At 48.0% G+C, this 57,671-nt stretch carries 57 protein-coding genes, 1 tRNA gene and 1 pseudogene (2 of these 59 only partly in view); 20 read left to right on the forward strand and 39 right to left on the reverse strand.

Annotated features, from left to right (window positions below; translation table 11 throughout):
- Positions 1–164 carry the beginning of a hypothetical protein gene (locus IQE94_RS03405; protein ID WP_223342727.1) on the reverse strand. It extends 262 nt beyond the left edge of the window, so the window shows 164 of its 426 coding nt (coding positions 1–164); its start codon is at positions 162–164; its stop codon lies off the left edge, out of view.
- 177 nt (positions 165–341) lie between these two features.
- Entirely contained in the window at positions 342–1,187 is an 846-nt protein-coding gene (locus IQE94_RS03410; RefSeq protein ID WP_223342728.1) for a hypothetical protein, read from the reverse strand.
- Between the two features lie 268 nt (positions 1,188–1,455).
- Between IQE94_RS03410 and IQE94_RS03415 the strand changes: the two genes are divergently transcribed.
- Complete coding sequence (locus IQE94_RS03415; RefSeq protein WP_223342729.1) at positions 1,456–1,650, forward strand: hypothetical protein; 195 nt, start codon at positions 1,456–1,458, stop codon at positions 1,648–1,650.
- Positions 1,651–1,681: 31 nt separating this feature from the next.
- Here the strand turns inward: IQE94_RS03415 and IQE94_RS03420 are convergent.
- The 9 genes from IQE94_RS03420 to IQE94_RS03460 form a co-directional block, all read right to left on the reverse strand.
- A tRNA-Pro gene (locus IQE94_RS03420) sits at positions 1,682–1,755 on the reverse strand.
- 64 nt (positions 1,756–1,819) lie between these two features.
- Positions 1,820–3,778 (reverse strand): squalene--hopene cyclase, encoded by a 1,959-nt coding sequence (shc, locus tag IQE94_RS03425; RefSeq protein WP_223342730.1) that lies wholly within the window; start codon positions 3,776–3,778, stop codon positions 1,820–1,822.
- A gap of 66 nt (positions 3,779–3,844) precedes the next feature.
- Complete coding sequence (locus tag IQE94_RS03430; RefSeq protein ID WP_223342731.1) at positions 3,845–4,369, reverse strand: hypothetical protein; 525 nt, start codon at positions 4,367–4,369, stop codon at positions 3,845–3,847.
- Entirely contained in the window at positions 4,366–4,554 is a 189-nt protein-coding gene (locus tag IQE94_RS03435) for a hypothetical protein (protein ID WP_223342732.1), read from the reverse strand. The genes IQE94_RS03430 and IQE94_RS03435 overlap by 4 nt, the downstream gene beginning before the upstream one ends.
- Positions 4,555–4,687: 133 nt before the next feature.
- Positions 4,688–5,323: an HAD family hydrolase gene (locus tag IQE94_RS03440; protein ID WP_223342733.1), complete on the reverse strand. Its 636-nt coding sequence runs from the start codon at positions 5,321–5,323 to the stop codon at positions 4,688–4,690.
- Between the two features lie 113 nt (positions 5,324–5,436).
- On the reverse strand, positions 5,437–6,327 hold the full coding sequence (gene truB, locus IQE94_RS03445; protein ID WP_212716166.1) for a tRNA pseudouridine(55) synthase TruB: 891 nt from the start codon (positions 6,325–6,327) through the stop codon (positions 5,437–5,439).
- A gap of 111 nt (positions 6,328–6,438) precedes the next feature.
- The gene (locus IQE94_RS03450) at positions 6,439–6,915 is read right to left on the reverse strand and encodes a hypothetical protein (RefSeq protein WP_212716168.1); all 477 of its coding nucleotides are present in this window, start codon (positions 6,913–6,915) and stop codon (positions 6,439–6,441) included.
- A 64-nt stretch (positions 6,916–6,979) separates the two neighbouring features.
- Positions 6,980–7,405, reverse strand: coding sequence for a phasin family protein (locus tag IQE94_RS03455; protein ID WP_212716170.1), 426 nt, complete (start codon positions 7,403–7,405; stop codon positions 6,980–6,982).
- 58 nt (positions 7,406–7,463) lie between these two features.
- Entirely contained in the window at positions 7,464–10,148 is a 2,685-nt protein-coding gene (locus tag IQE94_RS03460) for an efflux RND transporter permease subunit (RefSeq protein ID WP_223342734.1), read from the reverse strand.
- Positions 10,149–10,340: 192 nt separating this feature from the next.
- On the opposite strand from IQE94_RS03460, the gene IQE94_RS03465 reads away from it, so the two are divergent.
- Together IQE94_RS03465 and IQE94_RS03470 are read left to right on the forward strand one after the other, a co-directional pair.
- Positions 10,341–10,796: an SRPBCC family protein gene (locus IQE94_RS03465; protein WP_223342735.1), complete on the forward strand. Its 456-nt coding sequence runs from the start codon at positions 10,341–10,343 to the stop codon at positions 10,794–10,796.
- 77 nt (positions 10,797–10,873) lie between these two features.
- Positions 10,874–11,131 carry a hypothetical protein gene (locus IQE94_RS03470; RefSeq protein WP_223342736.1) on the forward strand — a complete coding sequence of 86 codons (258 nt, stop codon included), beginning with the start codon at positions 10,874–10,876 and terminating at the stop codon, positions 11,129–11,131.
- Positions 11,132–11,255: 124 nt separating this feature from the next.
- Here IQE94_RS03470 and IQE94_RS03475 read toward each other — a convergent pair whose 3' ends face one another.
- The 4 genes and pseudogenes from IQE94_RS03475 to ilvD form a co-directional block, all read right to left on the reverse strand.
- Positions 11,256–13,673, reverse strand: coding sequence for a phosphoketolase (locus tag IQE94_RS03475; RefSeq protein WP_223342737.1), 2,418 nt, complete (start codon positions 13,671–13,673; stop codon positions 11,256–11,258).
- Between the two features lie 156 nt (positions 13,674–13,829).
- Positions 13,830–14,825, reverse strand: a complete 996-nt coding sequence (locus tag IQE94_RS03480; protein ID WP_223342738.1) for a DNA adenine methylase — start codon at positions 14,823–14,825, stop codon at positions 13,830–13,832.
- A gap of 176 nt (positions 14,826–15,001) precedes the next feature.
- On the reverse strand, positions 15,002–15,904 hold the full coding sequence (locus IQE94_RS03485; protein WP_223342739.1) for a hypothetical protein: 903 nt from the start codon (positions 15,902–15,904) through the stop codon (positions 15,002–15,004).
- Between the two features lie 107 nt (positions 15,905–16,011).
- A pseudogene (ilvD, locus tag IQE94_RS03490) lies at positions 16,012–17,696 on the reverse strand (dihydroxy-acid dehydratase).
- 27 nt (positions 17,697–17,723) lie between these two features.
- Here ilvD and IQE94_RS18565 point away from each other — a divergent pair.
- Both IQE94_RS18565 and IQE94_RS03495 read left to right on the forward strand, forming a co-directional pair.
- Positions 17,724–17,846, forward strand: coding sequence for a hypothetical protein (locus IQE94_RS18565; protein ID WP_255611349.1), 123 nt, complete (start codon positions 17,724–17,726; stop codon positions 17,844–17,846).
- A gap of 55 nt (positions 17,847–17,901) precedes the next feature.
- Positions 17,902–18,237 (forward strand): hypothetical protein, encoded by a 336-nt coding sequence (locus IQE94_RS03495; RefSeq protein WP_194016916.1) that lies wholly within the window; start codon positions 17,902–17,904, stop codon positions 18,235–18,237.
- Positions 18,238–18,343: 106 nt separating this feature from the next.
- Here IQE94_RS03495 and IQE94_RS03500 read toward each other — a convergent pair whose 3' ends face one another.
- The 5 genes from IQE94_RS03500 to IQE94_RS03520 form a co-directional block, all read right to left on the reverse strand.
- Entirely contained in the window at positions 18,344–21,364 is a 3,021-nt protein-coding gene (locus IQE94_RS03500) for an RNA helicase (RefSeq protein ID WP_223342740.1), read from the reverse strand.
- 102 nt (positions 21,365–21,466) lie between these two features.
- Positions 21,467–22,078 carry a DUF3782 domain-containing protein gene (locus tag IQE94_RS03505; RefSeq protein ID WP_212716183.1) on the reverse strand — a complete coding sequence of 204 codons (612 nt, stop codon included), beginning with the start codon at positions 22,076–22,078 and terminating at the stop codon, positions 21,467–21,469.
- A 374-nt stretch (positions 22,079–22,452) separates the two neighbouring features.
- Positions 22,453–23,241 carry an ABC-2 family transporter protein gene (locus tag IQE94_RS03510; protein WP_212716185.1) on the reverse strand — a complete coding sequence of 263 codons (789 nt, stop codon included), beginning with the start codon at positions 23,239–23,241 and terminating at the stop codon, positions 22,453–22,455.
- Positions 23,242–23,300: 59 nt separating this feature from the next.
- Positions 23,301–23,477, reverse strand: a complete 177-nt coding sequence (locus IQE94_RS03515; RefSeq protein WP_194016924.1) for a hypothetical protein — start codon at positions 23,475–23,477, stop codon at positions 23,301–23,303.
- 31 nt (positions 23,478–23,508) lie between these two features.
- Positions 23,509–24,900 (reverse strand): DUF2330 domain-containing protein, encoded by a 1,392-nt coding sequence (locus tag IQE94_RS03520; RefSeq protein ID WP_223342741.1) that lies wholly within the window; start codon positions 24,898–24,900, stop codon positions 23,509–23,511.
- A 210-nt stretch (positions 24,901–25,110) separates the two neighbouring features.
- Here IQE94_RS03520 and IQE94_RS03525 point away from each other — a divergent pair, with 210 nt between their 5' ends.
- From IQE94_RS03525 to IQE94_RS03535, 3 genes are all read left to right on the forward strand, one after another.
- On the forward strand, positions 25,111–25,578 hold the full coding sequence (locus IQE94_RS03525) for a hypothetical protein (RefSeq protein ID WP_223342742.1): 468 nt from the start codon (positions 25,111–25,113) through the stop codon (positions 25,576–25,578).
- Positions 25,579–25,752: 174 nt separating this feature from the next.
- Positions 25,753–27,294 carry a sodium:solute symporter gene (locus IQE94_RS03530; RefSeq protein ID WP_223342743.1) on the forward strand — a complete coding sequence of 514 codons (1,542 nt, stop codon included), beginning with the start codon at positions 25,753–25,755 and terminating at the stop codon, positions 27,292–27,294.
- 147 nt (positions 27,295–27,441) lie between these two features.
- Complete coding sequence (locus IQE94_RS03535) at positions 27,442–28,116, forward strand: hypothetical protein (RefSeq protein ID WP_223342744.1); 675 nt, start codon at positions 27,442–27,444, stop codon at positions 28,114–28,116.
- Between the two features lie 74 nt (positions 28,117–28,190).
- On the opposite strand, the gene IQE94_RS03540 is transcribed toward IQE94_RS03535, so the two are convergent.
- The 5 genes from IQE94_RS03540 to IQE94_RS03560 all read right to left on the reverse strand — a co-directional run bounded on the left by IQE94_RS03540 (position 28,191) and on the right by IQE94_RS03560 (position 31,624).
- Complete coding sequence (locus IQE94_RS03540) at positions 28,191–28,439, reverse strand: DUF3493 domain-containing protein (protein ID WP_212716195.1); 249 nt, start codon at positions 28,437–28,439, stop codon at positions 28,191–28,193.
- A gap of 26 nt (positions 28,440–28,465) precedes the next feature.
- Positions 28,466–28,975: a glutathione peroxidase gene (locus IQE94_RS03545; RefSeq protein ID WP_223342745.1), complete on the reverse strand. Its 510-nt coding sequence runs from the start codon at positions 28,973–28,975 to the stop codon at positions 28,466–28,468.
- 160 nt (positions 28,976–29,135) lie between these two features.
- Positions 29,136–29,444, reverse strand: coding sequence for a TMEM165/GDT1 family protein (locus tag IQE94_RS03550; protein WP_190599517.1), 309 nt, complete (start codon positions 29,442–29,444; stop codon positions 29,136–29,138).
- Between the two features lie 166 nt (positions 29,445–29,610).
- On the reverse strand, positions 29,611–30,450 hold the full coding sequence (locus tag IQE94_RS03555; protein WP_223342746.1) for a LapA family protein: 840 nt from the start codon (positions 30,448–30,450) through the stop codon (positions 29,611–29,613).
- 34 nt (positions 30,451–30,484) lie between these two features.
- Positions 30,485–31,624: an iron-containing alcohol dehydrogenase family protein gene (locus tag IQE94_RS03560; protein WP_212716199.1), complete on the reverse strand. Its 1,140-nt coding sequence runs from the start codon at positions 31,622–31,624 to the stop codon at positions 30,485–30,487.
- Between the two features lie 382 nt (positions 31,625–32,006).
- On the opposite strand from IQE94_RS03560, the gene chlP reads away from it, so the two are divergent.
- The 3 genes from chlP to IQE94_RS03575 all read left to right on the forward strand — a co-directional run bounded on the left by chlP (position 32,007) and on the right by IQE94_RS03575 (position 34,525).
- Entirely contained in the window at positions 32,007–33,230 is a 1,224-nt protein-coding gene (chlP, locus tag IQE94_RS03565) for a geranylgeranyl reductase (protein ID WP_212716201.1), read from the forward strand.
- Between the two features lie 400 nt (positions 33,231–33,630).
- Complete coding sequence (locus tag IQE94_RS03570) at positions 33,631–34,035, forward strand: IS630 transposase-related protein (RefSeq protein ID WP_223342506.1); 405 nt, start codon at positions 33,631–33,633, stop codon at positions 34,033–34,035.
- Between the two features lie 7 nt (positions 34,036–34,042).
- Positions 34,043–34,525 carry an IS630 family transposase gene (locus IQE94_RS03575; RefSeq protein WP_255611395.1) on the forward strand — a complete coding sequence of 161 codons (483 nt, stop codon included), beginning with the start codon at positions 34,043–34,045 and terminating at the stop codon, positions 34,523–34,525.
- A 76-nt stretch (positions 34,526–34,601) separates the two neighbouring features.
- Here the strand turns inward: IQE94_RS03575 and IQE94_RS18805 are convergent, their stop codons facing one another.
- The gene (locus tag IQE94_RS18805) at positions 34,602–34,772 is read right to left on the reverse strand and encodes a DUF6883 domain-containing protein (protein ID WP_370630535.1); all 171 of its coding nucleotides are present in this window, start codon (positions 34,770–34,772) and stop codon (positions 34,602–34,604) included.
- 65 nt (positions 34,773–34,837) lie between these two features.
- Between IQE94_RS18805 and IQE94_RS03580 the strand changes: the two genes are divergently transcribed.
- Complete coding sequence (locus IQE94_RS03580; RefSeq protein ID WP_223341782.1) at positions 34,838–36,148, forward strand: IS701 family transposase; 1,311 nt, start codon at positions 34,838–34,840, stop codon at positions 36,146–36,148.
- Positions 36,149–36,703: 555 nt separating this feature from the next.
- Here IQE94_RS03580 and blaOXA read toward each other — a convergent pair.
- The 6 genes from blaOXA to IQE94_RS03610 all read right to left on the reverse strand — a co-directional run bounded on the left by blaOXA (position 36,704) and on the right by IQE94_RS03610 (position 43,082).
- Positions 36,704–37,618: a class D beta-lactamase gene (gene blaOXA, locus IQE94_RS03585; protein WP_212716203.1), complete on the reverse strand. Its 915-nt coding sequence runs from the start codon at positions 37,616–37,618 to the stop codon at positions 36,704–36,706.
- Between the two features lie 81 nt (positions 37,619–37,699).
- Positions 37,700–38,101, reverse strand: coding sequence for a RidA family protein (locus tag IQE94_RS03590; protein WP_212716205.1), 402 nt, complete (start codon positions 38,099–38,101; stop codon positions 37,700–37,702).
- 140 nt (positions 38,102–38,241) lie between these two features.
- Entirely contained in the window at positions 38,242–39,078 is an 837-nt protein-coding gene (locus IQE94_RS03595; RefSeq protein ID WP_212716207.1) for an alpha/beta fold hydrolase, read from the reverse strand.
- 116 nt (positions 39,079–39,194) lie between these two features.
- Positions 39,195–40,088 (reverse strand): AraC family transcriptional regulator, encoded by an 894-nt coding sequence (locus IQE94_RS03600; protein WP_212716209.1) that lies wholly within the window; start codon positions 40,086–40,088, stop codon positions 39,195–39,197.
- A 766-nt stretch (positions 40,089–40,854) separates the two neighbouring features.
- The gene (locus IQE94_RS03605; RefSeq protein ID WP_212722208.1) at positions 40,855–42,081 is read right to left on the reverse strand and encodes an ABC transporter ATP-binding protein; all 1,227 of its coding nucleotides are present in this window, start codon (positions 42,079–42,081) and stop codon (positions 40,855–40,857) included.
- Between the two features lie 77 nt (positions 42,082–42,158).
- Positions 42,159–43,082 carry a TIGR01777 family oxidoreductase gene (locus IQE94_RS03610; protein ID WP_212716211.1) on the reverse strand — a complete coding sequence of 308 codons (924 nt, stop codon included), beginning with the start codon at positions 43,080–43,082 and terminating at the stop codon, positions 42,159–42,161.
- A 165-nt stretch (positions 43,083–43,247) separates the two neighbouring features.
- On the opposite strand from IQE94_RS03610, the gene IQE94_RS03615 reads away from it, so the two are divergent.
- The 3 genes from IQE94_RS03615 to IQE94_RS03625 all read left to right on the forward strand — a co-directional run bounded on the left by IQE94_RS03615 (position 43,248) and on the right by IQE94_RS03625 (position 47,413).
- Positions 43,248–43,769 carry a bifunctional nuclease family protein gene (locus tag IQE94_RS03615; RefSeq protein ID WP_212716213.1) on the forward strand — a complete coding sequence of 174 codons (522 nt, stop codon included), beginning with the start codon at positions 43,248–43,250 and terminating at the stop codon, positions 43,767–43,769.
- A 157-nt stretch (positions 43,770–43,926) separates the two neighbouring features.
- Positions 43,927–46,308, forward strand: a complete 2,382-nt coding sequence (pcrA, locus tag IQE94_RS03620) for a DNA helicase PcrA (RefSeq protein WP_212716215.1) — start codon at positions 43,927–43,929, stop codon at positions 46,306–46,308.
- A gap of 262 nt (positions 46,309–46,570) precedes the next feature.
- Positions 46,571–47,413 (forward strand): hypothetical protein, encoded by an 843-nt coding sequence (locus IQE94_RS03625; RefSeq protein ID WP_223342747.1) that lies wholly within the window; start codon positions 46,571–46,573, stop codon positions 47,411–47,413.
- Between the two features lie 410 nt (positions 47,414–47,823).
- Here the strand turns inward: IQE94_RS03625 and IQE94_RS03630 are convergent, their stop codons facing one another.
- The 3 genes from IQE94_RS03630 to IQE94_RS03640 form a co-directional block, all read right to left on the reverse strand.
- Positions 47,824–48,777, reverse strand: coding sequence for a PRC-barrel domain-containing protein (locus IQE94_RS03630; RefSeq protein ID WP_194014558.1), 954 nt, complete (start codon positions 48,775–48,777; stop codon positions 47,824–47,826).
- 224 nt (positions 48,778–49,001) lie between these two features.
- Positions 49,002–49,430: an urease accessory protein UreE gene (locus IQE94_RS03635; protein WP_212716217.1), complete on the reverse strand. Its 429-nt coding sequence runs from the start codon at positions 49,428–49,430 to the stop codon at positions 49,002–49,004.
- Positions 49,431–49,581: 151 nt separating this feature from the next.
- Positions 49,582–50,058 carry a DUF4168 domain-containing protein gene (locus IQE94_RS03640; protein WP_194014560.1) on the reverse strand — a complete coding sequence of 159 codons (477 nt, stop codon included), beginning with the start codon at positions 50,056–50,058 and terminating at the stop codon, positions 49,582–49,584.
- Between the two features lie 132 nt (positions 50,059–50,190).
- Between IQE94_RS03640 and rsmH the strand changes: the two genes are divergently transcribed.
- Positions 50,191–51,108: a 16S rRNA (cytosine(1402)-N(4))-methyltransferase RsmH gene (gene rsmH, locus IQE94_RS03645; RefSeq protein WP_212722212.1), complete on the forward strand. Its 918-nt coding sequence runs from the start codon at positions 50,191–50,193 to the stop codon at positions 51,106–51,108.
- 106 nt (positions 51,109–51,214) lie between these two features.
- Here the strand turns inward: rsmH and IQE94_RS18570 are convergent, their stop codons facing one another.
- The 3 genes from IQE94_RS18570 to ctpC form a co-directional block, all read right to left on the reverse strand.
- Positions 51,215–51,349, reverse strand: a complete 135-nt coding sequence (locus tag IQE94_RS18570) for a hypothetical protein (protein WP_255611350.1) — start codon at positions 51,347–51,349, stop codon at positions 51,215–51,217.
- Positions 51,350–51,471: 122 nt separating this feature from the next.
- Positions 51,472–51,858 (reverse strand): Uma2 family endonuclease, encoded by a 387-nt coding sequence (locus IQE94_RS18575; protein WP_249213866.1) that lies wholly within the window; start codon positions 51,856–51,858, stop codon positions 51,472–51,474.
- Positions 51,859–51,896: 38 nt separating this feature from the next.
- Complete coding sequence (gene ctpC, locus IQE94_RS03655; protein ID WP_194014564.1) at positions 51,897–53,168, reverse strand: carboxyl-terminal processing protease CtpC; 1,272 nt, start codon at positions 53,166–53,168, stop codon at positions 51,897–51,899.
- 114 nt (positions 53,169–53,282) lie between these two features.
- On the opposite strand from ctpC, the gene IQE94_RS03660 reads away from it, so the two are divergent.
- The 3 genes from IQE94_RS03660 (at position 53,283) to IQE94_RS03670 (ending at position 56,061) form a co-directional block, all read left to right on the forward strand.
- Positions 53,283–54,092 (forward strand): cell division protein FtsQ/DivIB, encoded by an 810-nt coding sequence (locus IQE94_RS03660; protein WP_212716219.1) that lies wholly within the window; start codon positions 53,283–53,285, stop codon positions 54,090–54,092.
- A gap of 247 nt (positions 54,093–54,339) precedes the next feature.
- Positions 54,340–55,632, forward strand: coding sequence for a cell division protein FtsZ (gene ftsZ / locus IQE94_RS03665; RefSeq protein WP_212716221.1), 1,293 nt, complete (start codon positions 54,340–54,342; stop codon positions 55,630–55,632).
- A 156-nt stretch (positions 55,633–55,788) separates the two neighbouring features.
- The gene (locus IQE94_RS03670; RefSeq protein WP_190596205.1) at positions 55,789–56,061 is read left to right on the forward strand and encodes a septal ring lytic transglycosylase RlpA family protein; all 273 of its coding nucleotides are present in this window, start codon (positions 55,789–55,791) and stop codon (positions 56,059–56,061) included.
- Here the strand turns inward: IQE94_RS03670 and IQE94_RS03675 are convergent.
- Entirely contained in the window at positions 56,058–56,702 is a 645-nt protein-coding gene (locus tag IQE94_RS03675) for a histidine phosphatase family protein (RefSeq protein ID WP_212716223.1), read from the reverse strand. The genes IQE94_RS03670 and IQE94_RS03675 overlap by 4 nt on opposite strands.
- Before the next feature lie 350 nt (positions 56,703–57,052).
- Here IQE94_RS03675 and IQE94_RS03680 point away from each other — a divergent pair, with 350 nt between their 5' ends.
- Positions 57,053–57,671: the 5' portion of an anthranilate phosphoribosyltransferase family protein gene (locus tag IQE94_RS03680; RefSeq protein ID WP_212716225.1), read on the forward strand. Its footprint extends 431 nt past the window's final position; the window shows 619 of its 1,050 coding nt (coding positions 1–619); its start codon is at positions 57,053–57,055; its stop codon lies beyond the right edge, outside the window.

Here is a 57,671-nt window from a genome sequence, read left to right on the forward strand (position 1 = left end):
CTACCTTTAACAGTTCCATTGATAACGGCGGAACTTTTGCCGGGCTGAAAGCGGATCTGCTCTTGGCGAATTTGATCGGCAAGCACTGGATTGACCGAATTGCCGACAATGCCTACGGTTAAGCCTAGGATTGCAGCGGCGACTAGGGCAGTTTTTTTGATCATAAGTTTAACTCTGGAATTGAGTAAAAAGTTGTGAAACTGAAACAAAATCAAGCAAGAAACGGTGAATTAGTCATATACCAGGCGAGCTTGCTATGTAACCCACCGCCTTTACAAGTTCAGGCACCTCCCCTTAGCAAGAGGAGGACGAGAGGGGTCTTAAATATGGGATGGACTCAATTAGCCGCCATAAATAGCAGCATCGGGGATGATAATAAAGAGGTTACGGTCAATGCCGATATACCATTCATCGCCATCTTTACCCCAATCTAAGTCTCCTCCAAAAGTGGTGGTAACATTGCCATTCTTGAAGTCATACTGAACTTCATTGCCGTTGGGATAGCGTACCGTCACAGAAGCGTTACCATTACCTTTGCGCATTATCCCCCCAGGACAGGACTGGTTGTGGCTGTCGTTACCCACGGAACAACGAAAAGAGGCCGTTGCCGAGAAACCTTTACCATCGTAGGGGTTACCGGAGGTAGAACTGTTATTGCTATTGGACGCAGAACTTTGGTTGGAGCCTCCCCCGGAAATTAAGCCACCAATCAGTGCTCCGACTCCGGCACCGATAATGGCCCCCAAATCATTCTGTTGAGGGGCTGGGTCGTTATGGGACACATCAGTGGGCCTTTGGGTATCCAGTACGATTGCCAGTCTTTGGCGATCGCCAAATTCATCCCAAGAAAAGAGCTCTTTGCCACCATTTTCCTGATACTGGACATTATGAATCCCGTCGAAGGTTTCCACCTGTAGGGCTTGTTTGTTGGGACCATAAAAACGAAAATCAGTACCATTGTCCATCTTCACGACTACCACTGTGGTGTTGTCCCGCTGTTTTTGCTTAATGGTGCAATGACCGTCAAAATTTTGGTTATTCCCACTGCTAAGCTTGCAACGGCCATCAAGCCTCGTTGTTGTCTCAGAGCGTGCTGGGATTGGAGTCAAACCAACCAAAAACTGGGCCAAAACCAACGATGTTAAAGTTCCCCAGGAATATAGATTTTTATAGGATTTACAATTCACGGATTCAGAGTTCCTCAATTTTTTTTATGGATTATAGACAATGCTCAAAGGCTAGGCTGACCATTCACCGTCCCTTATCTACTGTCGAAAAACTTCGACCCTAAGGCTATCCGAAAATTCCTGATTTTTCTCCCACCATTTCCTCGAGCCGATTTGACGATCTTATATGAGTAAGTATTTATTGCAATAGACTCTTCTCGTCTGGGTGAGTCAGTATCTTTCTTAGTTGACGGTCGGTCATTAGTCCATTTGCTCCTATGGCACATTATTGAACATCAATGGTCTTGTACCAGAACCGACTGTCTTCCCCGATGGCACTGTTCTGGAATCTGCTTTTAAAGCTAATCCCGTTTACGACCCCAGTTGGGGCAATCTATTGGTTAATTGGCAAGTTCTCCTGCTCCAGGGATTTTTCCATCTGGCGATCGTCTTCCTGCTTAAAAAACGTCAGGATATTCTGTGAAACTTCATTAAACTTGTACCGAATTATTAAATCGGGATGACAGGATTTGAACCTGCGACATCCTGCTCCCAAAGCAGGCGCGCTACCAAGCTGCGCTACATCCCGTAGCTTAACCCCTCCAATCTTAGGACAGATTTCCCCAGATCGCCAGGGGGTGGTTGGGCGGATATCACCCTAGGGTTTCTGCTGGTGTGGGCAAATGACTGTAGCGAGCTAAGGCAATGAGGGGAAAATATTGGCGGTAGTAGTGATAGCGGATATAAAAATGGCAAGGGAAGCCGGTGCCGGTAAATTCTGCCTCTTCCCAGGTGCCCTTGGCGGTTTGTCCCTGGACGAGAAAAGCCACGCCCCCCTCGATCGCCCTGATTAGATCGTTATCCTTTTGCAAATCCAGCAATTCTTTGGCCGCATCTAACAAACCAATTAAAGCCCAGGCCGTTTGGGACGCAGTGCTGTTGCCTTTGCCCTTTAACTGCTTATTTTTATAGCTTTCACAGGTTTCTCCCCAACCTCCATCTGCGTTTTGACAGCTCAATAACCAGGCGATCGCCGTTTTAATTTGGGGGGCAAAACGTTGGGCGTCATAAATAGCCAGAGCAGATAGGGCTCCACTGGTGCCATAGAGATAATTCACCCCCCAGCGGCCAAACCAACTGCCATCCTGTTCCTGTTCTTGGAGTAAATAGGCCAAACCCTGTTCTAGCCGTCGGGAGTCCATGGTCAAACCACAGGCCCCAAGCATTTCAATCACCCGGGCGGTAATGTCGGCGGTGCTGGGGTCAATCATGGCCTTCAAATCCCCGTAGGGCAATTGATTAAGCCAGTCTTGGTCATTGTCAATATCAAAGGCGGCCCAGCCCCCAGTTTTGCACTGCATGGTGGCTACCCATTGCAAAGCTTTATTAATTGCTCCCTGTTTTCTGTCCTCATCAGGGAGGGTAATACCCTGTAAAGCCATCATCACTACGCAGGTGTCGTCGATATCAGGGTAGAAATTATTATCAAACTCAAAGGCCCAGGCCCCTGGTTTACCCTGGGAATTTTTGATTTGCCAATCGCCATAGGTGAGAATTTGCTTATCCAGCAACCAGTGCCCCGCTTTAACTAAGGCGGGATCATCCTTGCCCAAATCAGCTTCTGCCAGGGCCCGTACAACCCAGGCCGTATCCCACACCAGGGAAACACAGGCTTGAATGGAGTAGCTATCTTCCGTCTCCACCGCAAAATTGTCGATCGCCGCTATGCCCCGCTGTACATAGGGATCATGGAGATCGTAACCCAGTACTTTCAACGCCAACAGGGAATTGAGCATCGCCGGGATAATGCCGCCCCAATCCCCACTCACTTCTTGCCGTTCTAAAATCCACTTTTCCGCCAGGGCCAAACCCTGTTCCCGGAAGGGCACCACTTGAGCTTGTTCTTGTAACTTAAAGAGGCTATCTAAACCGATGAAAATATCCCAAATAGTGCCACTCTCCGGCAATTTGTACTGGACATTTTCTATCCCTTCTGAATATAGTTCATCCACCCGTAGGCCTTGGGCAATGTTGTACACCGGCTTTTGGTCACAGACAATCATCAAAGGCACCGTACTGGAGCGGGCCCAACTGGACATTTCGTAAATATTAAAGAAAAAATTATTGGGCAAAAGCATTACCCAGGGGGGAATGGAAGGGGTGCCCCGCCAGTCATAGCAACCAATTAAGGCCAGGTGCATTTTGGTGAAAATGCGGGATTTGCTAATGCCACCCCGGCCAACAATGAAATTTTTTGCTTTGACCAAGGCTGGATCCGTGGCTGGAACCCCCAAAATCCGCAGGGCTGTGTAGGCCTCCACACTGGTGCTCAGTTCACCGCCATCGCCATAGTACAGTTCCCAACCACCATGGTCCCGTTGTTGTTGGAGCAAATAACTTTTCGCCTTCTCCAGGGGTCTTTGGGCTGCTGTGCCCCAAATTTTATGTAGTATGACCACTTCCGCCGTGATGGTAACGTTAGATTCCAACTCAGACCACCAGTAACCATCCGGGTATTGTTCCGACAGCAAGAAGTCCCGACTAGCGGCGATCGCCTGACGCACTTGTTCGGTGCTGGGACAGGGGATGGAGGGGGAAGGGGCGATAACCATGGAGAAAGTTGTAAATTTTTCTTTACAAAGATAGCAGATGGATTGGGCAACTAGAACAGCTTGCTCTCAGGCAATTTCATCTTGGGAATGGAGTTGAAATTCTAGGTTGGGATATACCTCCAAAATTTGGTTATTTGGCATAAATAATTCCCAAAGTGGCAAGTCATCTGCGGTTTTCTGATCGGGAATTATCAAATTGTACAATCCAAAATCGAACAAATATAAAAAGTCAACAATTTCTATTTTATGGATTTTTTGTCCACTTATTTTGGTGATTTTCTGTTTGATTGATTTTTCATAATCAGATGATTTTATCAATGAGTCAGAGTTTGTAGTAGCAGAATATTTTTTTCTGTAAATTGCCCAGTCCGAAGCTCTGGTGCCAAGTTGCCATTCCCCTTTAAATTCACCACTCAGAGCCGGAGAATGATAAGGAATTTTCTTGCCAATTTCTAAACATAGTTCTTGTCCGTAGCCTAAACGAATCTGCCAACAAGTTTGACCATAAATAGACTGGATTAGACTATAAAAATAGTCCTTGGTGATTCCTACTTCGGGTTTGGCTGTTGACGACAAATTCAATGGATTCATGATTTTAAAAATTGTTTCGCTTGTTGTTGTAATTCTTGATAAGTAAAGTCGCCTCTTTCATTTTTTGTGCCGCCCAAATTCAGTTCTTTTTGTCTCTCTAAAAATCGTCCAGATTCTTTACGTTGAACTTTGGTCATATTAAATTCTTTGGCAACGTCATTGACTTGTTTAATGTCATCTTTCATTCACCGGGCTATATCGAAGAAGAGGAACTGTGAATCTACTAAATTGGCTAATTTTAACCTGTTTTGCATTGGAGTGTGGAGAAGTAATTAAAGTTTAATCCTTACATTCTGAACATTGATCGTCAAGATAATTCTAAAGGGCGATCGCCAAAATATCGGCCAGTTGGGTAAGACGATAATCCACTGGCAAATCCGCTGGTAGGGAGCCATAGCCATACTCGGCAAAAATGCTCACTGCGCCACAAGCTTGCCCCATGCGAATGCCTACTTCCGCATCTTCTACGTGCAAAAGGGTTTGATAATCATGGGGAGCGAGCAATTGTTGCAGGTAACGGGGATCGGGCTTAGCAAATGGGGAATCATCCGCCGCCAGCATGGTTTCAATGGCTGACCATAGACCGACTCCTTGTAAAGCGGCTGTTTGGGTACGGCGATCGCCGGAGGTACAGGCTAAAATGCGATAACCCCGCTCCTGTAAAGTGGCCAAAACCGTTACTGCTTTGGGCATGGGGGCAGCTAGTGTGGCTAAATTTTCAATGTAAAAGGGTTGGACAAAATCTTTAAAAATGCTTTCTACTTTTTCCTTGGGGCAGCCTAATTTTTCCAGCATCAGGGAAGCTTTCAGTCCCACAAGGGAAATTACTGCTTGGCGATCAGGCCGAGGTAAACCCAGTTGTTCAATGCCATAAGCAAAGGCTTGGTAGTTGGCTTCTTCGGAGTTGACTAATACTCCATCTAGGTCGAAAACAATAATTTTTTCGTTAGCCATAGTTAGGGATGATTACATTAACAATTATTTGATTATTTAAAAAGTAAATTTGACAAGTTTTTAACCAAAATTTATTCGGGAAGGAATGAGCCCCAAAGCTAGTGGTAATAATTCTAATGCAGCACAACTTTGGGCCGTAGCACTGTGCCATGGTCTTCTGGGGTCACAACGGCAACGCCCAAGCATTTTACCGGGTCTAGCTCCGAGATGATCAATGCTGTCCCAACGGGAAGATCGGGCAGAAGCAATCTTTGCCCATGAAACCATCTTTTTTCCAACTCGGTATTTAGGCGAACTGTGGGTAAATGGCTCAATGCCTCCTGGGGCGGAATGAGGGGAATGGACTCTCCCGCCTCAACGATTTTTTCTAAAGCGGTTAAACCAACGCTGTTGCCTAGGGCCATGCCACCACTGCCCTGCCGCACCAAGCTCGCCAATGTTGCCCCCGTTCCCAGGCGATCGCCAAGGTCCCTTGCCAAAGCTCGAATATAGGTTCCTTCCCCACAGGTAACTTGTAAATCTAATTCCGGCTGATTCCCCGATCGCCAACCGAGCACTTTTAAATCATTAATAGTCACCATGCGACTGGGTACTGCTTGGGTAATGCCGGCCCTGGCCAATTCATATAACCGCTTACCATTAACCTGAATAGCGCTGTATTGGGGGGGGATTTGCTCAATTTGCCCCAAAAAAGTCGGTAAAAGCTGTTCAACGGCGGCTAAGGTTAAATCCGCAACAATTTGACTTTCCAGCACTTCCCCCGCGAGATCGTCACTGTCGGTACGCACCCCAAAACGAATAACGGCTTGATATTGCTTTTCCCCAGGTAAGTAGGGCAGTAAACGGGTAGCCGACCCCACCGCCATGGGCAATACTCCCTCTGCCAAAGGATCTAGGGTTCCTCCGTGACCCACCCGTTTTTGCCTTAATAGACGACGCACCTTGGCCACACAATCATGGGAAGTGAGGTGCAGAGGTTTATGGAGATTGAGGAAACCAAACATAGGGGAAAAATTGCTGGAGTTAATGGACGGCCACCAAAAACCTTAGCAGTTCCCTTTGGCGATCACCTGCCCTGGCCGTTGAAAATATTTGTCGGATGTGAGCAAAAACCATTAATTGGGATTGGGGCCTTGCCAGTCTGGGCATTGTTCTGTTTCCCAGCCGTAGGGATGCATGGCACACACCAACAGTTGCCCGTTGTACACATAGCCATGGTAGTGCTGACAACCTTGGCAAGCGGGTTGATGATTGGCATTGGCCGGTAGATGGGGATTGAGACCCATGTCCCCATCCGGGGAAGACCAGGGCACCATGGACGAATAGCCTCGATCATCCGTTCGATTGTTACGCCCTTCCCGGCCCTGGCGATCGCCAAATTCCCCTAGGTCGGTTAAGTCCCCGTCCAAGTCGGATAAATCCTCCCAGAAGGCTGACCATTCCTCCCAGAACCAGTGCAACTCAGTGCCCAATTCCGCTTCGATGGTTTCGGCCACTTCCCCTAGGGCGGTCTCCACGTCTTCCACCCAGGTCTCCACCGCTGTGGTCAAGGTTTCCACCGCCAACCAGAGGTTTTTCTCCCAATCTTCCATAACTGTTTTGCTATTTTTACTGTTTGCAGTGTTGACAACTTTTGGGGGATGGTTTGCCCTCCCGTTAGGGTTGACGGTTCAAACGTTGCAATTCTGCCTGCAGGGCTGCCACCTGACGCCGCAGGGCTTCCACGTCCTCCGTTTGGGTCTGGGCGGGAGTTTTTTGGGCCAGGGGATCGGCGTTGGCTTCCTCTTCATCGGTAATGATTTCAATGCGTCGAGGCTGTTTATTTTCCCCTTCCCCATGGGCGATCGCCTCTCCTTGGGCTTCCCGAATCAAATCATCCACATAGCGACGGGCTTCTTCTGCATTCATTTCTCCCCTTTCCACCAGGGTATCCACCAACTTCTGGGCATGGTTGCCCAATTCTTTGATGTTACTATTGGCTGTTTCGGCGGCATAGGAAGCAATGCCAACCCCTAAATAGACTGCTTTTTGCACTAAGTCCCGCAACATAATAATTCTTACCGAAAACAACGTTGTCTTCATTTTGGCATTCCCGTCTGCCAATGGCTAGGCGAGGGGAAATGTTACCAGGGAAGCACAATCAGGATTTTTCCAACTTAGCTAACTGTCCCCAAATATCATCCAACAGACTGTACAAAACGGGCACCACCACCAGACTTAGTACAGAGGAGGTGAATAGGCCCCCAATGATGGCGATCGCCATGGGTTGCCTGAGTTCCGCCCCGGCCCCCCATCCTAGCGCCAGGGGGAGCATGCCCAAAATGGTGGAACTGGTGGTCATCAAGATGGGCCGCAGACGAATATGGCCCGTTTGCAACAGAGCTTCCTGGCGGGATAAACCCTGATGCCGTAGTTGGTTGGCATAGTCAATCAGGAGAATGGCGTTTTTATCCAAAAGACCTAGAAGGAAAATTAAGCCAATGAGGGAAATCATGCCAAATTCGCTCTGGGTGACCAGCAGTCCTACCATGGCTCCAACAATGGATAGGGGCAAGGAAAGTAACACCACCATGGGTTCTAGTAAACGGCGGAATAGCCCCAGAAAAATGACCGCCATCCCCAGCAAGGAAAGCAAAAAGGCGAGGGCAAATTCCCGAAACACCGATCCGACCCGGGCCGATTCCCCCTGGACACTCAGTTCCACTCCTGGAGGCAATAATCCCTCGGCGATCGCCGTTACCTGTTGGGTGAGATCCCCAAGGGCGTAATTGGGTAGTAAAGAGGCACTGAGATAGACGACTCTCTGCCCCCGGAGACGTAAAATCCCCGTACTGTCAGGTTCCGCCCCGGTGAGGCTGATTTGGGTTAAACCGGGCAAAGCCATCACCTTTTCCTCCAGAGCTTTCCCTGTGGTTTGCAATACCTCTAAATCATTTCCCAGTAAAGCCAATTTGAGGGGGGTATCGTCCCCCGTTTGTACAAAGAGGATATTTTCTACCCTGGTGATTACCCGGGGAATTGCTGGCAGCGCTTCCCGTACTTCCGTTTGCACCGTTTGGGTGGTCACTTGGCGATCGCCGTCCAGCTTGACATAGATTTTGCCCTGGAGGGGATTGCCCTGGGTACCCACCACGGTGAACGTTTCTGTCACAGTCGGATTGGCCAAAATAGGGGGTTCTAACTCTTCTGCCACCCGCCGGCCTCGTCGCAATAGCACCGCTTCAGGATTGGTGGCCAGTTGATCAATCCAGCCAAAGGCTCCGCCAGTGCCTCCGCCATTACTGTTACTGCTGTTATTACCACTGGGGGGAGCAGACAAGGCCCCGGCAATTTTGGGGGGAGCAGACTGGAAAATGACGTTAAATTCGCCCCGGTCCAGGCTAGGAATAAAACCCTGGGGAATGAGGGGAATAATGGCCAAGCCCCCCATCAAACTGGCTAAGGCCAAGGCCACAATCCACCAACGGTGTCCCAAAGACCAAGCTAAAACCTGTTGGTAACGATCGCCGAGGAGATCCAAACCCCAACTGAACCAAGAAGCGGATCGTTGGGGTTGAGGCCGTAGCCACAACACTGTCAGCACTGGGGAAAGGGTGCGGGCCACCAGCAGGGAGACCATCACAGCGGCGGACACGGTGACGGCAAAGGGCAAGAAAAATTCCCCTAAAGTTCCCCCCAACAAGGCAATGGGTAAAAACACCACCACAATGGAGAAAGTAGTAGCAGATACGGTCAAGCCAATTTCTTCGGTGCCATTTTTGGCGGCCCGCTTGGGCGGTTCCCCCGCTTCAATGTGCCGAGAAATATTTTCCACATCCACAATGGCATCGTCCACCACAATGCCGATAATTAAAGCTAACGCTAGCAGGGTCAAGGTTTCTAGGTTAAAATCCAACGCCGCCATCACGATGAAAGTGCCCAACAAGGAAAGAGGAATGGCGATCGCCGAAATCAAAGTGGCCCAGCCGCTACGGAGAAATGGATAAATAATCAACACCGCCAAGACGATGGACCCCAACAGGGCTTCAATGGTGGCCTGGGTTGCTTCCCGGATATAACCTGCTGTAGTTTCTGCTTCGATGAATTGTAACTGAGGCAAACTAGGGGCCTGCTCCGCAATCAATTGTTCCACCCGGTTCACCACCTCCAGGGTATTGGCCTGGGCTGTTTTTACCACCTGCACCGCCAACACATCCTGGCCGTTATGACGAGTCAACGTGGGGGGATTGATGGTTTGTTGAGCCGATGCCTTGACCCCGGGAGATCGAAAGTTAGCATCCCCTAGTAAGTCCACCCGCAGTACCCCATCAATGTTCTGCAGCTTGGGTATGATCTCCTGCCGCAACGGCTCCGCCATTTCCTCTAGGGATAAGGTCTCGGACGCCACCGCATAGGTCACCGCCACCGATTCGTTCAAGTTATAAGGAGAAACGGTAATTTCACTGCCCGCCGGTAGAGTTAACCCCTGTAAAGATTGCTCCACTGCAGTGGTGGCCTGTTCCAGGGATTGCCCCATTAAAAAAATCACCGATGCCACTGTTTGCCCTGGGTAGGTGGACAATTGCACATCTGCATCGGCAATGGTGATTAGTTTTTCCTCCAGGGGAATGGTCAACTTCTGCTCCGTTTGGATCAAGTCCAAGCCCGAGCCACTGCTCTGGACAATCACCACTGGAAAACTCACTTCCGGGAACAGGGCATATTTGAGGGAGCTGAAGGCCAATAGCCCCGCCACGGCGATCGCCAGCCAAAAACCGATGGTGAAACGGGGGTGGTCAATGGCCCAATGGGAAAGATTCCAGCGGGGAGCACGGGGGGACTGCATCGAGGGAATTCCTAAATTCTTTGGGGTGGGATTGGTTAAAAATGGATTGATCCACACCTCGGCTAATCTAGCAGAACATGGCCCAGGGCAATCCCTCCTAATGGTTGAGCCAGTTAAGACCCCTGGAAATCTGTTAACATCCCCAAAAGGTAAACTAGTCCCCACTTTGAACCAGCTTTTTAGTAGATTTTTGTGATTTTTGAGCAAGGCATTGAAATTAACGCCAGTGCCACAGTGGTAGAACAGTGTTTTACTGATTTGGAGCTGATGCAACTCTGGCTCAACCCGGCCCTCCGCTGTGAACCCATCGGTCAATGGTCCACGGCGATCGGTGGCCGTAGTCGTTTTATCATCCAAATTCCCCTGCTCAAGCCCAGCCTGAAAAGTGTAGTGGTGGAACGATCGCCAGGGCTAGTGGTGTGGCAGTTTAAAGGATTTTTCCAAGGACAAGACCGTTGGGAATGTCGCCCCCTGGAGGAAGGCACCTATTTGCTAAACCGATTCGAGTTCACTGTACCGAATCCCATTGTGCAATGGGGCTTTCAAATGTTTGCGGCCCGCTGGACCAGCGCGGATATGCAAGCCCAACTGCGACGGTTAAAACAGGTAGCGGAAAGGGAATATATCAACAGTGGCCTACATAGTTAATTTTCGGGCAGTTTCCCTATTAAAATCCTGGGCTAAGCTGGAAGAAATAACCAATGGCGATGAGTAGGAGGTTGAGAGTGAAAGTAGAAGGTCCTAATCCCCAGCAATTGACTGCGGAAGAAATCCAGGAATTAGAACATTTGCGTGGCCTGATAGAGCAAGCAGTGGCCAACGGTGTGGTCACCAAGGAAGAAGAATTTAATATTAAGGCCTGGGCACTCCATTCCAAGCCCCGGTACGAGTTACTATCCCAGGAATTAGCCATGTACCGGGAACTGGTCACCAACAAAATTAATGCTGGCTTACTGTCGGGGGAAACCTTGACTGATTGTTGATTAGTAAGACCCATCCAATTTTGTCCTAGCTTTTGTCAAGATTTTGCTGAACCCGAGGCGTACTCCATGCCCTGGCCAGATTCTGAGGACAAAGACTAGGACAAATTAATGATGTTAATTCAAACTAGAAGGGCCAGCGCCAATTAACGATTTCCGGCATATCTATACCGTGTTCGTAGGCATAGTTAGTGCAATCAATTTTCATGTCCTTGAGCATTTCCTTAATATGGGCCCCGGCCACCCGCAGTGGCGGCAGGCGATCGATCACGTCAATGGCCAAGCTGAAACGGTCAATTTGGTTTTGAATCGCTAAATCCATGGGGGTGTTGATGTTGCCCTTTTCTTTGTAGCCCCGCACATGGAGATTGCCATGGTTAGTGCGCCGATAGGTCAATCGATGAATTAACCAGGGATAGGCGTGGAAGTTAAAAATAATCGGTTTATCGGTGGTAAAGAGGGAGTCAAAATCCCGATCGCTCAGGCCATGGGGATGTTCAGATTCCGGTTGTAGTTTGAGCAAGTCAATAACACTGACAAAACGAATCCTCAGATCAGGAAAAAATTGCCGCAGCATGGCCGTGGCCGCCAGGGCTTCCTTGGTGGGAATATCCCCCGCCGCCGCCATCACCACATCGGGTTCCGTACCAGCGTCATTACTGGCCCATTCCCAAATGTCCACTCCTTTGGTGCAATTGCGAATAGCTGAAGTCATATCTTGATATTGCAAATGGGCTTGCTTGTCACAAACGATGATGTTGATGTAGTTTTTACTCTGCAAGCAATGGTCCGCTACGGAAAGCAGGGAATTAACATCGGGGGGCAAATAAATCCGCACCACATCGGGGCTTTTGTTGAGAATGACATCAAGAAACCCTGGGTCTTGGTGGGTAAAGCCGTTATGGTCTTGTCGCCACACAGTGGACGTCATCAAAATATTTAACGAAGAAATATCCGCCCGCCAGTTGAGGTGTCGACAAATATCCAACCATTTGGCGTGTTGGTTGACCATGGAGGTTATCACATGGGCAAAGGATTCATAGGTGGCGAAAAAACCGTGGCGACCAGTTAAAAGATAGGCTTCTAGCCAGCCTTCCAAGGTATGTTCACTTAACATTTCCATCACCCGACCATCGGGACTTAGTTCCCCACCATCCTTGTCCTCTTCTAGGTATTCGGCGATCCAGAATTTTTTACTGACCTCATACACCGCCTGCAATTTATTAGAGCTATTTTCATCGGGGCCAAACACTCGGAAATTAGTCATGTTATTGGCCATTACATCCCGCAGAAAAACTCCTAGGGGAGCAGTGTTAGGGGCTTCAATAGTTCCTGGTTGGTCTACATCAATGCCGTATTGGCGAAAGTCGGGCATTTTCAGACCCCGTCGTAACAAACCACCATTGGCGTAGGGAGTGGACCCTAGACGTTTCTCCCCCACCGGGGCGATCGCCTTAAATTCTGGCTTTAAAGTACCGTGGTCGTCGAACAATTCTTCCGGTTTATAACTCCGTAGCCAAGCTTCCAACTGTTGCAGATGGGCCGGATTTTCGTGCATGCCTCCCATGGGCACTTGGTGCGATCGCCAAAAACCTTCCACTTTATGGCCATCAACATAGTCAGGGCCAGTCCAACCCTTAGGGGTACGCATCACAATCATGGGCCAGCGGGGACGGGTGGCAATACCGGAACTGCGAGCTTCTTGTTGAATACGGTGAATTTCCGTTACGCAATGATCCAATGTGGCGGCCATGGCCTGGTGCATGGACTCAGGTTCGGAACCTTCAACAAAATAGGGAGTATAGCCATAACCTTCAAACAGGGCTTTCAACTCTTCATGGCTAATGCGACTGAGTAGGCTTGGGTTATTAATCTTGTAGCCGTTGAGATGGAGCACAGGGAGCACCGCCCCATCCCGAATCGGGTTAATAAACTTATTAGAATGCCAGGAAGTGGCCAAGGGCCCTGTTTCCGACTCCCCATCCCCAGCCAAACCCACCACAATTAAATTGGGATTATCAAAGGCAGAACCGTAGGCATGGGATAGGCAGTAACCCAGTTCTCCTCCCTCATGGATGGAACCAGGGGTTTCGGGGGTACAGTGACTGCCAATGCCGCCGGGGAAGGAAAATTGCTTGAAAAAACACTTCATGCCCGCTTCATCTTCACTACACTCAGCAAAAAAGCGAGAATAGCTCCCCTCTAGGTAGCAGGGCCCTAAAAAGCCCGGCGCACCGTGGCCAGGCCCCACCATGTAAAGCATATCCTGGTTAAACTTTCTAATAATGCGATTGAGATGGGTGTAGAGAAAACTAATACCGGGACTAGAACCCCAGTGGCCCAACAGGCGATATTTGATCTGTTCTGGTTGGAGGGGTTCCCGCAGGAGAGGATTATCCCGGAGATAAATCATGCCCACCGCCAAATAGTTAGCCGCCCGCCAAAAACCGTGCAGTTGATTAAGCTCTGTCGGCTCAAGGGGACTGCCACTGATGGTGGAGCGGGTCTGACCAAAGGGACTAAGGGAAAAGGGGGATGTAACCATGGAAAAAACTCCCGGATTTGTACATTCCCCTACCAGGGTAGAACCCACAAGTTATTTTGGCGTTAACCCCAAGAAAGAAATGACTCAAGTCAAATTATTTAACCCAAGGCTTATCTCTTTGAATATTTTTTGTATTCCAGCACAATCGCCAGAGCATTACGAAGGTGAAACCAAGATCTCTTTTTTATTTGCAAGATCAAGATATTTTAAATCTTCGGAGTTAATGTTTTGATAAACCATCGAAACAGTGTTAGGTTTTTTATTCGCTAATTCATCAGGATCAATTTCAAAACTAGAAATCAACAATTCTAATTTACCGCTGTCTTTTATAGATTTGTTACTATTAATATTTGTCATACTATAGGGTTTCTTCCAGTAAAATGAAATTATATTTGCCCACGAGTATAATTCATTGATTTCAGGAGAATTATCAATAGTCATCAGCCAATTATGAGGACATTTACGAAGTCTTTCTGCCAGTAGCTGATGTTCAAAGCCTTTGTGTAGTTTACCGGACTCTCCATATAAAGCAGATTTTTCTGCCGTCAAATAAGGAGGATCTAGAAAAATAAATACTCCTTTCTTTCGACCGCTCAGCAACTTTGAATAATCAAGATTTGTGAATTTTACATTCCTATTAAAATATCCCTTTAGATTATATAATCTTTCAATGCTGGAGTCTGTAAATCTTTTGCAGTAAGCGAGAGGTGTCATACCACCGGATTCAGTTGTCCCACTAGCGGTACTACGGTTTAGGATGAAAAAGCGAGCAGCGTTATGTAAACGATCATTTGGTAATTTATTAAGTTTTTGAAAATATTTAATCCTAAATTCTGTCCACTCTTGGCTTCTTTTAGTGGGACCGTGATATGGCTCTTTGAGAGACTTAATTAATTCACATAATTCTTCAACATTTTCTTGAGTCTCCTGCCAAAAATCGATTAATAAAGGATATGCATCATTTCCCCAATACTTTTTTGCTGATAAGTTGGCTATAGAATAAAGCAGCATACTTCCCCCTCCTAGAAATGGCTCTCTATACTCTTTGATCTCGTTATGCCGTTCAAATTGTTCTAGAATGCCAGCGAGTAAGGGAATATCCTTTTGTTTTCCTCCTGGATAGCGTAGAGGTGAGGGAATATAACGGGTCATTCAGACATCCTCTGGATCATCAATAAGAGAAGTTGACGCAAGTTCCATTACTTGCTCCCAGGTTGGATCTAAGGGATTCGGTAATACGCCATATTTTTGCTGTATTTCTCCAGCAAACCTGCTAAGTGTAGCATAAGGAAGTTCACCGAATCCTTGATCCGTATGAATAATATTTTCTATAAACTGTCTGATAGCACTTGATTCGCTATCTCTAAAACTTTTGTCCAATTTTTATCCTCCTGAGAGTGAACCAAATTACCATTGAAGTTCTTTAAAACTTCGTGGGTGACTTTTTCAAGTCTAGAACTTTCTACTCCAAAAAAGCCACTGTTCAACAGAGACAGACGAAATTGCCTCAAAGTTTCCCATTTTTTTACAGGAGATTTGATTTCAATGCTACAAGTAAAACACGTTTTTCTCTCATTTTCTGGCGGTGCATCATCCGCCCATGCTTTTGGGCCGTCTCCTGAAATCCCTTCCAATACCCAGGGCGCACAATCAGGGTCCTTCATTATTCTTTTAGCGCGAGAGCTTTCAGACTTGTCGTTTTGTCCTGGCCAATGACGTTTGAAAGCGAATGTTATCCAATTTTCAGCGAATATTTTAAAAAACTCATCAAAATCGTACACACAAATATCAAGTATATTTTCTATTTGTTTAGGATGAGTCAATAAATACACAGCAGGATGCTTTGAAATACCTGTTTTTAAATTCATATCCATGACTAACATCCTTAAGAGCCGTTCAAATCTCTCTTTTTTGAGGCCTTCTTGCCATTTTACATTGCGTTTTTGGTTATGTAAGTGAATGTTTTTTACTTGTTGGTCAAACCAATTAATATCTGAAGAATTTAAAACATTTAATAAATCACTCCTCGATGCTTTGTTATACAAAAAAGAACCTTGGACATCTTTTAATGAAACTGCAACATCGTTCAAAAGGACATCCGCTTTTTTAAGATTACTATTGGATTTTCCGATTCTTTCTATTTTATTTAGTACCCCAATATGAGGTAAGATTATTTTTCCTCTGTTTTTTTCTAGCCAACTAATGACTTGATCTTCATGTCCTTTTGTCACTTTTTATCCTCAAAATTCCAAAAAATATATTTATAATATTTGTGAATTAAGTTGAGCTCCCCTGTTTGAAATTTTAATGAATTTCAACAAGAGAGCTAAAAGTAACTCTAGAACAAATCAGAATCCGTCACAGCCCCCACACTACTGGAAGCAACGAGCTTGGCGTATTTACCCAAAATACCGGTGCGGTAACGGGGTTCAGGACGAGTCCACCGGGCCCGGCGTTGGGCCAATTCCTCTTCGCTGACGTTGAGTTGCAGTAGCCGCTTGCCCGCATCGATGGTGATTTGATCCCCTTCCTCCACCAAGGCGATCGCCCCTCCCACGTAAGCTTCGGGGGCAACGTGACCCACTACTAAACCGTAGGTGCCGCCAGAAAAGCGGCCATCGGTTATCAGTCCAACGGAGTCTCCTAGCCCAGCGCCAATGATTGCGGAAGTGGGGGCCAGCATTTCCCGCATACCAGGGCCACCTTTAGGCCCTTCGTAGCGCACTACCACCACATCTCCTGCTTTGATTTTGCCGGCTAAAATGGCTTCCAGGCAGTCTTCCTCCGACTCAAATACTTTGGCGGGACCAGTGATCACGGGCTTTTTAACGCCGCTGATTTTAGCCACACTGCCTTCGGTGGCCAAGTTACCTTTGAGCACCGCCAAGTGACCTTCTTGGTAAACGGGGTTGTCCCAGGAATGGATTACGTCCTGGTTGGCGGGGGTTGGTCAGGAATATCGGCTAAAACGTCAGCAATGGTCTGTCCTGTGATTGTTAAGGTATCACCGTGGAGAATGCCATTGACCAGTAATATTTTCATTACCTGGGGAATGCCACCGGCATCGTGGAGATTAGTGGTGACGTATTTACCAGAGGGCTTGAGGTCACACAGTACAGGGACTTTGCGGCGGATGGTTTCAAAATCGTCCAAGCTCAAAGGCACTCCAATGGTCTTGGCGATCGCCAGCAGATGGAGTACAGCATTGGTGGAGCCCCCCACGGCCATAATCACGGCAATGGCATTTTCAAAAGCTTTGCGGGTGAGAATTTGACTGGGTAGAATTTGTTTTTTAATTGCTTCCACCAAAACCTTGGCGGACTCCTCGGTGCTGTCGGCTTTTTCACCGTCCACTGCGGCCATGGTGGAAGAATAGGGCAAGCTCATCCCCATGGCTTCAAAAGCGGAGGACATGGTGTTGGCGGTGAACATCCCCCCACAGGAACCAGCCCCAGGACAGGCATTCCGTTCGATGCCGTAGAGGGTTTCCTCATCAATTTTGCCGGCACTGTACTGGCCCACCGCTTCAAAGGCACTGACCACCGTTAAATCTTCCCCGGCATAATGGCCCGGTTTGATGGTGCCACCGTAAACAAAGATAGACGGAATATTGAGGCGAGCCATGGCAATCATTGCCCCCGGCATATTTTTGTCACAGCCTCCGATCGCCAATACTCCATCCATGCGTTGGCCATTGCACACCGTTTCGATGGAATCGGCGATCACTTCCCGGGAAACTAGGGAATATTTCATCCCTTCCGTACCCATGGAAATACCGTCACTGATGGTGATAGTGCCAAACAATTGGGGCATGGCCCCCGCTGTCCGTAAGCCGGCCTCGGCCCGTAGAGCCAGATCATTGATGCCCATGTTGCAGGGGGTAATGGTGCTGTACCCGTTGGCAATGCCCACAATGGGTTTAGTAAAGTCATCATCGCCAAAACCAACGGCCCGGAGCATGGCCCGGTTGGGACTTCGTTGGGTTCCCTGGGTAATTACCTGGCTTCTGGGATTGTTGGACATTGTTATCTCCTGTCTCGTAGCGAATCTATGCTTCCATCCATTGTCGATGGTTTATTCCCCTTTGCTCAAGCCTGGCCACAAAAAGTCAACTTTCAGCCATTGATGTTCCCTTGGGTTACCATTGCCTCCACTGTCGATGGCAATAGTTAAACTAAATATACTAAAATTTTTCTTGATTTAAATTCTGATAATTTTTACTTGAACCATGGCCTTAATAGCAAGACTGATCGGCATAGTTCTTATTGGCACCGGAATCTATTTTCTAGGTAACAACATCATTTTCACCACCAACGTTTATCCCTACTTTTGGCGGGGTATTGCCGCCGATGGCTCAATTTTGGCCCTCATTGCTGGAGTGATGATGCTAGTTTTTCTGCCCGCCAGGGAAAAATCCTGGGGCTGGATACCGATTATCATCGGCGTGGTGCTGGTGTTTTTTAGCAGTCGAGCGATCCTTAATCCCACTAGTCTGTGGCAATTTCTGCTTTCTTTTGTCTCCATGGCCGTTGGCTATAAATTGGCCAGCCAAGGTCGCCTATAGAAACAGGTCTTGCAAGAAAAGTCAAAAGCTATGGGCGCCCAGCATTCACCGGCCATGTGAGCAATGTATTTTCGAGAAAATGAAAATTCTCCCGATCGCCAATTAACTAGAGGGGAAAACGCTTCATTTGTCGCACTGCAATGCGAGCATTCCGTTTTAGTCGGGGGGAAAGGTGGGGCACCTGGGGAATTTGCCAGAGTAAATCCACCGTGCGCCGAAAAAGTCGGACTAAATCCCCCTCATCTAAGCTGGTTTGACGACAAAGATTTTCCCACTCCATGCCCAAAGCCCACTGTTCCACCAAACCCATAAAATCCACTTCCAACCAGAGGGGAATGGCGATCGCCCGCTGATTTTGAGCTTTGATCAATTTGCGTCGCAGATCCCAGAGGTTAAGCCGTTGCAAATGATCCGCCACCGTCATGGCCTGCCAGAGAGAGAGGGTCGGTTGGGGATGTTTAAAACAAAACAACAGGCCAAATAAATCATCGCTGGGACGGAGGGCGGCCAACACCGCAGGGGAAGGTTTGAAGTCAGTCCAAGCATCGGAACGGGGAGTTTCCGTAATCAGAGCACTGGCAGCGGCGGCCAATTGTTCCGGCTCCAAATCATTGAACTTACCGGAAATGAGGGCCAAACCCAGCCACAATTCATTTTCCCCCCGCAGGGTGGCAGCCACTTCCCCCAAAAGCGTAGGGGTGTATTCCTCCAGGGCTTCCATTTCCTGCAAAATGTCGATCAAGTCCAAAAACTCTTGCCAATAGTAGGACTGACGGGATTGCAAACGGTCGTATTCCTGTTGTCGTTTGCTCAGAGTTTTACGCAATTCTTGCCGTTGGTGGAACTGCTCCAAAAGTTTTCCGGGATGTTTTTGGCTAGCCAGGGGATGAACCGCCAACAGTGTTTCCACATGGTCTACCCTGGCCTGTTGCTCCACTAATTCTGGGCTCGGGGCCAAGGGATAGGCTTGGGGATCTAATCCCTCGGCGATCGCCAATGTCTCCTCATCGCCTTTCACTGGTTTACCCGGAGCCAACAATTCTGCCGGGGGTGGAGTCAAATTCTGCCATTGGGCTGGGGACAAATTACCCATGGGCACTGCGTAAATATCCCCCACGGTGACATGGTACCAACGGTTATCATCGGCTAGGCAACACCATTGGGGCAGATTATGTGCCGGGGCCAGGGGAGCCACAATAATCGCTAAACGAGGTTGATGGGTTTTGACGTGGCGACCTTTGAGATATAAAAGTTGACCCGGTGTCAGGGTTTTAAGTTGATCCTTTAACTGTTGCTTCCGTTCTTTTTCTGCCTGTTGCTCTAGGATTTTCAGTAATCTTTGTTCTTCCCGCAATCGTCCCCGGAATTTTTCGTAACTGCGTAAATCCTTTTCCCCAATGCCCGCCAACTTAATATCCAATTGGGATAATTTTTTCACCGTTTCGGCGATCGCCACTTTGGTTGGTTCCAGGGCAAACTGGGCTAAATATTCGGCAAAGCTCCGTTCCAGCAAGCTTTTTACTTCTTCCAAATCATGTTTTTGCAACAAATTCAGCACCATGCCATAGGAAGGGGTAAACCAACTTTTTAACGGTTCCGCCTCCGCTAGGGCCAAGTAAGATGCCTCTTTCGCTCCTTCAAAGGGAGTTTGCACCGTAATCACATGGCCTTCAATATCCATCCCCCGCCGCCCGGCCCGCCCCGCAATTTGCAAAAATTCCGAAGGACTAAGCATGGCGTGCCCTTCATTGGTCCGTTTTGAGAGGGCAGAGATCACTGTCGTGCGGGCTGGCATATTAATCCCCGCCGATAGGGTCGCCGTGGCAAACACCACCTTAATCAAGCCCTGCTCAAATAACTTTTCCACCAGGGTTTTCATATCCGGCAAAACACCCGCATGGTGTACCGCAATGCCCCGTAAAAGGGGTTCAATCTGCTCGAGCCTGGTCATGGGGGAAGATTGGGCAATCCAGCCCCAGAGTTTGAACATGCCTTCCGGGTCAATCGCCAGGGCAGTTAATAGTTTTTGGGACGCCTCACGGCCCTGGGGATAATCCAAATAGGCAATGACCGCTTGGACCATATCCGGTAAACCATCCGCCAAATCCCGTTCCAACTTCTGCCGCAGTAGGGGATTTTTGCCAAAGAAAAAATCGAGCAGTTGCAGTTGGATACTTTCCTGTTCCGCCGGTTCCACCAAAGATAAATCTTCTAAGGATTGGGCCGCCTGTTCACAGCCCCGACGACTAAAAATTACATAAATTACTGGCAGCAAATTCCTTTCCTGTAGCTGTTGCATCACTAACAGGGGATAGGGACAATCCTCCCGGCGCATCCGTCGATTTTTACCAGAGCGGGTATTTTTATTGCCAGCCTTAGGTAGTAAACGAGCATTAACCCCGGTTTTTTTCTCGTTCAAGAGGGGAAATAAACCTTTGCGGGTGCTGTAGTGAAAGGTGAGGGGCACCGGACGAAAATCGGAATTAACCAATACACAGGGGGGAGAATCGTTATGTTGTTCCCCTTGGCGTAATACTTTCAGAGACACCCCGGTACGGACTTGGTTAATCCATTCTGTCAATTGTTCCGGGTTACCAATGGTGGCGGACAAACCCACCAGTTGAATGGTGCTGGGACAGTAGATGATTGACTCTTCCCATACGGTACCCCGGCCCCGATCGCTGATGTAATGAACTTCGTCAAACACCACCGTTTCCACATCTTCCAAAGAAGTCCCCACTTCCCCAATGGGGGTTTCGTAGAGCATATTCCTAAAAATTTCCGTGGTCATTACCACCACTGGAGCATCGGCATTGATCACAGTATCGCCGGTAATTAAGCCCACTAATTGTGCAGCATTTTCTAAGCCTAACTTCTCTAATTTTTCCTGGAAATCCCGAATTTTTTGATTGGATAAAGCTTTGAGGGGGGTGGTGTAAAAAACCCTTTTTCCTCGGGCAATGGCCCGATAGATGGCGTATTCTCCCACCACGGTTTTACCGGAACCTGTGGGGGCACACACTACCACTGACTGGTCTTGATCCAGGGCGGCGATCGCCTCTTGTTGGAAGTCGTCCAATGGAAAAGTAAACAGATCAGCAGGGGAAGCGTAGGCTAAGGTTTTCACAGATTTAGGCAAAAGGGTGATTAAGTTCCCATTTTATCTGGTTATCTTGGGGGCAATTCAAACTAGGTATTTTCTCTCCATGCCAATTTGTTAGCACTGCCATCACCAAATCCGAGGCTGGAAGGTGGCGGGGGTATCTAGTTCAAAGATTTCATCCCGAATACGGGCAGTGTATAACCCAGCCTTTAGTACCTCTTCTCTGACCGCATTGGACAGATCCACGGCGGCGAGGATGCCATACAATTTTTTGTCTTGGTGTTCAGGGAAAAATTCTCGAAAACCCTGGAGATGGTTAATTAATTGACCGATGGATTCTGAGCGAGCATGGCTTTTGACTTCCACAATGATGGCCGTTTTAACCTCTCCGTTGGCATAGGCCATCACATCAAGTTCAATATGTTTGCCCTGTTTGCTGACTCGCACACTGGGGGTGACCACTTCCATGCCAAATTTTTCACGGAGAATGGTTTCCATGGAGGGTAACGCTAAACCTTCCGTAAAACTGCCAAATTTTTGCCCCAGCCCGCCAATTTGTTTACCTAATTCCCGGATTTGGCGATCTGTTTTTTGAAATCGGCGATCAGCTTCTTCTCGTTGCTCCTGAAATCGGCGATTGGACTCCTCCCGTTGCTCCTTAATTTGACGCTCTGTCTCTTTCTGAGCTTGGATTAGCTCTCCCAGTAATTGCCATACTTCATCCGCTGTTGTTGCCATAATCACCTAGGGTATATTTTGCTCTTTCCCCATTTTAAAGGGCGGTCGATTGAGACGTTAATCGTTTCTTGTTTGTCGTTGCACAATACTGAAAATTGTCCACATCCTCCTGAGTAAAGACCATCTCTTTCATTCCCAGTTAATTTTTATGTACTATTTGAGTTCTGTTTATCCTACGGCGATCGCCAAAATTTAACGAAAACCAAGCTAGACACATACAAAGTATTTTTGTAGCTGTGATTTTGACCTTGGGAACCGGGGATTCCGCCTATTGTCTAGCGGTAGGACAAGGTAGTAAAGGGCGCAAGTCTTCTAATATTTTGCAGGCTATTGGATAGGAAGCTCCGACTTCAGTGCAAGCGGGTTGGAATAGTTCACGCTCCCATGCCGGAATATTGTTTTAAGCCCTGGCGCCACAGCCAACGGTTGAGCAGGGCAAATAGGCCGATCCAAAGACCAATAATCAATAAACTGCGAAAAAAGGGTAGGGGTAAACCAACTAAGGCAGCGGCGGGGAAGTAAACACCGTAGGGGAATGGGGTGAGTAAAACAATTTGCCGTACCGAGTCGGGGAAAGCTTCCAAGGGAGCAATAACGCCAGAGAGGAAAATGTAAAACAAAAACCAAAGATCCTGGAGGGCGCTGGCCCGTTCGGTCCAAAAGGCACAGAGGGCAAAAGTGTACTGGATTAAAAAGTACAGAATAAAGGAACAGGCAATGCCAATCACCCCTTGGAGGAAATGCCAAGGATTGGGCAGCCAAAAGGCTTCGGGATAGAGAGAGAAAAAGAGAACAGTCAAAATAGCCAAAATGGGCAGGCGGGTCATTTTTTCCGCCCAGTGACGGGCAATGTGGTGCCACACCGGATCCAGCGGTTGCAGTAAACGGAAAGATAAAACCCCTTCCAGCACTTCCTTCTCAAACTCCCAAATGACCCAGATGGTGGTCAACTGACGCACTACGAAGACGGCAAAAAAATATTGGGCTACCTGGATGGCATTGAGGCTAAAGTCACCACTTTCTGCCGCCTGCACCCATACCCCCATCAAAATTAGGGGCAGGGAACCGGACAAAATCCAGAAGAAAATTTCCGCACGATACTCCACCATTTGGGCAAAGTACACAGTTAACAGTACCCGCAATTTGTGGGGAAAACGACCCATGGCATCGGTTGATTGGAACAGTGACCCCCATCAGGATTTCTGGAGGGAGCAAGTTCACTCTAACCTGCTTTTTCCTCAGCGGGAAAGGGCAATACCGGTAGGCGATCGCCCCGGAATACTTCTTCAGACAATTTACCCAGGGCTTCACTGCGACGACCAAGACAACGGGCCAAGCCCAGGGCGGATAGAACCGGTAGAGTTGCAGCGCTTAAAACTAGGTTGGTTAAAGGATCCATGGCGATTGAATTGGTAAAACTTGTTTTAACTCTAACGGGGCCAGAGTTTACGCCACCAGGGAATGGCATCTTGAGGCCCTTCCAGGTAATCAATTTTATTCTCAATTTCCGTCAGGGGCCACCCTGTTAAATTAGCGAGGGTTTTAGCCTCTTCCCGTTGGCGCTTTTGCACTGTTTGACGGTATTCCTTCGCGGCGGTGCAACTCATTTCCCCCCGGTAGGGACGACGCAACACATAACGACCTTGGAATAAATCCTGGTTAGCGGTGTTTTGAAAACGTAAATCCTCGGGAAATTTATCAGGGGTGTAGCGCAAATGCAAACGGGTAATAAACACATTGCTGGTGCGGGGCAAAGGCATACCCCGGAAAGCAGGACTGGAGTCGGCATCGGACTGGTCTAACCAAAACACACCCGCTTCCCTTAATTCTTGGGGAGACAGGGGATCGGCGGAACAGGGGTCACAACTGCCCATATCCCAGGAATATTCCAAAAAAGCCACATTGTTGCCAGAGCGTTTGTAGGCGGTGTCGAACATAGAGCCATAGAACTGGCCAAATTCCCCCTGAACGAATTCGGGTAAATCTAGATTGGAGGGGATTTTTTCAGTACGGTAGTTGGTTATTTCCACTGCGCCCCGGGGTGATAACAGATAGACAATCAACTCCTGGGGACCGTCCGCATTCACCATGCCCAAACGAATAGGCAACATAAACCGGGGGGATTCATAGGCCATCATCAATGGTCTTAGGGCTTGAAATCCTTGGCGATCAAATTCTTTGAGGTTAACTTTGGCGACAAAAAACTTCAGTCCCTGTTTGATATAGGCTCCGAGTACGTCGGTGGCTCCGGCGGGAATGCGGTAATTATTTTGACTTAACCAAGTTTCTAGGCCGTTAGACTCCTTGGCACTAAGGATGAGAATGTCATATTCCCCCACGGAAAATTGATTTTCAATGGTCACCCCCAATGCTTCATTGCTTACTTTTTCCTGGGCTCCTCGGCTCATGGTGGGGGCGGCAGGCATGGCATCCATAAATTGACGGCCACCGTAACTGTCACAGGGATTACTATCAAAATATTCCACCAAACGGGGGGCACTAAAATTGTCCAAACGCTCAATAATTTTCCTTTCCCCCACATTCACTTGGTCTTCTTGCAACACCACCGGCACCGGTACCACGAGGGCAAAGTCTTTTGCTTCCCCTTGGTAATCATTGGCCATGGTCAACACTGTCCGATCGCCGTCTTTGGCAATAATTACTTGGGAAGCATGGTTATAAAGACTAGTGTCAGCCTGGGCTACATAAAACCCACAAAAAGCTACAGCCGGCTGCACAAAAAGCAATAGGCCCAGCAGACAAGCTAATAAGATGACCCCTGGACGAAGATAGGCAAAAATTTTCCGGATGGCTTTGTCCATGGTTCTGGGTCCCGCTAGGTGGAAAACTGTCGAGATGATTGCTGGCAATTTGCAATATAGTCCGCATTATCGGCGATCGCCATCAGCAAATTGATGAAACTTTGTTAATTTTTGGATCATCATACTGTCGGGGGAAGATCAGCATCGTGAATGATTGTTAAGTTAGAAGTAATGATTTAATCATTCACCTTACTCCTCCCACTAAAAATTATGTTACTTTTCCTACTTCCAGGCAGCGGCGATCGTCTGGCCAAATTTTCTACCGCCCTACTGAGTTTTGTCCTTGTGACACTGGGAAATTTGTTGGCACCAATTGCCGTTGCGGCCCAGAATATTCCTCTGCGCCAAGGTGTACATTTTTACGGCGAGTCTGCCCAACCGGGGGTGGTGGGCCAGGAATATTTCATCTTTCAGGTACGGGGCAATCAACTGAGGGGAGCTTTTTTTGCCTACTATTCTGAGTTTGCTTGCACCCATGGCACCGTTTCTGCCCAAGCGTTGGATTTAGTGGTGGAAGACCCCTATGGTGAGCAGCCCCCTAGCCGTTTTGCCCTGGCCCTTGTGCCCCGATCGCCAGTGGCCCGCAGTGGCAACAATATTGATTTGACGTTAAAGGGGTTAAAAGAAATCAGCACCGTCGGCACAACGGAACAGGACATTTTAGCTGCCTGTTTATGAAGGTAGTCAAAATTAGTTAAACAAAATCCTTTCAAACCTTCTTCTACGGGATACGGGATCAAACCAAACTTCTTTTCCCTTCTCTGCCCCTGGGTGGGATCAATCCAGCGGTGTCCTACGTCACAAAGCCAGTAGGGTGGAATATGGCCACATTGCCAAGGAGTTTGATTTTTCATGGGCATGATTGACTGGGCCATTGTACTGGTCTATTCGGCGATTGTTATTGTCATTGGGGCGATCGCCAGTCGCAAACAAGATAACACTGATGAATATTTCCGGGGGGCGAAGCAAATTCCCTGGTGGGCCCTAGGTTTTTCCATCATTGCCACATCTTTTTCCGCCGCTTCTCTGTTGGGCGGCCCGGGGGAAGGTTACGGCCATGGCTTCTTGTATTTGCAATTACAGTTGGGGGATCTGATTGGCTATGGCCTAGTCATTGCTGTCTTTTTGCCATTTTTTGTCCGGCTCAATCTCACTACCGCCTATCAATACCTGGAAAAACGCTTTGATGCCAAAACCCGTTCCCTCGGTTCCCTTTGTTTTCTGCTGTTTGTCATTGCCCGCCTAGGGGGATTGTTATATGCCGCTGCCCTGGTGTTATCGGTACTCACAGGCATTGGTACTAACACTGCCATTGTAATGGTGGGAGTAATCTCGATTATCTACACCGTCGCCGGGGGCATCACTGCGGTGGTCTGGACAGACGTGTTGCAATTTGGCATGATTTTTGTCGGCTTAGGAGCGGGAATTTGGGCTGCCGTTACCTCTGTACCAGGGGGGTTTGGGGAACTGTGGCGCATCGCCGGAGAAAGCGGCAAATTGGTGGTGTTCAACTTCGACTGGGATCCAGCCTCCATTCGTTCTCTGCCCACTGCCCTTGTGGCCTATGGCATTTTAGCTTTTGCAGTAGCGGGCACTAACCAACAATCAGTCCAACGTTACGTTTCCTGTGCTGATGAGACATCGGCCCGGAAAGCGATTCTCCTGGGCTGGTTTTCCGGCTTTGTGGGGGTAGCAGCCACTCTGTTGTTGGGGGTTTTACTGTTTAGCTTCTACCAGCTACAGGGAAATTTACCGGCAAATGTTAAGCCCGATGAAATCCTTTCCTATTTTATCCTCAACCAAGTTCCCCCCGGAGCATCAGGGTTTTTGGTGGCGGCTATTTTTGCGGCGGCCATGTCCTCCATTGATTCGGCGTTGCACTCTTTGGCAACTTGTATGACGGTGGATTTTTACGACCGTTACATCAACGTCCGGGCCAGTGAAATTCTCTCGGTGCGGGTAGCCCAAGGATTAATTATCGTTTGGGGAATAGTGGCCATTTTTTCCGCCATTTATGCCGCTTCCACTGGGCAAGATCTACTAGAATTTTTGGTGTCCTACACCACCATGTTTTTGGGGCCGTTGTTGGGCATTTTCCTGATGGGGGTCTTGTTTCCCCGCATTAATGCCCTGGGCGCTTTTTACGGCACCGTGGCGGCGGTGTTGCTCGTCATTGTGGCTTCCAATGCTGGCTGGCTCACCTTCCCTGGCATTTGGCGATCGGCGATCACTGCTCCCCTGGCGATTCTATTGGGTTTAGGCATTTCCCTCTTTGCTAGCGCCCCAACCCCCAAACATTTACTCGGTTTGACCATTTGGCATTCGGTAACAGATGCTCCTGGCACCAGTGCTGTAGCCAAGCCGGGGGCTAATGATCAGGATTTAGGGGACTAAATGGGTAAATATGGGTCAGATCAGATTTAACCCCATTGCCCAAGGTTCGGACAGTGGGTCTAGAGCCAAAGGGGGTTGATTACATTGCCCTGCTAATTTACCCCATCATTGCTAACTGAACTATTCAATTGTTTAGATTCTTTATCTATGAAATATTCATTATTTTTCGTCACGGCGATCGCCACTGTTTTCGGAGGCTTAACTCCAGGTCAATGCCAAACCATGGCCCAGGGAAGGGAACCATTGATAGTGGCCCAATCCCCCAACCAGAATTTGCGGAGTTTTTTTGAAACTGGCCGTCCCCAGTCCCAGGATACTTTGCGATTTCAACGTCCTCCCAGCAGTGTGCCCCCCATTCGTCCCAGTGCCAATAATTGGCAGTTGATTGTTTTTAGCCAAGGCAATGTTTCTTTTTGGATGCCCCCCGGAATTCTGGCCCAGGATAGCGTGGTCATTGGTACTTCAGAAGGGGATTTAAATTTTCAAACCTTGACCAGCACCGACGATGATCATCGTTATGTGGCGGCCTATGCAACGGGGTTAACTGAGCAGCAAATCAGCGATCCCATGGCCTTATTTACGGCCATGCAAGCTAGGGTCGCACCGACAGAAACCTTTTCTCTGATGAATGAGCGCCCGGTGACGTTGGGGGACTATCAAGGCTCGGAATTCACATTTGCAAGTGATACGGAAAGGGTGGTTTTTCGTACCTATTTAGTGGGGGATAAAATCTATGCCATGGGGGTAATACAGCCTTTGAATAGTACTAGGGATAATGCGGCCCGTACCTTTCTCAATGCGTTACAGTTCATTGATAGCTGAGGTCCTGGTCACACCAGGATGAACTTCAACCTGGCGATCGCCAAAATCTTCATAGAAGAAGGTAAAGGTTGATTCTAATTGCCCTGATTGTTGCTAGATTCCCAGCGAAATAGCCCAGCCATCAGGGCCACTACCCCCAGTTGGAGAGCCAAATTAGGCAAAATTTCCGTGGGGTCGTAGCCGGCCAGGAGTCGGAGACTAAAAATAAACACACCAATCAGGCCGGAAGCCCCCAAGCCCAGGTAGATAAATTTACGTAAACCTCGATAGGGAGCCTCGGCCTCAGCCTTTAAGCGTTCAAATTGGTCTTTGTTATTAGGCAAAATTTTCAGGGAATTGGGTCAGAAAATTACAACAATTTTTCGATGTCCGCCGCAATCTCATCGGGTTTGGTGATGGAGCCGTAGCGTTTGACCACTTTACCCTGGCGATCGACTAAAAATTTGGTGAAATTCCATTTAATGTCTTCCGCATTGCCCAAAAAAGGAATGGCCATACCGGGGCTAGCTTCAGTTAAAAACTTAAACAAGGGATGGGCATTGGAGCCATTGACTTCCACCTTTTCAAACACAGGAAAGGTTACTCCATAACGGGTTTCGCAAAAGTTTTTAATTTCCCCTGAGCCACCGGGTTCCTGCTGGCCAAACTGATTACAGGGAAAACCAAGTACCGTAAAACCCCGATCGCCAAATTGGTTCTGTAGGGTCTGGAGACCTTCATATTGGGGGGTGAAGCCGCATTGACTGGCGGTGTTGACAATTAACAACACCTTACCTTCAAAATCCCTCATCGCGACGGGGGAACCATCCAAGGCATTGGCAGAAAAACCGTAGATTGTGTTGTTGGCTTGGGCAGTCATAGAACTAGTGAAGTAAAAGCAGTAAAAAAAGACTTGTCTAACGCAACAAATCAATCAACAATCTATGTAGTCTAACAAAAACTCACAGGGGAGCAGATTGCGCTTAGGAGAAAGGGGATGGCTTTCAATGCCGTAGTGTTTGCTGTTTGTGGTACTGAGATTAGGCGCTGACCACATCCCCCATCAGTAACCCAGCAATCAGGAGCAACAACAGAGCCACACAGAAATCAAGAATTTGTGGATCCAGGCGGCGAGCGATCCAATACCCTAGGGAAACCCCCAACAAACTGGTGGAAATGAGGGCTAAGGCTGAGCCGGCAAACACTACCCAGGGAGATTGGGATTCGGCGCTAATCAACAATGTACTTAGTTGGGTTTTATCACCCATTTCCGCCAAAAAGATGGTTAAGAAGGTGGAGAAGAATACTGGGCGAAAATAATTGGGAGAAGCAGGTAGATCTTGGCTCACGGCGGTTCGACTAAATGGAAGTCACAGCGGTAATGGTGGGGACTCAGCGATGCATTGACATCCTAGCGGATCGGGGGACAGGAAATTTTTTCCTCTTTTCCCGAGGCTAACTCCAATGTTCTAAGCAAAAGTATGGGCGAGATAGTCACCGGCATAGCCAAACGGCTTAAATCCAATCTTCCTCTTCATCAGTATCGTTACTTTCTCCCGCCCCGGGGGGATTTGGCGCAGCATTGATTATCCGGTAGGGGGCATCATAAACACCCCTTGGACCAGGGGACTGGGTATCTGATTGCTCGTTTTTATCAGTTTTCGGTCGGGCCGGGCGATATTGCTGGGAATAGATAGTGCCTTCCCGTTTAGTATTTTGGGGCGTTTGGGGGGCTTCAAATTGTCGTAGATCCGGCAAAGGTTCCCTGGGGGGTGGGGGAGCTATTTCCTCTGGGGCTACAGGGGGGGAAGGCCTAGGCGTATTATTTCCTCGATCACCCAGGTCGTTCTCGGAGGCTATGGCTGGACTTGGGCCCGTTATTTCGGGGGATAAATTTTCCCTATTTCTGCGGGCGGGGCGGGGGGAATCTTGCACTGTCGGTCGGGGCTGAGCCGGGGGTTTGGGGTCAGACCAATCGGCTAAGTCGGGTTCTGGTTCATCCCAATCCCATTCTTCCTTCATGGTGGCTGGTTCCGGTGCCCGTTGGGGGCTAGGGGGAGTGGTGGGGGGCGGGGGTGGCTCAAAGGATTCCAGTGGCGATCGCCGGGGGGGATTGGGGCGAAAATTTTGGGGCCTAGCTTTGGGCTGGCCGAGGGAACTCAGGACATTGATCAGCACACTGGCCAAAACTCCCAGGGTAAGGAATAGCACTACCCACAACCCCAGGGGCAAAGTGAAGCTAGCTAGGGCGGATTCAGCCGTGGTGCCGAAAAAATTTAGTTGTATGGGTTGTCGATTTTGCAGGAAAAAAATTAATCCTGTTCCTATCAAAAGAATGAGCAGTAAACCTTGCATTGTTCACCAAAAATCGCCAGGGAATAACTCCAGCCTACAATTGGGGGGACAATTGACGAGCACCTTGTTCCTCTACCAGCGTGGAAACCATGGCCGCCATCAAAATCTCTGGGGTCACAGTAAAGGGTAAACGGTGAATGTCTGAATTGGGTAAACAGGTAAAGTCCGCCGCCTGTCTTAACTCCTCCAGGGAAATTTGCCCCAGACCCAGATTCTCAAGGGTTTTGGGCAAACCAATCTGGTCGTAAAAGCTTAACAATTGCCGGCGAGCAGTAGCTGCCAGTTGATTACCGCTGACCAATTCCTCTAGGCGTAACTGTACCAAAATGCCGTAGGCGACTTTTTCCCCGTGGAGAGCGTGGTGAGCCCGGGGCAATTGGGTTAAACCATTATGCACAGCATGGGCCGCAACGGTACGACAGTTGGCACCACCCAAACCACCGATTACCCCCGCCATCAACAAACTGGCATCCACCACTTCCCGCCAAGTTTCACTGCCTGGTTGGGCCAGGGCTTCAGCGGATTTTTGCAGAAGAATATCCCGTAAAATGCGGGCCTGTTGCACCGCGGCCACGGTGAAGGTGTCACTGGATTGGCCACTACTGACAGAAGCTTCATACCATTTGGCGATCGCATCTCCAATGCCGGCAATTAGTAATCTCGGTTCCGCCCGCTGGATTAGTTCATAATCCACAACCAACAAATCTGGGCAACGGTCTAGGGCTACGTCGTAACAGAAAGCCCTGGTTTCGCTGTAAACATTGGCCAGGGCAGTCCAACCTGCACAGGTAGCAGCAGAAGTGGGCACTGTGGCGATCGCCAATTGGGTTTGATGGGCTAATAACTTGGCCGTGTCTAGGGCTTTACCTCCCCCCATACCCAAGATAAAATTCGGTTGTTCCTGGTGAACCCGTTGCCGCAATTGTTGAAGGGAAGACTCGGCGCAGTCAGGTAAATAGCTGGCCAGAGGGAGGGTCAGACCATAATTTTTTTGCAATGTTTCTAAAGACTTTGACCCCAGCTTAGCGGTGTGGTTACCCGTTACCACCAGACCCTTACTCCCCAATTTTTGTAAATGTGCCCCTGCCTGGGCCAAGGCACTGCGAATCACCACCGTGGGGGCGATCGCCATGGAAGCCAAAGGTTGGGTAACAGGGGAGATTGATGGGGCCATAGTCGCAGGTTTATTGAGTCGCAATGATTGCCAAAATTTAATTTGAAACCAGGTTATGCCAGCCTAGCTTTGGGCTATTGATTCGGGAAAATCACTGGTATTAATTGGCTCAAAACTATTTTAGAGAAAAAAAGAAGCTTTTTGCCGCTGTCCCCTACTCCGATCGCAAAGCCCTGATACTCACCCGGGACAAATCAATGGTGAAAACTGGGTTAATGCTATGGTGACCAGGTTTAGCATGAAGTTTTGTAACGGCTTTGTAAAGCTCTATTGCAACTTTGCCATCCCAGCGGCGATCGCCTACCCCTAAGCAAAAAGACCGTGATAGGATGCGATCCGTACTGGCTCGCTGTTTTATAAGAAAAATTTTAGGAGAAAGGCTTTGGTATTACGGGTAGCAGTCGTTGGAGGAGGCCCCGCTGGTTCTTCCGCCGCCGAAATTTTAGTAAAAGCCGGAATTGAAACCTACCTGTTTGAGCGTAAACTGGACAACGCCAAACCCTGTGGTGGTGCAATTCCCCTCTGTATGGTGGATGAGTTTGATCTACCCCCGGAAATTATTGACCGTCGGGTGCGGAAAATGAAGATGATCTCTCCTTCCAACATCGAGGTTAACATCGGTCAAACCCTCAAAGACGACGAGTATATTGGCATGTGTCGTCGGGAAGTGCTAGACGGTTTTCTCCGGGAAAGGGCAGAAAAACTAGGCACTAAGGTAATCAACGGCACCGTTTACAAACTTGACATTCCCAACAAAGAAAGCGATCCTTACACCCTCCACTATGCTGACCACAGCGTGGGTGGCACCACCGGGGAAATGAAAATCCTAAAAGTGGATGTGGTAATTGGGGCTGACGGCGCTAACTCTCGCATTGCCAAGGCGATCGACGCCGGTGATTACAACTATGCCATTGCCTTCCAGGAACGGATTCGTCTGCCGGAAGACAAAATGGCCTACTACGATGAGTTGGCGGAAATGTATGTGGGGGATGACGTTTCTCCAGACTTCTACGCCTGGGTATTTCCCAAATATGACCATGTGGCAGTGGGTACCGGCACCATGAAGGTGAACAAAGCCCGCATCAAAGATTTACAAGCGGGTATCCGCACCCGGGCCGCCAAAAAACTAGAAGGCGGAGAAATCATCAAAGTGGAAGCCCATCCCATTCCTGAACATCCCCGGCCTCGGCGGGTCGTCGGTCGAGTGGCTCTGGTGGGTGATGCCGCCGGCACAGTGACCAAATCCTCCGGAGAAGGCATTTACTTTGCGGCCAAATCCGCCCGCATGTGTGCAGAAACCATTGTAGCCACCAGCAATAACGGCCAACGGGTACCTACCGAAGCTGACCTGAAACAGTACATCAAGCAATGGGATAAACGCTACGGCGCCACCTATTTGGTGTTGGATATTCTGCAACGGGTCTTCTACCGCACCGACGCCACCAGGGAAGCCTTTGTGGAAATGTGTTCCGACATTGATGTGCAAAAGTTAACCTTCGACAGTTACCTGTACAAAACCGTTGTTCCGGCTAATCCCTTAGTGCAAATGAAAATTACCGCCAAAACCATTGGTAGCTTGCTCCGGGGTAACGCTTTAGCCCCTTAAATCACGAATTTGTTAATTTTCAGTAGGATGGAAGAGTGGGTTTCGACTCACTCTTTATTTATATGTAGCCTAAATAAAGAGTGACCACAACAATAAATCGGTTATTTTGACAAATAACAATGACGAATCCCAAAATCATCATATTACAACAAGAAAAAGATGAGCTTAATAAAATACTAGAAAATTATTCTCAATGGTCTGAAGTGGAAACATAGATTGCAGGGATCGTTTCTATTGTCAAAGTTTAATTTTCTGAATATTTTGAAGAATTTGATAAGTATTCTAAGATGCCAAAATGGACTGCCTTACCACGTGTTGTATCAAGATCAAGACCTTCTTGGAATGATCAAGATGCTATCCGGCAACTATAGCAAAGATTGCTAAGATTAGGACATAATGTATGGAAAGAGTTAGGAAAAAAGCGATGCCAGCCCCCTACAGTGTAGATCTAAGAGAGAAAGCGGTAAGTGCAGTAGAAAAAGGAGAGAAGAAAAGCCATGTCTGCCGAACACTGAACATTAGTCGCAACACCTTAGACCTATGGATAAAAAAGAAGAAAGAAACAGGAAGTGTGGCCGCGAAGAGAGATTATGAGCGTGGTCCACGACCGAAAATAGATGATTTGGATAAATTCAGAGAATTTGCGGAGGAGAACGGTCATTTAACGCAAAAACAAATGGCAGAAAAATGGCCAGAGCCCGTAAGTAGAATAAGAATAAGTAAGGCTCTAAAGAAAATAGGGTTTACTAGAAAAAAAAACTTATATTTACAGGGAAATAGAAGAGGAAGCGAGAAAGGCATTTGAAGATGAAATCAAGCAATATGCGGCAGAAAAACTGATTTATATGGATCAAGCCGGTCTAGATGACACTCTAGACTACCCCTATGGGTACTGTCATAAATCAGAGAGATTAAAGGCAAGCAAATTAGGACATAGAACCAAGAGAGTCAGCATAATAAGTTGTTGGTGGAATGGAACAACAATAGCTCCAATGATATTTGAAGGATACTGTAACGCTCAAGTAGTATGCACGTGGATAGAAGAAATGTTATTACCAGAGTTAATACCAGGTCAGATACTAATCATGGATAATGCAAGCTTTCATCCGAAAGAAAGAATAAAGGCATTGGTAGCAAAAGCTGGGTGTGAGGTTATATTTTTACCACCATATTCACCAGACTTGAACAAAATTGAGAAGTTCTGGGCGAGACTAAAACGTTATGTTTACCAACTTGTTAGTAATGGAGAATCGCTGATTTCTGCATTGGATATAGCGTTGAGAGAAATGTCCTAACTATCTCGTCCTTTGCTATAATAAGTGTTTCAGTGAGGACAACGCTATCAAGTTCTTTGATTTCCATGGATTTGCTTCATTTTTTGATAGGATAACAACTGACTAATCGAGGAAAATCTTCTCCTGTACGGACAATCCATGCCGATAAAATCCAAGATTCTCCGTGTTCTGTTTTGAGGAAAAATTTGAGGTTGTAATATTCTCCAAAGTCGTTTTGTTTGTGGAGGTTTGCCTGCTCTGTTATTATATCCCTCTTCCGTCAGACTGAGGGAATTAAAATGGAGATAAAAGGCTGAAAAGCGCGGAGGGAGAATGACAAAGACAAGAGAGGCGAAAAAGACAGTACAGTGTGTAGACACATATAGTGAACTGTATAAAGATATATTTCCAGAAGTGAGGTCTTATGAGTCATTTAAATATATCATTGTGGGAATATTAAGTGATATAAAAAGAAAGAGTTTACCTGCAATAGCATCATCACTAGGATTGAAAAATGAACAGGGATTACTGCATTTCATGACAGATTCTCCTTGGGAATTAAAAGAATTAGAAAAAAGAAGATTAAATATTATCTTAGAAGTTTTAGAAGGAAGAGAAATAATAGTAATAATAGATGAAACAGGAGATCCCAAAAAAGGGAAAACAACAGATTATGTAAAAAGACAATATATTGGAAATTTAGGAAAAATAGAAAGCGGTATAGTGTCAGTAAATGCCTATGGTTACTGCAATGGAGTAACGTTTCCTCTAGAATCAAAAGTATTTAAACCAAAAGAAAGATTAAAAGAGGGAGATAAGTATAAAACAAAGCCGGAATTAGCAGTAGAGATAATAAAAGAACTAGAAGAAAGTGGTTTTAAAATAAAAAGAGTAGTGTCAGATAGCTTATATGGAGAAAGCCATAGCAATTTTATCAGTGCCGTAGAGGAATTAAAAATAGAATATGCAGTGGGAATCCGGAGCAATCATGGGGTCTGGCTTCCAAAGGAAGCTAAAGTAAGGGCAAATAAGTGGAGGAGGTTTGAACATATAAGATGGGATGGAAAACAGGAAGATAGGTATATCAGAGAAATAGTTTATGGCAAAAAAAACGCAATAAGATATTGGGAAATTAAAACAGAAACAGAAAAAGAGGAGGAAAAAGCAGGATGGTTTGTAATGACTCGAATACCAGATATTAAATATAAAGAAGTTGGCAGAATATATGGGGTAAGGTCATGGATAGAATATGGATTTAAGCAATGCAAAAGTGAATTAGGATGGGCAGATTTTAGGGTAACTCATTATGAGCAAATTCAAAAATGGTGGGAATTAGTGATGTGTGCATATTGTATGATTTGTTTTTATGATGAGAATTTTAATCCGACTCTAAATTCAACGTCAAAGTATCATCAAAAGCATGAAAAATGGGATAAAGAAGAAGGGTGGAAAAAATGGCTAAACAACCTACGATTAGTGATCTCTGTATTTAATGCAATAAATCTTATCAAAAAGTGGTTAAAAGTATTTCCATTTGCCCATGTTTTGGATGAGTTAACTAAACTTTACAACAAGGTTGATAAGCTAGATCGATTAAAGTATTTGCTAAATTCATGGAATACATTCTATTCTTCTTCTGCCTAGATTGATGAAAGAGGGATAGAACTTGGGGTGTGCTTTATACAGGGGAGGTTTCACTGCATCAGGTCAAGCTAATGCTGGATTAGAGTAGTAACTTTGTTCTTCTATCCAATGGTTCTGAACAAATCAGTGATGACGTTCGGGCTGAACTGACTTCAAATAGTGGAATCACTGTAGAAGACACGCCGATTGAATCTTTAGTTGGTGAGGGAGAAAGTCTTAGTGGCATTAAACTCAAAGACCAGCGCACCATACCTATTAAAGCTTTATTTATCATTACCCGATCTTCCATTGCTAGCCCATTAGTTTCACAACTGGGCTGTGAGCTAGAGGGCGGGGCATTTGGCCCGATGATAAAGACCAGTGATTTGAAGGAAACAACTACAACAGGTGTCTTTGCTGCTGATGGAGTATTAGCAGGTATATTTGCTCATCAATCTTTAGTCGTGAGCGACAACCCCTATCATTGATAAAAAACTCCTTGTATATAGTTCATCAGCTATGCCAGCGGAAAGTGACTTAGATCACATTAGGTAAAGATGTACTGATGAGGTAACGCTATTTGGGATTTTCTTCCGCAGGCAATGCATCAATGGATTGCAGGATATTGCGTGTAATTTTCTCTCTTTTATAGAGGTCATCCAATCGGTTTGGCGTATCGATATTGAGAGCGAAGAACACAGGGCCCGTTGTCCACTCGACCCATCCTACCCACCAGCCCCAGCGGCCTTCCCAGCCAGTTTTAGCCCGTAGAATCCAGTCCCGCTCTGCTTCAACGATCATAATATCCTTGACTAATCGTTGGTGCTCAACCCTAAAGGGGAGTTCATTCTGATACAGCTTCTGTAGAAAATAAACTTGCTCTTGTGCCGAGATTGCTAACGCTCCATCAATCCAATAAGCACCTTCGCTAGTGCTTGGGTCTGCGTTTCCGTAATCAATTTGGGTCAGATACTCTCTTGCTTTCGCTTCTCCGATTTCGTCAGCAAAAATTTCGTAAACCCAAACGGCTGAGTTTCGCATAGCTGAGCGCAACGTTTGATCCTGATTGTGTGGAGCGAAGTCCCGTTCCACTCCATCCCACTCAAAAACTTGAAATTCATCCCGAACAACGCCTGCATCGAGCGCAAAGAGAGAATGCGGAATCTTAAATGTTGATGCTGGGGAATAAGCTCTGTCAGCCCGTTCCTGGTCGTAGACCCACAACTGCTGAGCATCTCCGCGCTGATCTAATACCACGATAGTTCCTTGAGCCTCAGCGCCGTCGAAGAAACTGGCCCAATCCGGTCGCTCTTGCCTGTCTACACTGCCCAAAGACCTATCATCTACGGTGGTCGAATTACTTATCTTTGGTCGCTGCGCAATCTGCGGAGTATTCAGTCTATTACTAAGCTCTGCTGAGATAGGTGAGGTAAATAGTATTTCTGCACTATCTATGACCAAAAAAGCAAGTAAAAGAAAACGATGATTCATAATGCCATCTTGCTGCGGTAAAAGTTTTCGTTCTACGCATAGGCGACAGCGCTAACGACACTGCTGCCGCCCATGCAAAACTCATGGAACAATTGCAGTCACGCGGATTTCAATCCGCATCGTTGGCAGTCCAAGCGCTGCGACTCCTACCTGTGTCCAAATTGGGGCATGGTTGGGCATGTAATGGCGATATAGCCTGACCATCACATCGTTCACCTCTGGGGGCAACCCGCCAGCATGGTAAGAATTGACGTGGACAACGTCCTCCCAGCCCGCCCCGGCAGTTGCCAGGGTTCGCTCTACGTTCCGAAACGCCTGGGCAATCTCATCTGCGAGCGACTCGGGAATTTGCAGATTGTCATCCCAGCCGCCTTGTCCTGATGTCTCCACGCGATCGCCAATTTTTAGCGCTTGCGAGTAATGCAAGTTATTCAGCATGTATTCCCCATAGCCGGGGGTGACAAAAAACTTGGGCTTATTCATGGTATTCCTTTTTTGTGGTCATTAATTCTTTTGATCCAGGTGCTGAACGTTCAGCCTATGCCAGCCAGCCACCAGGATCGGAACCGTGGATAGGCTGAATTCACAATTTTTCACCAGTCAGAAATGCGGCAGATTACTGACTATTTTTGCTGAAGAAAGTCCAGCAATATGGGATTGACCTGATCAGCGTGAGTCCAGTTGATGGCGTGCGGCCCGCCAGGGATAATCTCAAGCTGACTGTTTTTAATCAGTTTCGGGAGTCTTGCGGCGGTGGATTCAAGTGGCAAAATGCGATCAGCATCGCCATGAATGATTAAAGTAGGTATATCAATCCGGCGCAGATCATCGCGGAAATCAGTGAGCCAGGACGGGACACAATCCAAAGTTCCTTTAGCAGAAGCCCTGGCTGCTACATTCCAGCAGGCTTGAATGGCATAGTTGCTGATGCGTTCGCCTAGCAGCACATCCACATTAAAAAATTCTCTGAAAAATTCAGAAAAGTAAGCGGGACGGTCTTTAACAATTGCTTTCATAATGCCATCAAAAACGCTCTGGTCAACGCCTTCGGGATTATCAGCGGTCTTCAGCAGGAAGGGCGGCACTGGAGCCATCAGCACGGCTTTTTGCACCCGCTCTGAGCCGTATTTGCCAAGATAGCGCGTGACTTCGCCGGTTCCCATAGAGAACCCAACCAGCACAGCATTATGCAAGTCAAGTTTGGTCATCAGCGTGTTCAAATCGGCTGCAAAGGTATCGTAGTCATAGCCCAACGAGGGTTGGCTAGACGCACCAAATCCTCGGCGATCGTAGGTAATCACTCGATATCCTGCATTTAGCAGCACCAAGACCTGCTTTTCCCAGGAATGGCCATTGAGGGGAAATCCATGAATGAGAACAATGGGTTGACCGGCCCCAAGATCTTCGTAATAGATATCAATGGTTGCAGAATTTTCTTGACCAACAGTCACATAAGGCATATTGACCTCCTAATGAACATCGCAAAATGTTCTTATCTGATTTAACCGAAGTATAGTGAGTTCTAATGCTCGGTTTCTTTCAGATTCTTAGGGTAAATTGTCAAATTCTTAAGGTTTTAGCGAACCTGTTTCGGTGTTACTCCGGTGAGTCGCTTAAACTGTTGCGTCAGATGGCTTTGACTGGAGAAGCCGACTTGTAGAGCGATGTCGGCGATCGCCAAATCTGTTCCCTTCAACATTACTTCTGCCCGTTCCACTCGTTGTTTGATCACATACTGATGCGGCGAAATCCCCATTACTTTTTTAAACAAGCTTGCAAAGTAAGTCGGACTGATATTAACGACGCTTGCCAGTTCAGCTAAGGATAAATCTCGATTTAAGTGAGCGTGGATGTAATCGATCGCCTGCTGCAACTGGGTATGGGTTAAGCGGTTGTTTGGTGATGCAATCGGTTTCGCTAGGGTCGAATAGTGTCGTAGTAAATGAATTACTAAAGCCTGAGTGAGTGATTCGATATATAGCTGCCCCATCATCCCGCCCGATTTCAATTCAGCGAACATTAGCATGCCAATCTGATGAAGTTGCAAATCTTGCTGACCAAAGCAGGGCACGAGTTCAAACTGTTTTGAATCAACTTCAGAGACTTCAGCAACTTGTTGAATCAATGCCGGTTTTAAGCAAATGTGCAGCGGCGCACAAATGACATCACTCATATCTGGTGCTTGACACCAATAGCTCGGTTGTCCAGCTAGAACTAGAAGGCTGTCCCCTTTGTGAAGGGTTGATTCATGCAGGCGATCGTCGCGTTTTTGAACTAAAGGGGCAGGATCTCCCGTGTGAAAGTATAGCCAATGATCGGCTAAAGCAGGGAGTTCCATTTCAAACGCTGAAGCAGGGCTCTGACACTTCTCTACCAAAATGCCATTCCAGTCCATTTGGCGACTGGAGAACATCAGTTGTTTATTGAACCGTTGGCAGAGTTCAAGCGAGTTGAGCTGGTTGCTGGCCATGGAGCTTGCTCTCACCAATTGCTTACAGTTACAAAATAACACCTCTTAGCCTGACTCTGGCGCAGCAAAAGCGTTTACCAGTTGGGAACCCAAGACAATCACTGACGCACTAATATACAAGCTAGCCATTAACGCTTCTCATGAATAATCCAGGTTAGGTAGGCACAGCGATGATCCACAACTTGTGGCACCCGCTTGGCTTCCCAGGAAGCCCCTGTGAGTCTAGTGCGTTGGGACAATTAGTACTTCTTCAAAGTGCTAGTTGGATAAAAATGCGATTGCCCTAAAGAGAAGAGGGATATGACCACATTTGAAAATATTTAATTCGGCGATTGATAGAGCAGGCATCTTACTTTTCGGTAAATTTTTACTTATGTTTGTCGCCCATTGTACCACTTTGTCATGGAATCCGCCGTATCCCTCTTGCGTCAGACTGGGCAAGTCGATTTGCTGGAAATCATCGAAAGCCTTTAGCAACAACGGTTTTATGTAGTGTACTTATTAAGATATTATCCCTCATGATTGTCGAGTCTTGAAAACATTGAAACGCCTCCACGGTAAGACTTTTTGTGTGGTACTGAAAAATGTTCTTTCCGAGATTCAGGAAAGAGGGATATGTTTATCAGTAATTGATCTAGGATAGGCTGCTCCATTAGTCAATAAAGTTAAATTTTTATAATGATTATCTTTGGTTTCAACTTAATACCGATTATTACCAAGATAAGTTCAGCAGGAGACGGTTAACTTTCAATATTTATTGATTTTCCTACCGTTGGTCGATCGCCTGTTCAGTTTTAGCGTCAAACAGATGGATTTTTTCAGGGTTGATCGCCAACCACAGTTGTTCCCCCACCTGGAGCAGATGATCAGGGGCAATGCGAGCCTGTAGGGTTAGCTCTGGCTCCGTCACTAAATGGGCATAGATAAAAGTATCGTTACCGAGGGCCTCCACTAAATTTACTTTGACAGGGAAAGCGTCGGCTCCTTCGGCACTAAGGACAAAACTTTCTGGCCTTACCCCCAAAATTAGGGAACGGCCCACGTAAGGAGCCACTAGCCCGTGCCATTTTGCCGTCAGATTTAGGGCAAAGGCGAGATGTTGCAATACTGTAGCCGATGCCACTTTGAGGGTAAAAAAGTTCATCGGCGGAGAACCGATAAATTCCCCCACAAAACGGTTAGCCGGTTGATTGTACAAAGTTAACGGGGGCGCAATTTGTTGGATTACCCCTTGGTTGAGCACCGCTATCCGATCGCCCATGGTCATGGCTTCGGTTTGGTCGTGGGTAACATAAATGGTGGTGATGCCCAGTTGCCGTTGAATTTGCACAATCTGACTGCGGGTTTCCGCCCTTAGTTTTGCATCTAGGTTGGACAGGGGTTCATCCATCAAAAAGACCTGGGGATTCCTGGCGATCGCCCGACCGAGGGCCACCCGCTGCTTTTGCCCACCGGATAATTGTTTGGGCAGACGGTCTAGCAAATGATCAATTTGCAATTGTTGGGCCACTTGGTTGACCCGTTGAGCCAGCACCTTTTCCTGGGTTGACAGATAATGCAAAGACTTGGGCAACGGTTTGGTGATGCCCCGTAAGCTGTCCCCTACCCAGCGGGGTAATTTATCCTCGGTCTGATTATTTTCCCGATCGGGCATGCGCCGCAAACCAAAGGCAATGTTGTCGTAAACGCTCAGGTGGGGATAGAGGGCATAGCTTTGGAACACCATGGCAATGTCCCTGGCTTTGGGGGGTAAATCATTCACCCGGCGATCGCCAATGTAAATTTGGCCCCCTGTCACAGTTTCTAAGCCCGCAATCAACCGCAGGAGAGTACTTTTGCCACAACCGGAGGGCCCCACCAGAACCATGAATTCCCCATCGGCAATTTCTAGGTTAATGGCCTTGAGCACATTTACCGGAGACCCTTCCTTGGCCTGATTTTTGCCTTGGGGAGGGAAACTTTTGTAGAGGTTTTCGACAATTACCTGGGCCACAGCGGAAACCAAAATCAATGGGCATCAAAGCATCCTAGCACCTTAATTAGGCTTATTCCTGGTAATGAAGGTGGACATTAACTTGCCAGAATTTGCCGCAGACTGGCTTCCAAAGTGGGGGCTTGGTATTCAAAATCCGCTTTGGCGATCGCCTCTGGTAAAACCTGCTGCCCTTCCAGCACTAACTTAGCCGCTTCCCCTAGCAGTAATTCCAAAGCAATGTCCGGCACTGGCAACCAAGAAGGACGGGCTAACACTTTCCCCAGGGTGTCGCAAAATTCTTTCATTTTGACCGGATTGGGAGCGGTGGCATTGTACGTCCCCCGTAAGGTTGAGTCAGTTAAAGCTTTATCGATCAAAGCAACCAAATCCTGCCGATCAATCCAGGAAAACCACTGTTCTCCACTGCCCAAGGGCCCCCCCGCAAATAATTTAAATGGCGGTAACATTTTGTTCAAAGCACCGCCATCGGCCCCCAGCACAATGCCAATGCGGAAGATGACCAGCCTAACACCCAGGAATTCCACTTGGTGGGCGGCATTTTCCCATGCCTGACAAACTTCAGCCAGGAAATCATCCCCAGGATCACTACTTTCCGTAAAAGTCTCTGTCTCGCTGGTGCCGTAGTAACCAATGGCTGACCCAGAAATCATTACCTTGGGCTTCCGTTCCGCTTTGGCGATCGCCTCCACCAACTTTTCTGTGCCTAGTTTCCGACTATCAAAAATTGCGGTTTTATAAGCTTCCGTCCACCGTTCCGAAATGGGTTCTCCCGCCAGATTGATCACCGCATCTTGTCCATTGACCTGTTCCTGCCAGGGACCACTCTCCGTCGCTTCATAGGCGATCGTCGTTAACTGGGGGAAACTGCTGGGGGGAAATAACCGTTGAGCCTTGGGCACACTACGCACCAACAAAGTTAACTCATGGCCCTGTTGATGTAGCAGGGGCACCAAAGAACGCCCCACAAAGCCCGTCACCCCAGTCAAAATAATTTTCATTAATGTACGCCTCCCACCACCAGCGGTAATGTGCCATTGCCAATCTTCCCCATCTTAGGGGGAACCGTCCCTGGTGACCAACCAGCCTTGACCCTGGGTAGAGTAGGAGTAAGTTAAAATGAAAACCTGCATTGTGCTGTCAATGTTCCCCAGAGGATCTACCCAATGATTGAGATGAGAGTAGCTGGCATTGCCCTCGATGCGGTAAGTCGCAGTCCCATCGTACTGCTCAAGGATGGATCTGAACGGCGGGCATTACCCATTTATATCAGCCAAGACCAGGCCCGGTCGATTATCGGAGCCCTAGAAAACCAAAAGCCCAGCCGTCCCCTCACCCATGACCTAATGGTTAATCTCCTCACCACCTGGGATGTGGACCTGAAAAAAATTATCATTCATTCCCTACAGGACAACACCTTTTACGCCGTGCTCTGCTGTGCCCAGGGGGATCAAATCAGGGAAATTGACTGCCGCCCCAGTGATGCCATTTCCCTCGCTCTGCGGATGGACAGTCCCATTTGGGTAATGGAAGAAGTGTTGGCCGATGCTTCCATTCCAGTGGACCGGGATGCGGACGAAGAGGAAAGACAAGCTTTTCGCGATTTTCTCGACAACGTTAGCCCGGAAACCCTGATTAAACAGGCTCGCCTCAGTTCCGATAGCTTTGAGGCGGAATCCGATAGCTAGCCCAGTCAACACCATTGGGCAATGTTAGTTCAGGTCGGTAAATTGTGGCGTGGGTCTATCAACAACGGGCAGTGGAAATAGAGAAGGACAACAGCAAAAAAATAATTTCCCTTGGTTGATTGCTAAACTTAATTGTTGATTGAACCTTAAGCTTAGTGTGCCCATGCCTGTTGTCCCCGACTACCTTGCCCATCTTAATCCTTCCCAAAGGCGGGCGGTGGAGCATTTTTGTGGCCCTCTTTTGGTGGTGGCCGGGGCCGGCTCAGGGAAAACCAGGGCATTAACCTACCGCATTGCCCACCTCATTCGCCAACATCGTATCAATCCGGAAAATATTTTGGCGGTCACCTTCACCAATAAGGCCGCTAAGGAAATGAAGGAAAGGTTGGAAAAGATCTTTGCCCAGGCCTGGGCCCAGCAGGAATTTAATCAACGCTGGGAATTGCTGGGGGCATATGAACAAAAACAGTTGCTTTCCAGGGTATACAAAACGGTCACCAAACCCCTCTGGATCGGCACTTTCCACAGTCTGTGTTCTCGTATTCTCCGCTACGACGTTGATAAATATCAGGACACTAGTGGCCGCCGTTGGACAAAACAGTTTTCTATTTTTGATGAAAGTGACGTGCAAAGTTTGTTTAAAACTATTGTCACTAAAGATATGGATTTGGACGAAAAACAGTTCAATCCTAAAAGTATTCGCTACCAGGTCAGTAATGCGAAAAACCTCGGGCAATCACCAGAAACCTATCTACGGGAAAATCCCAGCTATAAAGGCAGAGTCATTGCCGAAGTTTACCAGGCTTACCAAAATCAATTGGCGGCTAATAATGCCCTAGATTTTGATGATTTAATTCTGATTCCCACCCGTTTATTTCAGCAAAATGAATCAGTTTTAGGCTACTGGCATCGTAAGTTTAACCATATTTTGGTGGATGAATATCAAGACACTAATCGTATCCAATATGATTTGATTCGTCTGCTGAGCACCAATGGGGAAGAACGACAGTCGGAGTGGGATTGGCGGGGACGTTCCACCTTTGTGGTGGGGGATGCGGATCAATCCATTTACAGTTTTCGCATGGCGGACTTTACCATTCTGCTCAATTTTCAGGATGATTTTGGCGATCGCCTGGTGGATGAGGAAACGGAAACCATGGTCAAACTGGAGGAAAATTACCGTTCCCGGGAAAATATCCTCCAGGCAGCTAACCATTTAATTGAACATAATAGCCAACGCATTGATAAGGTGCTAAAAGCTACCCGCAGCGGTGGGGATGATATTATCCTTTACCAAGCCGATGATGAAAGGGATGAGTCCCGTTTTGTAATTAATAAAATTCTGAGCTTAAGAAAAAATAATCCCGAACTAAACTTTGGTAGCTTTGCCATTTTGTATCGCACCAATGCCCAATCCCGAGCCTTTGAAGAACAGCTATTAAATAATAATATTCGCTACAATATTGTTGGTGGGTTTCGCTTTTATGATCGCCAGGAAATTAAAGATGCCATTGCCTACCTCCGGATATTGGTTAATCCTGCCGATACGGTAAGCTTGTTGCGGATTATCAATACTCCCCGACGGGGCATTGGTAAATCCACCATTGAAGGTTTTGTAAATGCGTCCAAAGAATTGGAGATTCCCCTGTGGGAAATTATCACCGATGAAACTTCTGTGAACACCCTAGCCGGGCGATCAGCCAAGAAAACCCTCCAATTTGCCCGCATGCTCCAGGAGATTCAAAGCCAGATTAGCGACCTTACGGCATCGGAAGCCCTTAGTATGGTGCTGGAAAAATCTAATTATGTGGAAGATCTAAGGCAAAAGGGTACGGAAGAAGCGGAGAATCGCCTAGCTAACCTGGGGGAATTGGACAATGCAGTGCGACAGTTTCAAGCAGAAAGTGAAGATCCCAGCCTAGTGGAATTTTTGGCTTCGGCATCCCTCACCTCCGACCTCGATGACTTGGAGGAATCCGGGGATGAAGTTTCCCTTATGACTCTCCACTCCGCCAAGGGACTGGAATTTCCGGTGGTCTTTTTGGTGGGGTTGGAGCAGGGCACTTGTCCCCATGCCCGCAGCTTAAACGATCCTTTGGATCTGGAGGAGGAGCGTCGTTTATGTTACGTGGGCATTACCAGGGCCCAAGAAAATCTCTTTTTAACCCATGCCCGTATGCGTTATGTCTGGGGTTCTTTGGAAACCAAAATCCCCTCCCAATTCCTCCAGGAATTACCGCCGGATTTACTGGCCGATGGCTCAACGGGTCGAAAAAATAGTCGCTATGTCCCCGCCGCCGATCCCAAGGACCCTTCCATTGCCCAAAAACAGGCCCGGAAAAAAGGCAGTTCCCAGTCCGCCAAACCAGCCAAAGACCTGATCTGGAATGTTGGCGATCGGGTCATGCATAACAATTTTGGGGAAGGCACTGTAACCCACATTTTGGGCAAAGGCCATAAGGCTAATTTGGCCATCAAATTTCCCGGCATTGGAGTGAAAATTATTGACCCCAGTTTCGCCCCTCTACGCCACCCTTAACTAACGTGAGTTCGGGATGAGAAAGATGACTGACAATAGGCTACAAGCTTTATAGGTCAATACATTCGGGAATGACATCAGACTCGTGATTTGTGTTTTTGCATCCTCACAAGTGATTTTTTTGAAGTCCTGAAGCTCCAAATCCCCCAGTGTAGCTGGCGAAAAAACCTCCATTGCAGTCAGAGCAATACTTCTAAGGATTGGCTTAACCCGAACTCACATTAAATATTAACCCCAGTGTCTTTGCACTTGAACGACTACATTGACTCTCACCCTCTGGAAGCGTTTTCAATCCTCCGCCTCTAACCCTTTAATTTCACCCTGTGACCCTACTGAGCTCGATATCCTTGCACGCACAACCCTTCTTTCTCCCTGGCAGTTCTACCGCTACGTCTGCAACATTTGCCAGCAAAATGGCTATGAGCGTTTGTATTTCGGTCATTTGCCTTGTATTTTCTGTGATTATTTGCCAGAACCACTGCTTCTTGCTTTTTTTGATCGCTTAGCACAGAGTGTAGGGAGATCACCGCAGCCCTTCCCAAAAACAACTCTCCACCTTCAGAGTCTGCAAAGTACTCTGGAACTTCGCATCAGCCATGCTGGAAGTGGAATGATCGGACAAGTAGTTAGGCTTGATATAACATACGGGGAGAAGACGCACTCCTGGGCATTTAAAGCCTTTTTCGAACCGGATTTCGTCTGGCAACATGGCGTTTGGTCCGAGATACCAGTAGGAATATATTTGCAATCCCAGCATGTCACCCGTGACGTAGCGCAGTTCCATGCCGCTGGACTCACCTGGATGCTGTGTGAATGGATCGAACCGGATGATTGTCCTAAAACTCGTCCTGGACGCTCCTATGATAGTCTAGCTCAACAGCAGCAACTCACACCCCTTAATCCTCTCAACTACGCCAACTACAGTCGCCATGGCATTCGTCTTGATCTCGGTGGCATTCAACGGATCTACTGGGGACGAAGAATTCGCGATTTTGCTTACACGCTGGTTTTCTATCACAGGCGAGTCCATCGGGAAGGATGGCGCTTTCTCAGTCCCTATCTCAATCGTTGGACTCTCCGCTACCTTCTGGCAAGGGTGAAATAGTTGCTGTTTCTAAGAGGATCAACGTGCGCATTTGAACAAAAAGTTACAGTTTCGGAGGAAAAGCCTTCAAGGCAAGGGTCTCAAGAATCTTGAGGTGGAACATGGCTTAGTATTAGCAACGGAAAAATTTTGGTAGTTAACGTGAGTTCGGGTTAAGCCAATCCTTAGAAGTATTGCTCTGACTGCAATGGAGGTTTTTTCGCCAGCTACACTGGGGGATTTGGAGCTTCAGGACTTCAAAAAAATCACTTGTGAGGATGCAAAAACACAAATCACGAGTCTGATGTCATTCCCGAATGTATTGACCTATAAAGCTTGTAGCCTATTGTCAGTCATCTTTCTCATCCCGAACTCACATTAGTCACAATACAAGTGACCCAATAAAGATGCAAAACTGGTTAAATCAGAGACTATTCTTCATAATATTCAGGCATTTTTTCCCGGCGGGTTTCTGGAATATTTACCCGGGGAGGACTATAGGGGGCAGCGGCTTCATCGTCGTCCCAGACATCGCCGGCCACCTCATCTTCGTAGCCATAATCGGGTTCTGGAGCAGAGGAACGGGGCACCGCCTCTCCCCAGTTGTCCACTTCATAGTCATCTTCGTATTCCGGTTCTGGGTAGCGTAGGGGGGCTACTTCCCGACGAGGGGGGGGCGCAGGGCGATTATCTTGCCAATCGTCTTCGTTCCAACGCTCTTCCAACACAGGCTCTGGTTGACGGACCTGCACCGGGGGCCGCACGGGGATGCCACTACCTAGTTGGTTCTCGGGACGGGTGGTGGGAGGATAATACAAATCTTCTTCCATGCGCTCCCAGGATGGGCGACCAATACCAAGCCGTTCCAGCAATCCCACGCTCAGTTGGTTGAGTCTTTCTTCGGCACCTTCAAAAACTATCAAACGGTTGGGGCCACTACTGACCACTTCGTCAATGGATAGCTCGTAGGTGCTGATCAATTGCTCTGGAATCTGTGGTAATCCCAGAGAAGCAATGATAATGGAGGAAACTTTACCCGTGGCGAGGTCAAACTGAAAATCCCTTACCCGGCCCAGGGGTTCTCCCGTTTCGGTCACCACTTCGCTATTGACCAGAGGGGAATAAAGATCCACTTCCACCAGTTCGAAAACGTCATCGTTCTCTACCAAGACCACGTCCCCGGTTTGGACAATGCTGTTCAGATAAAGATATTGGGGCATTCCCGTCAGGGATAGAAAGTTGTCCCGCAGTCCCAGGGCGACAATTTCTCGCTGATCGACATCGACTAGCACTTCTTTGACTACCCCAAGTTTTTTGCCACTACTGCGGGTAATAACTTCGGTGTTAATAAATTCGTTTCTAAGACGGATGTTATCAATTGTCATTTTGGTTTGGCGATCGCCGTGGTCAGAGGGGAGTGAAAACTAAGGTTGGGAGGATTGGGGTTTGATTAATTACGTTACAGAAAGCATTGGGAACAGAGTCGGGAATGGCCAGCGCAAAGTTGTTGCCAGTCAGTTTACTTTACTTCATGAAAACATTGTAGCGAATGGCTTGATTTTCTTGGGCAAAATTGCTAGGAATGTCTATTTAAGAGCAAAAAAACATCCTAATGACCGTGAAAAGCGCCCCGTTCAGGAAAAAAGGGTGCAGTTATTTCCGCCACACTAACCCCCAAACCCCGGAGCATATCAGCCAATACTGGATCCGGCGCTAATCGCAGATAATCCAAGTTCACTTCCAGGGGCACATGACGATTACCCAGATGATAGGCGGACTTTAATAGGATAAGGCGATCGCCACTGGTGACGTGGAGGAGAGGTTCTGTTGCCGCCAGAATGGCCAGGGTTTCTCCGGTGGGGGAACCGAGGTAATCCCCTGGGTGCAAAAAACTTCCCCTGGGCAGTTGGATAAATAGGGAGGGAAAACCAGGTTTATCAAAACGATAGCGGGTGCGACTCCGTTCCTCGGCGGTGAGGGGGAGTTCCCAGGTGGCGGTGTCAGGAACTTTTTCTAGACGATGATCAAAAATCACCATGGGGATTTAAATCAGAATTTACAGGGCTGAAGTGAAATTAACGGCAATTTATGGGCAAATTTACGCTTTTTCCCCAACTAAAGCCTAAAATTTACCATTCGATCACCGATTTTAGCTAATCTAAACAACTAACCAAAGTTTAATCCCGGCATTAACGGCGGAGATTAATAATTGCCCGTTGAATTTGGGCCTTAAGGTTGGCGTTATTCCTGGCCGCTTCGGTGATGCGATTAAATTCTCCTGGTTTGAGGCCGCTTTCTTCAGCAATTTGTTTGGAACGATTGCAGAAATTAACGGCGATCGCCTGGGCATTGCGGGGCAACTTACGGATGCTGTCCCGATTGGTGCAGGTAAGTTGGGGCGGAACCCGACCAATGAGGGTTTGAATTTCCTCGAAGGCCTTTTTGCGTTCCACTTCGATCGCCAACACCGCCTTTGCATAGTGATTAATGCTATCGGGGGAAAATTCCTGAGAATAGGCCGACCAACGAAAGACGAGGGCAGTTGGTTGCCAACTCACCTCCGGCACCATTCCCCCGAACACACCGAGGAAAGCGAGAGTATTGGCAATAAAAAGTCGACTCAGAACACCGTTCAAGCCGCTTAAGGAACGTGAGCTAATAACCATGCGCCTAGTCGCTTTCGGGTGAATAGGATGACAAAATTCTAATGGTTTGCATTTCCTGTTTGAATTACTTTGCCGGGGATAAGTTCCGTGGGGACTGGTACCCTGGGGGAGCAGGATCTTGCGGGGGCTGAAATGGGAGGCAAATCCATGGAAGGAATTAATTCGGAAAAGATGGTGATGGCAGACTTTCACCACATTAGCGTTCTGCCCACGGCCCTGGTGGAGGGATTGGCCCCAAAGCCCGGAGGACATTACCTTGATGCCACCGTGGGAGCTGGAGGCCACAGTGAAAAATTGCTCAAATTGGGCATTCCCCTCTCCCTAACTATGATTGACCGGGACACCCAGGCGATCGTCGCGGCCGTAGAACGCTTGGAACCCCTAGTTGCCGATCGGGAGGGCATAACAATTAACACTTGGCACGGAAACTTTGCCGATTTTCCTGGCCACCCCAGTCAGTTTGACGGCATCATCGCAGATTTAGGGGTAAGCTCTCCCCAACTCGATCAAGGCGATCGGGGCTTTAGTTTTCGTCAAAATGCCCCCTTGGATATGCGCATGGATCAAAGCCAAGACCTCACCGCCGCAGAAATTGTTAACCATTGGTCCGAAAAGGATTTAGCCCGCATTTTCTATGAATACGGCGAAGAACGGCTTTCTCGACGTATTGCTCGGCAGATTGTGGAACAGCGCCCCTTTCAAACCACTACCGACTTGGCTGAGGCGATCGCCCGTTGGGTACCAGGGAAATATCGCCATGGACGCATCCATCCCGCCACCAGAACCTTCCAAGGTTTACGCATTGCAGTGAACGATGAATTGAGATCCCTGGAAACATTCATTGCCCAGGCCCCCCATTGGTTAAACTCTGGTGGGAGACTGGGTATTATCAGTTTCCACAGCTTGGAAGACCGCATTGTTAAACATCGTTTTCGGGAAACGGAAAATTTACGGGTGCTAACCAAAAAGCCCATTGTTGCTGGGGAAGAAGAGCAGAGGGAAAATCCCCGGGCTCGATCCGCCAAATTACGTTGGGCCGAAAAAATTTAAGGAATTGGGGAAAGTCAAACTAAGGCTACCGATCCTCTCCGCCGGTTGTGGATTTGCACGTCAGATAGTCTCAGTAGAATATAACTTCCCAAACCTAAACGTTAATTCACAGGGTAGTAGAAGGGTCAATACCCAATTCCCGCAATTTGGCAAAGGCCCGATCCCTTTCCTCAAAAAGGGTTTCCGGATCTTTAAATGGTTCTCCGTTGGGAAAAAACAGTTTCAAACCATCGGCAAACATTTCAAAGCGAATTCCTAGGGTTGGGGAAGTCCAGGGAAAATTGAGCAGGGTGATGGTCTCAAATTCTGCATCTGGCTCGGTTTCTGTAATTCTTCTTACTTCATTAAGTAGGACTCTGGATCTTAAAAGAACATCTCCAATACTCCATACCGCCGATAAAAAGTTTGCTTATGGAGCATTTCCCTGGCACTGTTACTCTCAGAGAAAATTTCAAACACTACCTGGGGGGCAATATTGTCTTCTTCCCATTGTTTGTAACTGCGTCGTTCCCCGTCAGGTCTTCCTAGAACTACCATGGCATCGGGAGCCTGACAGGGCGCAGGGGGAGCAGTCACCTGTTCGGGATACCAAAGTAAATCCCCCGCCACAAAGACAGTTTTGCGCTGAAATAAATGCTTGAGGTTGATTACCAAACGGACAATCCAATGATACTGCAGAGTATTGTCAGCCATGGGTTTACCATCGGATTCCGGATACAAATTGGGAAAGTCGAGGGGAAGCAGAACCATAGACTTTTACCGAATAGAATTGCACAAGCCCATTCAACCTACTTAGAAGCGGTTTTGTTGACCTGTTGCATTAGCACTTCATAGGCCTTGGCAAATTGAGGGTCTTCTAGAGTGCCTACTTTTTCCCGATTTTGCTGTAGCTCTTTGCGCTGGGCGTCGGTGAGTTCCACTTCTACATCGGGGTCAATGCCATGTTTATTAATATCCCGGCCGTTGGGGGTTAAATATTTGGCGATCGTCACTGCCATACCCGAGCCATCCCCTAGTTCTCGCACCGATTGCACCAGCCCCTTACCGAAAGTTTTGGTGCCCACAATGACCGCCCGTTGATTGTCTTGTAGGGCTCCGGAGACAATTTCACTGGCACTGGCGGAACCACCATCTACTAACACCACCAAGGGACGGTTACTCAACTGCCGTTTGTTAGCACTTTGTTGTTCCACTTCCCCTCGGCGATCGACAGTGGAGACAATGCCCCCTTCATCCAGCCAAATGCGGGCGATATCCACACTAGAATATAGTAAGCCACCGGGATTGGAACGAAGATCGAAAATGTAACCGATCACATTCTCTTTCTCCAACTTTTGCACCGCTTGGCGCATTTCTTCCGAAGCTTGGGCGCTGAACTGATTTAAACGGATATAACCCACCTTGGCACCATCAATATCTTCCACTTGGGCCCGTACTGGGTGAATTTCAATCAAGGTTCTTACTAAGGGATATTCGATCGCCTGGCCTTCCCGTTCAATGGTGAGGACCACACTGGTGCCTGGTTTACCCCGGATCAACTTAACCGCGTCGTCCACCTCCATGCCATCGGTGGATTTACCGTCAATTTTGGTAATCACATCCTTAGAAAGAATGCCAGCGTTGTAGGCGGGGGTATCCTCAATGGGAGCCACCACCACAATTTTTTTCGTGTCTTGGTCCTGGGTAATCTGAATCCCCACCCCAGTTAATTCCCCGGAGGTATCGATGCGCATCGACTGGAACTCATCGGGAGACATGAAGCGAGTGTAGGGATCGTTCAACTTCTCCAGCATCTCCCGGATAGCTGTGTAAGCTTCTTCTTGGTTGCTATATTCCCGCTTCAGATAATCCTGACGAACAGCTACCCAATCCTCACCGTTGAAAGTACCATCTACATAGGTGCGATTGACAATTTGCCAAACTTCGTCCACCAACTCCTTGGGGTTGTCCTGCAAGTAGCCCTGGGAGCGGGCCAATCGCAACCCAATTCCAGTCACCGCTACCGTTGTGAGTAACAGAGCTGTAGTTCCCAAAATCAGACTGCGCTTTTGTTTAAACATGGGATTTGCTGGACAGTTGGTGAAGATTGATTAAGAAAGTAAACTCTGGAGAAGTCCTTAGAGTCCTTGATTCCTAGGTTATAACATTTCAGTGATGATGGTTATTGAACTCCCATGACGGATTTAGTTGTGTCTGACTCCCTGAAAAATCGCCGGGAACAACTGATGTGGCAGAGGCGTTGGAGACGTCTACGATCCTGTTGGCAGTTTGTGTGTGTGTGTGGTTTGACGGGGGGCATGGTCTGGGTAATGAGTTGGCCCGAATGGTCCATTCGCTCCGATCGCCAAGTGGAGTTTGTGGGCAATAAATTAGTGGGACGAGAAACGTTATACAAAAATCTAGACCTTGCCTATCCCCAGGCGATTTGGCAACTCTCCACCCAGGCCTTGGGGGATGAATTGATCAAAAATCCGGCCCTCCTCAGAGTAGAAGTGACAAGGCAGTTGTTTCCGGCCCAGGTAAATGTGGCGGTACAGGAACGACGACCAGTGGCGATCGCCGTGGCGGACGAAGGTTTGGGCTATTTGGATGAAGAGGGAAATTATATTCCGGCCACCCTTTACAGCCAAACTGTCAGAAAAACCTTGCCCCAAACCCCTCAGTTTTTGGGCTACGGCCCCCAGTACCGCAGTTTTTGGCAGACCCATCAAATCCAGATTCAACAGTCCCCCGTCAATATTCGGATTATCAATGGCAACAACCCCAGTAACATCAGTTTGACGACGGACTTGGGGTTGGTTTTTCTCGGTTCTGACCTTTCTCGCTTCGAGCAACAAGTGCAGGTTTTAGAAAAAATGCAGAATTTGCCCAGTCGGGTGCCCAAGGAGCGTTTACTATTTATTGATCTAACTAATCCAGACAGTCCCAGCATCCAACTTCGTCCCCAGGCCCCCAAAGAAAAAGCCGCCGTCAACAAGCCTTAACATTTCTACCCTCCACTCTAGGCATTCTCCCTGGGTGGGGGAAAAAAGCTTAGATTCACATTGACAAATTTGCTCAATATGCCTAGTGTAGGGACGATAGACCGCTGGGATTTGTGCTTGGGCGAGGGAGTCTCTGTCGTCGTAAAAAGGCTTCAATACCCTGCTGCCTCGGAAGCGTTGTTCTCCCTGTGGTTGCTTTTGCGCCTTAAGAATTGCCCATTTTGATCCCCTAATACTTCCCCCTGCAATGACGCTCAATAATGATTTACCTCTAAACAACATAGGTTTTACCGGTAGTGGTCTCGATGATGGGACGGAGGGGTTAGATGATTTATTTTCGTCCTCCATCGTTGAAAATGAACCGTTGGAGGCCGTGGTAGAAGCGCCCGCTTTTGCCAGCCCTAGTCCTAGCCTAAAAAGGGATCAGATTGTGCCTAGTAACATTGCCAAAATTAAAGTGATCGGAGTTGGGGGAGGCGGTTGCAATGCCGTCAACCGTATGATTGCCAGTGGGGTGACAGGCATCGACTTTTGGGCAATTAATACCGATTCCCAGGCCTTGACCAATACAACAGCCCCGGATCGAATTCAGATTGGCCAGAAACTCACTCGAGGTTTGGGGGCCGGTGGTAATCCGGCGATCGGGCAAAAGGCGGCGGAGGAATCCCGAGATGAAATTGCCCGTTCCCTGGAGGGTACGGATTTAGTCTTTATCACTGCTGGTATGGGAGGCGGCACTGGCACCGGAGCGGCCCCCATTGTGGCGGAAGTGGCGAAGGAAATGGGTTGTTTGACGGTGGGTATTGTCACCCGCCCCTTCACCTTTGAAGGCCGGCGGCGGGCCAAACAAGCGGAGGAAGGCATTAGTGCTCTCCAGTCCCGGGTTGATACCCTGATTGTGATTCCCAATAACCAATTATTGTCAGTTATCCCCGCCGAAACTCCTCTCCAGGAAGCTTTCCGAGTGGCTGACGACATTCTCCGCCAGGGGGTACAGGGCATTTCAGACATTATCATCATTCCCGGTTTGGTGAATGTGGACTTTGCGGATGTGCGGGCTGTGATGGCCGATGCGGGCTCAGCGTTAATGGGTATTGGGGTTGGCTCTGGTAAATCCCGGGCCAAGGAAGCGGCCACCGCCGCCATTTCTTCGCCTCTGTTGGAATCTTCCATCCAGGGAGCCAAGGGGGTCGTATTTAATGTCACCGGCGGAACGGATTTAACCCTCCATGAAGTTAATGTTGCCGCAGAGATTATCTATGAAGTGGTGGATGCCGATGCCAATATTATCTTTGGGGCGGTGATTGACGATCGCCTGCAGGGAGAAATGAGAATTACCGTCATTGCCACGGGCTTCAACGGTGAAAAGGAAAAACCCCAGGCAAAAACCGTCAGTAAAAACACCATCAGTGGCCCGCCGGCCGGAGTAGAGAAGTTGGAATCAGCAACGGCTCCGGAAGATTCCCTAGGGGAAATCCCAATGGCCCCCGAGTTAGACATTCCTGATTTCCTCCAGAAGCGACGTTTTCCCCGCCGTTAGGTTCCCCAAAATTGCTGGTTGGAGCCAAATAATTTGACCAAGGAAGTTTCCTGGGCTACACTGTTAACCTCGAATTGTTGTTTCAAGCTAAAGAGGTTGATTGATTTGCGATTTTTGTTTGCTAGCCTACTAATTCCCTTGGTATTGCCCTTGCCGGTGCTGGCCCAGTCCGCCACTTTCTATGGCAATCAATTTGTAGGTCGGAAGATGGCCAACGGCCAGGTCTACAACCACGGTCGCATGGTGGCAGCCCACCCCAGTCTGCCCCTAGGCACCCGAGTTAGGGTAACCAATCGTCGCACAGGAAAATCGGTTGTAGTGACTGTGAGTGATCGCTGCAATTGCTCCATCGACCTTAGTCGCGCTGCTTTCCAACAAATTGCTAATCCGCGCAAGGGTCGAGTTCCCGTCAGCATTACCCGTCTCTAGGTGCTGGGTAAACTGCGCAGATAGGGACTAAGGTGGGAGCGTTCCGCAATACAGTGAAATAGTGGTCCCCGGGAGGATAATTCCACCACGCTCAGTCCGGTAACGGGCATGGCAAAACGGTCTCGGTAACGACCCACATCGATGCCCAGTAAACAACACAGTAGGATGCGGATGGTGGCCTTGTGGGAAACCAACAACACATTGCCGTCCTCGAAGCGATCCTCAACTTCCTCTAGTACCCTAGTGCTTCTGCGGGCGATGTCAATGCCCCTTTCCCCTCCAGGGGGGGAGTTCCAAGCTGGATCAGTGAGCCATTGCATGTAAAGGTCATGGTCCCGTTGATAGACTTCGTCGGGATGGAGTCCTTCCCATTCCCCATAGGCCACTTCCCTTAGACCAGGGCGAATTTGCATTTCAATGCCTAGGCGATCGCACAGGGGGTGGGCTGTTTGTCGGGCCCGTTGTAGGGGACTGACATAGACTGCCTGCCAAGGGTGTTGAGCGTAGGCTTCGGCAAATTCCTTGGCCATTAAAATTCCTTCTGGGGTCAAGCCAGGATCATTTTCCGGGGTACCGCAATAGCCTCCGGTGGCGCTGTAGGCGGTTTGTGCGTGGCGCAGAAAATAAAGTTTGAGGGCCATGGGCGAGTTGAAAGGCAGCAACGTTACAGAGGAGGGGCTTAGAGCCTGTTTGGAAAGTTGAGTTTTGGCTGTTTAATCCCCCCTAGCCCCCCTTGGGAAGGGGGGAAATGTCACAAAAGTCTCCCTTTTTAAGGGGGATTTAGGGGGATAAATACCTAGCTTTGTACTTTTCAAACACTTTCTTAGACCTGTCCCCTTTCATTGTACGTAAATACTCTGTTTTTTCTCGTCCACAAGTCTTCCAACTGTTCAAAAGTTGATTGGTAGCCAAAATCACCTTTGTTCCCTAGCCAAAAAGTTATAAAAAATCTTTGCGAAGCAATACTTAAACTGCCCATTTTTGCGGAACTATGAGCAAGGAATTTCGAGAGCTGTTGAGAAAAGTGGGTAGTGGTCCCCATACCAGCAAAAATTTGAGCCGAGGGGAGGCTTGTCGGGCTCTGGAGCTGATGCTGAGTCAGGAAGCGACCCCGGCCCAGATCGGTGCTTTTTTGATTGCCCATCGCATTAAACGCCCCACCGGCACTGAATTGGCAGGGATGTTGGATGCCTTTGAGCAATGGGGACCCAAAATTCCAGCCCTTAGTTCCGGTCAAACGGTGGTTATCCTCAGTCAACCCTACGATGGTCGCGATCGCACCTGCCCCCTGGGGCCTCTCACAGCCCTAGTGTTGGCAACGGCGGATTGTCCCGTAATTCAACATGGCGGCGATCGGATGCCCACCAAAGAGGGAATTCCCCTGGTGGAGTTATGGCAAGGTCTAGGGGTAAATTGGCGATCGCCATCCTTGTCGGCCATGCAGAATATTTTGGAAAAAACCAATGTGGGCTTTGTTTATCTGCCCAAATATTTTCCCGAGGCCCAGGAGTTAGTCATTTACCGGGAAGAAATTGGCAAAAGACCTCCTCTGGCAACCCTGGAGTTAATTTGGGTTCCCTATGCTGGTAAACACCATATGGTAGCGGGGT

It is taken from the genome of Synechocystis sp. PCC 7339 (assembly GCF_019924095.1).
GTDB lineage: Bacteria > Cyanobacteriota > Cyanobacteriia > Cyanobacteriales > Microcystaceae > Synechocystis.

Excerpts from the sequence above, each read along its gene's own strand:
- IQE94_RS03535 (WP_223342744.1), top strand. The coding sequence starts at position 27,442 with ATGAAATATTCATTATTTTTCGTCACGGCGATCGCCACTGTTTTCGGA.
- IQE94_RS03515 (WP_194016924.1), bottom strand. The coding sequence starts at position 23,477 with ATGGATCCTTTAACCAACCTAGTTTTAAGCGCTGCAACTCTACCGGTT.
- IQE94_RS03460 (WP_223342734.1), bottom strand. The coding sequence starts at position 10,148 with ATGCAGTCCCCCCGTGCTCCCCGCTGGAATCTTTCCCATTGGGCCATT.
- IQE94_RS03675 (WP_212716223.1), bottom strand. The coding sequence starts at position 56,702 with ATGGCCCTCAAACTTTATTTTCTGCGCCACGCACAAACCGCCTACAGC.
- IQE94_RS03480 (WP_223342738.1), bottom strand. The coding sequence starts at position 14,825 with ATGACCCGTTATATTCCCTCACCTCTACGCTATCCAGGAGGAAAACAA.
- IQE94_RS03520 (WP_223342741.1), bottom strand. The coding sequence starts at position 24,900 with ATGGACAAAGCCATCCGGAAAATTTTTGCCTATCTTCGTCCAGGGGTC.
- rsmH (WP_212722212.1), top strand. The coding sequence starts at position 50,191 with ATGGGAGGCAAATCCATGGAAGGAATTAATTCGGAAAAGATGGTGATG.
- IQE94_RS03570 (WP_223342506.1), top strand. The coding sequence starts at position 33,631 with ATGGAAAGAGTTAGGAAAAAAGCGATGCCAGCCCCCTACAGTGTAGAT.
- IQE94_RS03455 (WP_212716170.1), bottom strand. The coding sequence starts at position 7,405 with ATGAAGACAACGTTGTTTTCGGTAAGAATTATTATGTTGCGGGACTTA.
- IQE94_RS18575 (WP_249213866.1), bottom strand. The coding sequence starts at position 51,858 with ATGGTTCTGCTTCCCCTCGACTTTCCCAATTTGTATCCGGAATCCGAT.
- ftsZ (WP_212716221.1), top strand. The coding sequence starts at position 54,340 with ATGACGCTCAATAATGATTTACCTCTAAACAACATAGGTTTTACCGGT.
- IQE94_RS03560 (WP_212716199.1), bottom strand. The coding sequence starts at position 31,624 with ATGGCCCCATCAATCTCCCCTGTTACCCAACCTTTGGCTTCCATGGCG.
- ctpC (WP_194014564.1), bottom strand. The coding sequence starts at position 53,168 with ATGTTTAAACAAAAGCGCAGTCTGATTTTGGGAACTACAGCTCTGTTA.
- IQE94_RS03610 (WP_212716211.1), bottom strand. The coding sequence starts at position 43,082 with ATGAAAATTATTTTGACTGGGGTGACGGGCTTTGTGGGGCGTTCTTTG.
- IQE94_RS03640 (WP_194014560.1), bottom strand. The coding sequence starts at position 50,058 with ATGGTTATTAGCTCACGTTCCTTAAGCGGCTTGAACGGTGTTCTGAGT.
- IQE94_RS03475 (WP_223342737.1), bottom strand. The coding sequence starts at position 13,673 with ATGGTTACATCCCCCTTTTCCCTTAGTCCCTTTGGTCAGACCCGCTCC.
- IQE94_RS03440 (WP_223342733.1), bottom strand. The coding sequence starts at position 5,323 with ATGGCTAACGAAAAAATTATTGTTTTCGACCTAGATGGAGTATTAGTC.
- IQE94_RS03430 (WP_223342731.1), bottom strand. The coding sequence starts at position 4,369 with ATGAATCCATTGAATTTGTCGTCAACAGCCAAACCCGAAGTAGGAATC.
- IQE94_RS03660 (WP_212716219.1), top strand. The coding sequence starts at position 53,283 with ATGACGGATTTAGTTGTGTCTGACTCCCTGAAAAATCGCCGGGAACAA.
- IQE94_RS03435 (WP_223342732.1), bottom strand. The coding sequence starts at position 4,554 with ATGAAAGATGACATTAAACAAGTCAATGACGTTGCCAAAGAATTTAAT.
- IQE94_RS03590 (WP_212716205.1), bottom strand. The coding sequence starts at position 38,101 with ATGAATAAGCCCAAGTTTTTTGTCACCCCCGGCTATGGGGAATACATG.
- blaOXA (WP_212716203.1), bottom strand. The coding sequence starts at position 37,618 with ATGAATCATCGTTTTCTTTTACTTGCTTTTTTGGTCATAGATAGTGCA.
- IQE94_RS18565 (WP_255611349.1), top strand. The coding sequence starts at position 17,724 with ATGCTTCCATCCATTGTCGATGGTTTATTCCCCTTTGCTCAAGCCTGG.
- IQE94_RS03630 (WP_194014558.1), bottom strand. The coding sequence starts at position 48,777 with ATGACAATTGATAACATCCGTCTTAGAAACGAATTTATTAACACCGAA.
- IQE94_RS03615 (WP_212716213.1), top strand. The coding sequence starts at position 43,248 with ATGATTGAGATGAGAGTAGCTGGCATTGCCCTCGATGCGGTAAGTCGC.
- IQE94_RS03635 (WP_212716217.1), bottom strand. The coding sequence starts at position 49,430 with ATGGTGATTTTTGATCATCGTCTAGAAAAAGTTCCTGACACCGCCACC.
- IQE94_RS03505 (WP_212716183.1), bottom strand. The coding sequence starts at position 22,078 with ATGGCAACAACAGCGGATGAAGTATGGCAATTACTGGGAGAGCTAATC.
- IQE94_RS03555 (WP_223342746.1), bottom strand. The coding sequence starts at position 30,450 with ATGCAAGGTTTACTGCTCATTCTTTTGATAGGAACAGGATTAATTTTT.
- IQE94_RS03450 (WP_212716168.1), bottom strand. The coding sequence starts at position 6,915 with ATGGAAGATTGGGAGAAAAACCTCTGGTTGGCGGTGGAAACCTTGACC.
- shc (WP_223342730.1), bottom strand. The coding sequence starts at position 3,778 with ATGGTTATCGCCCCTTCCCCCTCCATCCCCTGTCCCAGCACCGAACAA.
- IQE94_RS03530 (WP_223342743.1), top strand. The coding sequence starts at position 25,753 with ATGGGCATGATTGACTGGGCCATTGTACTGGTCTATTCGGCGATTGTT.
- IQE94_RS03600 (WP_212716209.1), bottom strand. The coding sequence starts at position 40,088 with ATGGCCAGCAACCAGCTCAACTCGCTTGAACTCTGCCAACGGTTCAAT.
- IQE94_RS03510 (WP_212716185.1), bottom strand. The coding sequence starts at position 23,241 with ATGGGTCGTTTTCCCCACAAATTGCGGGTACTGTTAACTGTGTACTTT.
- IQE94_RS18570 (WP_255611350.1), bottom strand. The coding sequence starts at position 51,349 with ATGTTTGCCGATGGTTTGAAACTGTTTTTTCCCAACGGAGAACCATTT.
- IQE94_RS03525 (WP_223342742.1), top strand. The coding sequence starts at position 25,111 with ATGTTACTTTTCCTACTTCCAGGCAGCGGCGATCGTCTGGCCAAATTT.
- truB (WP_212716166.1), bottom strand. The coding sequence starts at position 6,327 with ATGTTTGGTTTCCTCAATCTCCATAAACCTCTGCACCTCACTTCCCAT.
- IQE94_RS03595 (WP_212716207.1), bottom strand. The coding sequence starts at position 39,078 with ATGCCTTATGTGACTGTTGGTCAAGAAAATTCTGCAACCATTGATATC.
- IQE94_RS03495 (WP_194016916.1), top strand. The coding sequence starts at position 17,902 with ATGGCCTTAATAGCAAGACTGATCGGCATAGTTCTTATTGGCACCGGA.
- IQE94_RS03545 (WP_223342745.1), bottom strand. The coding sequence starts at position 28,975 with ATGACTGCCCAAGCCAACAACACAATCTACGGTTTTTCTGCCAATGCC.
- IQE94_RS03580 (WP_223341782.1), top strand. The coding sequence starts at position 34,838 with ATGACAAAGACAAGAGAGGCGAAAAAGACAGTACAGTGTGTAGACACA.